We start from the raw sequence: 57671 nt of genomic DNA, 5'->3' as shown, positions 1-57671 counted from the left end.
TGCCTTTGCGGTAATTCTCGATCACCACGTCAGCCTCGGCCAGAAGCTTGCGCAGGATGTCTTTGGCGTCGGGATCTTTCAGATTAAGCGAGATGCCACGCTTGTTGCGATTCATCATCATATAGGCCGCTGCTTCGCCGCCGATCTCGGGCGGCACAAACCGCCGACTGTCATCGCCGGTTGGTTTTTCCACCTTGATGACGTCGGCCCCCATATCGGCCAGCATCAAGCCGCAGACTGGCCCGGCCATGATATGGGCGAGCTCAACAACGCGCATGCCTTTGAGCGGACCTGATTTCGGGCTCACTTGCCCCTCCATACCGGTTTGGTCTTGCCCAGGAAGGCCTCCATGCCAGTGCGAAAATCGTCGCTCATGTAACACGACACGATCAGATCGGAATCTTCGACCTTGGATGCGATGCGGTTGCGCCGCATCGCTTCCTTGGTGGCGCGCAGTGTCAAAGGCGCCATCGATCCGACTTTACCGGCAAGTTCAGCGGCACGGGTCAGCATCGCATCCTCGTCCGGCAGGACTTCGCTGACCAGCCCGATCCCAAGTGCTTCGTCGGCTTCGATCAGGCGCGCGGTAAAGATGATCTCGCGGACACGTCCGGCCCCGATCAGTTCGGACAACCGGGCAAGGTTGCCCGCCGCCAGACAGTTGCCCAGCGTGCGTGCAATCGGAAACCCAAATTTCAGGCTGGCGGAAGCGATCCGGATATCGCAGGCCGCAGCGATAGACCCACCGCCCCCTGTGCAGGCCCCGTTGATCGCAGCTATGGTGGGCACCGGACAGCGTTCAACGGCCTCAAGAACCGCATCAATCTGGTTTTCATAATCCAGCGCGTCCTGCGGTTTTTCAAAGGCGCGAAACTGGGTCATGTCGGTGCCTGCGGCAAAAGCCTTGCCTCCGGCGCCCGAAATCACAACGGCGCGGACGGTCCCGTCAGTCGGCATCTCGGTGCACAGCTGGGCCAGTCGTTCATACATGCCAAAGGTCAACGCATTGCGCGCTTCGGGCCGCTGGAAGGTGATCCACAGAATGCCGTCGCGCAGCCTATCCGTGATTTCGACTGGGTGTTCGGTCATCGGTAAAAATACTCCACAAGGAACATCGGCACGGATGGAACGTAGGTGCACAGCATCAACACCGCGAGCAGCACGCCAACGAACCAGACATTGACCTTGGACACTTCCCAGATATTCGCGCGCGCCACCGAGCAGGCGGTAATCAGAACCGATGCCACGGGCGGAGTTTGCTGTCCGATGGCCAGGTTAAGCGTCACCACCAGCCCGAAATGCACCGGATCAATGCCAGCCGCCGTGATCAGCGGGATCACGATCGGGATCACCAGAATGATCGCCGCCGCCGAGTGCAGGAAAAAGCCAACGATCAGGAAGAAGAAGTTCAGGATCAGCAAGATCGCCCATTGCTGCGTGGTGATCGACAGGATGCTTTCTGCCAGTTGCTGAGGGATCTGTGCGCGGGTCAGAAAGCCGCCCATCAGCACGGATGCCGCCACCAGCAGCATAACAACAGCAGTCTGAATGCCACCATCCAGCATCGCGCGGCGCAGGTGGCTGAAGTCAAGGTTGCCATACCATGCCGAAACAATAAGAGAGGCCAGCACCGCAAGTCCCGCCGCTTCGGTTGCCGTCACATATCCACCAAAGATACCGCCCAGAATAATCACCGGAAGCGTGAAGGCCGGAAGGGCATCCATAAAGGTCTCGCGCAGACGCGGCAGGTTAAAAGCAGCTTCGGTTGGGAAATTGTACCGCTTAGCAAAGAAATAGGCGACCAGCATCAAACCAGCTGCCCCCATCAGACCCGGAACGATGCCTGCGACAAACAACTGTTCAACGGACGTATTTGCCGAGGCCGCATACAGGATCATCGGGATAGAAGGCGGAATGATGATGGCAAGCGACGCCGAGGATGAGGTCACTGCGGCTGAGAATTCCTTACTATAGCCGCGTTTTTTCATCTGCGGGATCAGGATCGACCCCATCGCCGCCACATCGGCCACCGCCGAACCCGAAATTTCGGCGAAAAACAAAGACACCCCGATGTTCACCATCGCAAGCCCGCCCCGGATGAACCCGATGATTGCGCCGACGAAATTGATCAGCCTGTCGGTGATCCCGCCTGCGTTCATGATGGCCCCCGCAAGGACAAACATCGGGATCGCGATCAGCGAGAATTTGGTCGACCCATCGTACATATCAAGCGCAATGGTCACCAGGCTGTCAGGCCCTTCGGTGAACAGCAGCCCAAGAACCCCACACATGGCCAGCGCCACGGCTATCGGGATGTTGATGCAGATCATGATCAGCATCGCTGCGAAAATACCGGCCATAAGCATCAGACGCGATCCTTGTTCTTTTCGAGTTCGACTTCGACCTCTTCTTCGATTTCAGCATGCTCAAGTGAAATACCGTCGGCAGTCAGCTTGAGATAACCCGGAAGGCTCAGCAGCTGACACAGCATGAACAGGATTGCCCCGATCGGGATGACGGATTGGGTGAACTGAACAGGGACCCACGTAAGCGAGATCAGTGTATCACCTGCAAGAACTTCAAGAACCTGAAGCCCAGCGCGTGCCATCAGGAAGAAGAAGATCAGCACGATCACCTCTCCGACCAGCAAGGCCGCAACCCGGAATTTGACAGGCAACTTCAGCAAGACGGTGTCAAAGCCGATATGGCGGCGATGAAGCGCCGCAAGGGCTGATCCGTAATAGGTGATCCAGGCGAGCATGATTGCCGCCACCTCGTCGTACCACGAAAAGCTTTGACCGAGGAGGCGCGCGATGACGGCAAGAGTAACCGTCAGCGTCAGCACGACCATCAGACTGATCGTGATCCACTCAAGGACCTTGCTGAGCATCCGGTTGATGCGCGACAACGTCGGGAAGGAAGCGTTTTCCATGTCAGCAAGACCTGTTGGATATTATTCGTCACCCCCGCACAGTTCGTGCGCGAGCGTGATCGAGTATCGTTTCGAGTGTGAGAAAGAGGCGGCAGGAAACCCTGCCGCCGTCAGGTCGATCAGCTTCCGCTACCGAGCCCGAGGACCGTATCGATCATGTCCTGACCGCCGTCGACTTCGTCAGCGAACTGCTGGTAGATCGGCTTGGACGCTTCGATGAATGCGGCCTTATCGGCTGTGTTCACTTCGACGCCTGCATCTTCGATGACTTTCAGCAGGCTCGCTTCCAGTTCTGCGGCTTTCTCATAAGTAAAGTCCTGCGTCTTGTTGGCACAATCCGTCAGACCCGCCTGAATGTCTGCCGGCAGTGCGTCGTATTTCTTCTTCGACGCCAGAATATACGCGGGCGTATAGACGTGGCCGGTCACAGACAGATACTTCTGCACTTCTTGGAATTTGGCTGACGCGATCTGTGCATAGGGGTTTTCCTGGCCGTCGATCACGCCGGTTTGCAGCGCGGTGAACACGTCAGAAAAGGCCATTGGCGTCGGGTTTGCACCGTATTCCTGGAACATCTTCAGGCGCCAGACACCATTAGGTGTGCGCAGTTTGATACCAGCAAGATCGGCGGGCACATTGATCGGGCGGACGTTGTTTGTGATGTTACGAAAGCCGTTTTCGGCCAATCCGACAATGTGATAGCCGTTTTTATGGGCCGCATTCTGGAACACATCCATCATCTCGCCCTGCACCCGGCGCATGTGGTCACGGTCAGTAATGATGTAGGGCATTTCGAAAATGCCGAACGAGTCATCGACCGATGACATCACCGAAGACGGCAAAGAGAAATCGACCTGACCCAGCTTGAGCTTTTGCAGCAGCTCTTTGTCCTTGCCCAGCTGAGATGAGCCGAAAGTCTGGACTTCGACCTTGTCGCCCATTGCGCCGTTGACGCAGGCGGCAAAATTGTCGACGGACGCTTCGAAAAGCGATCCCGGTTTGCCCACATGACCGAACTTCATTGTCATATCGGCTGCGGACGCGGCTGTTGCCAGACCGATGGCCGTGGTTGCCGCAAGAATTTTTGCGATTATTTTCATGACGTTCTCCTCCCAGAGATTGGCTTTTGAATACGATCTTATTCAGTTTTGCCCCGTTCGCGGGGGTCTTGGTCTTAGGACAGCAAGCTCATCGCCGCCTGCACCCCACCCTCCTCGTGGGGAACATTCGCCTGCTTCAGCCCCATTTCGACACCGGCCAAAGTTGCAACCAGCATCAGATCGTTGAAGTCGCCCAGATGGCCAATGCGGAAGACCTTATCAGCCACTTTGGACAGACCATTTCCCAATGATATATCATAATGTTCCAGCGTAGAGGCCCGGAATGCATCGGCGCTGTGCCCCTCGGGCAGTCTTACGGCGGTCAGCACGCCGCTTTCCTGCCCTTGCGTGGCGCAGAGAACCTCAAGCCCCCATTTGCGCACCGCTGCACGCGCAGCCGTGCCATGACGCGAGTGGCGCGCAAAGACGTTTTCCAGCCCCTCTTCGTGCAGCATATCGATCGCTTCGTTCAGGCCGTAAAGCAGATTGGTGGCGGGCGTGTAGGGAAAATAGCCGGTCTTGTTCGGGCCAACCATATCGGCCCAGTCCCAGTAAGATCTTTGCAGTTTTGCCGTCTTGTTGGCGGCCATCGCCTTGGCGCTTGCCGCATTGAACGACAGGCCGGGCGGCAGCATCAGCCCCTTCTGCGATCCCGAAACGGTGACGTCGACGCCCCACTCATCATGCTGATAGTCAAGTGATGCCAGACCCGAAATCGTATCAACCATGAACAACGCCGGGTGGCCCGCCTTGTCGATGGCCTTGCGCACTTCGGCGATGGGCGACACGGAGCCGGTCGAGGTTTCGTTGTGTACGACACAAACCGCCTTGATCTCGTGTCCCTTGTCCTCGGCCAGATAAGCTTCGATCTGCTCCGGGTCGGCCCCGCCGCGCCAGTCACCTTCGATAAATTCGGCCTGCAGGCCCAGCTTTTCCGCGAGCTTTTTCCAAAGGGTCGCAAAGTGTCCGGTTTCAAACATCAGGACACGATCACCCGGCGACAGCGTGTTGACCAAAGCAGCTTCCCAAGCCCCAGTTCCGGACGCCGGAAAGATGAACACGTGCTGTTCCGTCTTGAAGATCGTCTTCAGGCCGTTCAGCGCCCGCGACCCGACTTTGGCAAAGTCCGGACCGCGATGATCGATGGTTTGTTGCCCTATCGCGCTCAGAATACGGTCCGGCACAGCACTGGGCCCCGGGATTTGTAGAAAGTGGCGGCCAGCTTTTCTCATGACAATCGGTCTCACATCCAAAGTACGGAAAATCGGTCAAGGCAGAGGCCCCGGACCAGCAGTTTTGCTTTTTGGTTGAAACAACGTAATTTTGAATTCATAATTAAGTCAATCGAAATTTGCCCGCCGGCCGTCCCGATCCCACTGGCCCAATCACACTGGAACGCACATGTCTCAGCTCTTCGACGCCCTCGAAAAACGCGTTCAGGGCGATCTGATGTTCGACAGCTTTTCACGGGGCCGCTATGCGACGGATGCGTCGCTTTATCAGATGATGCCGCTTGGAGTTCTGTCGCCGAGGTCCGAAGATGACATACGCGCAGCCATCGACATCGCAGGCGAACAGGGCATTCCCGTTTTGGCGCGCGGCGGCGGGACGTCTCAGTGTGGCCAGACCGTAAACGAAGCACTCGTTCTGGATAACACACAGTATTTCAACGAAATTTTGGAACTGGATGTCGAAGGGCAAAGATGTGTCGTGCGCCCCGGGATCGTGCTTGATGACCTGAACCGCGCCCTGAAACCGCATGGTCTGTGGTTTCCGGTGGATGTTTCGACAGCATCGCGCGCGACCATCGGTGGCATGACCGGCAACAACTCGTGCGGCGGGAAATCTCTGCGCTATGGTATGATGCGCGATAACGTTCTTTCGATCGACGCGTTTTTGGCGGATGGCAGCAAGTATCACTTTGGACCGATCGGCCCTGCCGCCACTTCTGATTTTGCGGCTTTGTACGACGATCTGTTGCGGCTGGGTGCACGCGAGGCCGCAGAGATCGACGAACGATTCCCCAAAGTCATGCGGCGCGTGGGCGGGTACAACATTGACGCCTTGGCGCCCAAAGATACCCCAAACAACCTTGCCCACCTTCTGGTCGGGTCCGAAGGGACGCTTGCCTATTCCACCGCGATTGAACTGAAACTCTGGCCGATTGTCTCTGAAAAAGTTTTGGGGGTTTGTCATTTCCCAACCTTCCATCAGGCGATGGACGCCGCGCAGCATCTGGTCACGCTGAACCCTCAGGGGGTTGAACTGGTTGACGCCACGATGATTGCCCTGGCGCGTGACATCCCGATGTTTCGTCAGACCATCCAGGAATTCGTGACAGGCAGGCCCGACGCGCTTTTGCTGGTGGAGTTTGCCGAAGACGATCCAAACCAGCATGTTCAAAAGCTGAGGCAGCTGGAAGAGATGATGGGGGATCTCGGGTTCTCATGGTCTGGTAGCGGTAAGACCTGGGGCGGAGTGACCCCTGTCCCGGACCCCAAGCTACAAGCCCGGATTGCCGATCTGCGCAGTTCCGGTCTGAACATCATGATGTCGATGAAGGCCGATGGAAAGCCGGTGTCCTTCGTCGAAGATTGCGCCGTCGAATTGCCCGATCTCGCGGACTATACAGCTGGCCTGACAGAGATCTTCGAGAAGCATGGCACCCGCGGCACGTGGTACGCACATGCGTCGGTGGGCTGTTTGCACGTGCGTCCCGTTCTGAATCTCAAACTGGATCAGGACGTCAAGACGATGCGCGCAATTGCCGAGGAATGCTTTGATCTTGTTGCGAAATACAAGGGGTCCCATTCGGGGGAACATGGCGACGGTCTGGTCCGTTCCGAATTTCACGAAAAGATGTTCGGCGCGCGCATGGTCGCCAGCTTTCAAGAGGTCAAGACGCGGTTCGACCCTACCGGGTTGTTCAATCCCGGCAAGATCGTGAACGCGCCGAAAATGGATGATCGCCGCCTGTTTCGCTATAGCGCCGATTACACTGTGCCCGAATTCCAGACCGACCTTGACTGGTCGGCATGGACAGGCAGCGGCGGCGGGTTTCAGGGCGCCGTCGAGATGTGCAACAACAACGGGGCGTGCCGCAAACTCAAAGGCGGAGTCATGTGCCCCTCCTTTCGGGTGACACGCAAGGAACAGGACCTGACCCGCGGGCGTGCCAATTCATTGCGGCTGGCGATATCGGGGCAGCTGGGGCCCGACGCGCTGACCTCGGATCAGATGGCGGATACCATGAAGCTGTGCGTATCGTGCAAAGGCTGCCAGCGCGAATGTCCCACCGGCGTGGACATGGCCCGGATGAAGATCGAAGTGCTTTCAGCGCGGTCAAAGCAAAATGGGCTTAGCCTTCACGACCGCTTGGTCGCCTTTTTACCCCGCTACGCCCCTTGGGCCGCCCGTCTGCCATTCCTGATGAACCTGCGCAACACAGTGCCCGGGCTTGCCAAAGTGACCGAGAAACTGACTGGGTTCACAGCGACACGCGACTTGCCCAAATGGAGCGCGCGCCCCTTCAAGGACGCCGAAGTCGCCCCGCAAGACGCCCCCAAAGCGGTGTTGTTTGCCGACTGTTTCAATCGATATTTCGAGCCTGAGAATTTGCGCGCCACGGTCAAGGTGCTTGAGGCGGGCGATATTCCAATTCATGTGGCCGCTGCCCCCGAACGAGAGCGCCCCTTGTGTTGCGGCCGGACATTTTTGTCTGCCGGTCTGGTTGACGAGGCCAAGCGCGAGGCACAGCGGCTGGTTGACGCGGTGCTGCCTTATGCCGAACAAGGCGTGCCGATCATCGGGCTTGAACCCAGTTGCCTGCTGACCCTGCGCGATGAAATCCCCGCGCTGCTGCCCGGAAAAGAGACCGAGCTTTTGGCCCGCCACGCACGGATGCTGGAAGAATACATCGCCGATCAGGACGACAACCCCGATTTCGAGCTGCCTTTGACATCCCCCGCGCCAAAAGTCCTGCTGCACGGGCACTGCCATCAAAAGGCGATGGGCGTCATGTCGAGCATTGAAAAAACCCTTTCCCGCCTGCCCGATACCGAGGTCGAAGTGGTCGAAACAAGCTGCTGTGGCATGGCTGGCGCATTTGGGTATAGTGTCGAAACCCACGAAATCTCGCGGAAAATGGCAGAGTTGGATCTGGCGCCTGCCGTGAGGAAAGCTGACAAAGAGACATTGATCGTTGCAGATGGCACCTCCTGTCGTCATCAGGTGGCGGATACGACCGCGCGCAAACCCATACATGTGGCGCGTCTTCTTGAAATGGCCCTGAAAAGGTGAGGCAAAGCACCCAATGATGCAGGCGACGGAAACACAAACGATCGCGCGAAAGTCGTTGCATCACGAACTGGTGGATCGTCTTCAGATGTTGATCATCAATGCCGAACTGGCCCCGGGCACCAAGGTGCCTGAAAAGCTTCTGTGCGACCAGTTCGGGGTATCCCGAACCCCGCTCAGAGAGGCGCTGAAGGTTCTTGCCTCGGTCGGTCTGGTCAGGCTTGAGCCCAACAGGGGGGCTTGGGTCACGCAGGTCACGGAAGACGAGGTTGAAGAGGTGTTTCCTGTCCTGGGCGCGCTGGAGGCCCTGTCTGGCGAACTGGCCTGCAAACGCATCACCGACGCCGAAATCGAAGAGGTTCGCGCCCTTCACGAGCAGATGATGCAAAGCTACGAAAACCGGGATCTGGATGCCTATTTCAGCATTAACCAGAAAATTCACCGCGCCATTCTTATGGCCGCCCGCAACAGCACGTTGACCACGTCATGTCAGGCCTTGTCGTTGCGCATGCAGCGGGCCCGCTATCTGGCGAATATGACCGAGGGTCGGTGGTATGACGCGGTGCAAGAGCATGAAAAGATCCTGAAGTACCTTGTCGCAAGAGATGGCCCGAAACTGGCAGCAACCCTGTTGGATCACATGGATGCCAAGCGTATTTCCGTTGTACGCTGGCTTCAGGCGCGTGAAGCGACACCCGAAGTCTCGTGAACAGAAACTACTACGCTGGCTGAGGAGACTTCCTGAGAGTCAGCCAGGCGATGATCAGGGCGATAAACACAATCATCATTCCCATGCCTTCGCGTGCCGTTTCAGTGACCCACCAGACCTCTTGTGTCCAGAACCCCGGCGTCTTTGGCCAGTACCAAACAACCCCAAAGGCCGCGATGGCCAGGAAACCCAAAAGCAACGTCCTGCCCCGGCCCGAAATCATTGCTGGCCGAAATGCGGCTAGCCCACACCAAATCGCAGCTGCACCGTATATTACGCCCCAATAGAGAGCATCTGGATCATTGTATTGCACCAGCGCGAACAGCACCATCAGACCACAAAACACCGCCGCAACAACTCGCATTCGAAGCCTCGCAAAAAGGTTGAGAAATTTGCCTCTTCACCCTAGGCTTGAGGATGCCGCTGGGTCAAGACAATGGAATTGACGCGCGCATCCTGGGGAGGATGACCAATGCAGACAAAAGTAACAGACCCTGTTAGCAGCAGCCAATCGAGCACGATACAATGGCAGCGCTTTTCGGTCCCTTACCAATACCCGGTTGGATTTGTGCGCGGGGCTTTCGATCCTGATAATCCCATTTTTTGTCAGATGGTTGTACGAGACGAACCCGAAAAAAGGCATCGTTGCCTTTTCGTCGTCGACGAAGGGCTTGCAAGCCCTGATCTGGACGCAAAAATCGATGCCTATTTCGCGGCTCATTCCGATCAGCTTGTGATGATTGATCGCCCCATGGTCGTGCCGGGGGGAGAAACTGTAAAAAATGATCTCGCCCATGTCGAGCGTATTCAGTCGGCAATCCACACCCATGCGGTTGACCGGCATTCCTATGTCATTGCAATCGGCGGCGGTGCCGTACTGGATGCGGTTGGTCTGGCGGCGGCAACATGCCACCGCGGCGTGCGCCATATCCGTGTCCCAACAACCGTTCTGTCCCAGAATGACAGTGGTGTCGGGGTCAAGAATGCGGTGAACTTCAAAGGCATCAAGAACTATGTCGGGACGTTTGCGCCGCCCTGGGCCGTGCTGAATGATTTCGACTTTCTGGATCAGTTGCCCATTCGCGAGCGGATCGCCGGGATTTCCGAAGCCGTCAAGGTTGCGTTGATCCGGGACCCCGCGTTTTACCTTTGGCTGGAACGCAATGCCGACGCTTTGGCCACCTTCAGACCCGAGGCCGAAGAATACATGGTCCGCCGGTCGGCCGAACTGCATATGCACCAGATTGCCCACGGCGGTGATCCGTTTGAAATGGGTTCGGCACGTCCTTTGGATTTTGGTCACTGGTCGGCCCACAAGCTGGAAGCGATGACCCGCCACCACGTCCGCCATGGCGAAGCCGTGGCCATCGGCATTGCGTTGGACACACGGTATTCGGTGCTGGCCGGGCTCCTGCCCGAGGGCGACGAGGAACGGGTCATTGTGCTGCTCGAAAGCCTTGGATTGCGGATCTGGCATCCCGCCCTGGAAAGCAGGGATGCCGATGGCCGCCTGTCCATCCTGACCGGATTGGAAGAGTTTCAGGAGCATCTTGGGGGGGCGTTAACGATCACGCTGCTCACCGGATTGGGACAAGGTCACGAAGTGCACGAAATCGATGGCAAACTGGTGCATCAGGCGATGGATTGGCTGAAAGCGCGGAGCCGGTCCGAATGAAGCTGCCGGGAAATCTCGGTCACCTGACCTATTGCCTGAACATTCACCCAACCCAGACATTCGCCGAGGTCGAAGCCGCGCTTTCAGGCCCGGTTTCTGCTGTTAAGGCATCTGTTTCGCCGCAATCGCCCTTTGCTGTCGGACTGCGGTTTTCCGGTGACGCATTGGATGAGCTGGCCGATCCGGCCAAGCGCGCCGCGCTCAAGTCACAGCTGGACACCAACGACTTCCGCGCCATCACGGTGAACGGATTTCCCTATGGCCGGTTCCACGGAACCAAGGTCAAGGAAGAGGTGTATCAACCCGATTGGCGCAGCGATGTGCGGGTCCGCTATACTAATGAACTGGCTGATTTGATGGCCGAAATTGCGCCGAAAGACGAATGCGTCAGCCTGAGCACCGTGCCGGGAACGTTCAAGCCATTGGGCGCCGGGGCCGAAGCGCAGATGACTGAGAATTACCTGCAATCGGTGGCCCACCTGATCAGGCTGAAAGACCGCAGCGGGGTCACCGTTGCGCTGGCAATCGAACCGGAACCCTTTTGTTTTCTTGAAACGATTGCCGAGACGGTCGATTTCTTTCAGCACTATCTGTTCAGCGATCAGGCCGTGGCGCGAATTTCCGAGCTTACCGGTCTGTCCTGGGCACAATCTGCTGACGCCCTGCCCCGGCATCTTGGGCTATGTTATGACGTTTGCCACGCGGCCGTCGAATACGAAGATCCGGCTGGCAGTATCTCGGCGCTGCGCGAGGCTGGCATTCCGATTCACAAGCTGCAACTCAGCGCGGCGTTGCGGGTGGCCTCGGTCGGCCCCGACCAGCGAGAGGCTTTGGCCGACTTCATCGAGCCGACGTATCTGCACCAGGTGATCCGCCGCACACCGGACGGCCTGAAAAACATGGTTGATCTGCCGCAGGCGCTGGCACTGGGCAGCGCGACAGACGGCGAGGAATGGCGCGTGCACTTCCATGTCCCCTTGTTCATTGACGATCTGGGGGCCTTTTCGTCGACCCAGGATTTTCTCAAAGACATCCTTGCACTGCACCGGGAAAACCCGATCTCGCAGCATCTGGAAATTGAGACTTACACTTGGGATGTGTTACCGGGCGGGCTGCGCGGGGAAACTGTTGATTTGGACATCGCACGCGAAATGCGCTGGGTTCTGGACCAGGTGACCGGATGACGTATCAGACATTTCTCAAACTTGGGCGCGTATCAAACCTGCCTACAGTGTGGACAAACGCCATTGCGGGCACGGTACTGGCGGGGCAGCCATCCCTGTCGGCCATTCTGATTGTCGGCTGCGCGCTAACGCTGTTTTACGTCGGTGGCATGTGGCTGAACGATGCATTCGACGCCGAGATTGATGGCATCGAACGGGCCAACCGACCAATCCCGATGAGCGAAATTTCGGTGGGCACCGTTTTTAGCGGCGGCTTTGCCATGCTGGGGCTGGGCATCCTCTTGGCCTTTTCGCAGGGCGTCACCGTTGGCTTGGCGGGGCTGTGTCTGGCAGCAGCCGTGGTTCTGTACGACTGGCTTCACAAGCGCACGGCTCTAAGCCCCGTCATCATGGGGGTCACCCGGTTTTTCTGCTACATTGTGGCCGCTCTCGCGGTTGGGCAGCTCACCGGGTCTGTGGTGTTCGGCGCGCTGGGTCTTTTGGCCTATACTGCCGGGCTGACCTATGCGGCCAAGCAGGAAGCCTATGACCGGCTGGACCGCGCCTGGCCCCTAGCCGTGCTAGCGCTGCCGCTGATCTATGCACTGATGCAAACCGCTGGCGATATCGCGGCTCTGGCGATTTGGGTTGGGCTGCTGGTCGTTGTGTTGCTGGCTTTGCGTCGACTTTTCCGCCGGAACAAGGGCGATGTGCCTACGGCGGTTGTCACCATGATCGCGGGAATGTCGCTGTACGACGCCACCCTGATTGCAGGCACCGGACAGACCGGGCTGGCTGTGGTGGCCGTCGCCGGATTTGGCCTGACGCTGTATCTACAGCGGGTCGTGTCCGGCACCTGATCCGGGTCACCGGAACACGTGATCCAGCACCAGTGCTTTGAAATCCGTCGCCTCAACAGCGCCTTCGGGAAGCAAATCAGCCTCTGATGAAATCACCAATGGACCATGGTCAGGATCATCGGTGATCCGACCATGGGTGCCTTTCACCAGTTTGGTGTCTTTCAGTGAAATCACATCCATCAGCTGCCGTTGTCCCAGCTTTCGTCTGGCCAGTTTCAGTCCGGTCGACAGCATCGGAAAACGAAGTTCGGGGTCGACAAACAGCTCGACCGGATCATACCCCGGCTTGCGGTGGATATCGACGGTGCGGGCAAAATCAGGTGCCTTTTCATCGTCGAGCCAATAGTAATAGCTGAACCAGCGATCCGCCTTGCTGACGGCAACCAACTCTCCCGACCGGGCGTGATCCAGCCCGTTGGCCCGTTTGCCGTCTGCGTCCCAGACGTTTTCCACCCCATCAAGGCCAGCAACCAAAGCGGCCACTTCGGCAATTCGGTCGGGGTTCTTTACATAGATATGCGCAATCTGGTGATCGGCCATCGCAAAGGCCTCGGACGCGCCTGCATCCAGAACTTCGCGGCCAAATTCCTCGGGGCGAACGGCCAGCAACCCAGCCTGGCGCAAGGCGCGGTTGATATGCACAGCATCCGTCGCCTGTGTAATGCCGTATTCGGACACAACCACGACACGCCGCCCGGTCTTGTCCGCAAACTCGATCAGTTCGCCGCACAGATCGTCGATCTCGCGCAGGTCCGCCTGCAAACGCGGGTGGTCCAGATCGGGACCAAGCCGTTGCAGGTTATAGTCCAGATGCGGCAAATAGGTCAGCGTCAGCGTGGGATCACGGGTTTCCATCACGTGCAGCGTTGATTTGGCAATCCAGTCAGATGACGTGATATCGGCCACCGGACCCCAGAATTTGAACAGCGGAAACTGACCCAGTTTGGCATCCAATTCGTCATGCAACGCATGAGGGTGCGCATAGTGATCAGGAATCTTGCGCCCATCGGCCGGGTACATCGGACGCGGCGTCGCCGACCAGTCAGCAGTGGCATACATATTGTACCACCAGAACATCTTGGCGCAGGTGAAATCAGGGTTGCGGGCGCGACCGGCATCCCAGATCTTTTCGCCCGCCACCAGTTGATTGGGCTGACGCCACAGCAGAACCTCGGCCAGATCGCGAAAGTACCAGCCATTGGCCACCGCGCCATGGCCCGACGGTGGCAGACCGGTCAAAAGCGTGGATTGCGCGGTGCAGGTGACGGCAGGCGTGACCGTGTTCAGTGCGCGCTGCCCCCCGCGTGCCGCAAGTTTGGCAAGATGTGGAGTGTGTGCTCCGACCAGATGCGGCGCCAGTCCAACGACAAGGATGACCAGTGTCTTTTGCATCAAAGCTCCTTGCGAATGAGTTTGGGGTCAGGGGACACGTTGGAAAACCAGTCAGCTGGCGTCGCAACAAGAATCTGCCCTGAGGACATGAGAAACCTGATCATCTGCCCCTCCCCGCCTTGGTTCGATATCAGTCTAGGACCAAGATCCTTCGTTAACAATTGTAGAATGGGCAGTCGTGATACTGGCATTGTGGGGGGATGTTTGCGTAAGATCAAACCAACGATTTTTCGGGGAGGAAGAATCTTGTCAGACACACCAGCAGATCTGTTGCGACGATGGGTTTTGGCGCAGGCCGATGATCAAGCGGAATGGGTTTCTCAAAGCCTTGAGACCATTTCAAAAGGCGGTCCGGAAAAGGACTTGCACGTATTTCTCGGGCTCGCCCCGCGTCGTCTGGGCAAAGCCGACCTTGAGCTGTCAGACGCAGATTTGAAAGCGGCCGATGCAGCGCATCCCGGCTGGACCCCGGCGGGATGGAGCATTGATGGCGCCGCCCGCGTTCTCGCCTTGCTGAACAGCGCCGGAAACCGCGCGTTCAGTGACCGTTTCAAAGATCTGCGGCGCACGGCGGATATGGCTGAACTGATTGCGCTCTATCGCGGATTGCCGCTGTACCCCGACCCCGAAACTCTGGGGTTCGAGGTTGGCGAAGGGTTACGGTCGAACATCAAAGCGGTGTTCGAAGCGATTGCGCATCAGAACCCCTATGCGCGCGATCATTTTGACGAACATCGCTGGAACCACATGATCCTGAAGGCGCTGTTTGTTGACAGCCAGCTGTCTCCGATCATCGGGCTGGAAGAGCGGGCAAACCCCGAACTGGCCCGCATTCTTGTGGACTATGCCCAGGAACGCTGGGCGGCGGGGCGTCCTGTCACTGACGAGCTTTGGATTTCGGTGCGCCCCTTCCGCAATGACCCCGAGATCAAGCCACAACTGGACCAAGCCATTGCCGATGGACATCTGACAGAGGAGACGTTGCAATGATGCTGATTGACCCCCACGCGCACATGATTTCGCGCACAACCGACGACTATCAGGCGATGGCCGCAGCCGGTGTCGTGGCCCTGATCGAACCAGCATTCTGGGTTGGCCAGCCGCGCACCTATGTTGGCACCTATGTCGATTACCTGTCTTCCATTGTTGGTTGGGAACGGTTCCGCGCCGGACAATTCGGCATCCGCCACTACTGCACCGTCGGGCTGAATTCGAAAGAGGCCAACAACGAAGAGCTTGCCGAAGGCGTCATGGAATGGCTGCCGCGCTTTGCCCTGAAAGAGGGCGTCGTGGCCATCGGCGAGATCGGTTATGACGAGCAAACCCCGCTGGAAGACAAATACTTCCGGCTGCAGCTGGAACTGGCGAAAGAACTGCACCTGCCGGTCATGGTGCACACGCCGCATCGCGACAAGAAACGCGGCACGTCCCGATCAATGGACGTGTGCGAAGAAATGGGCGTTGATCCGTCGATGGTGATCATCGACCACAACAACGAAGAAACCGTGGCCGAGGCGCTGCAGCGCGGGTACTGGGCCGGGTTCTCAATCTACCCAAGCACAAAGATGGGCAACGCCCGCATGGTCGAACTGCTCAAGCAATATGGTGGTGAGCGGATCATCGTCGACAGCGCTTGCGATTGGGGGATTTCCGACAGCCTTGGCGTGGCCAAGACCGCAAAACTGGCGCTGGAAAGCGGCATTCCGCAGGAAACGGTTCGCAAGGTCTGCTATCAGAACGCGCTGGATGCCTATGGTCAGTCAGGCCAGATGAAGGAAGAAGACTGGCTGAACCCGCCCGCCATCGATCAGCGCACCGTTTACGAGGGCAATTCGATCCTGCGCGGCGGGCGCGAACCCCGGATCGAAGCGCCGGGCGAACGGCGGGCCGGACAATTGCTGATCGAATAACGATAGACCGGTCATGCTGCGCCTGTTTCTTCTGGTCCTGCTGCTGCTTGCAGTCACGATCGTCCCCTTCCTAATCTGGGGCGGCGATCTGGAGGCGGCGTTATCGGAAAAAGGCGTTGCCGGGTGGATGCGCGGTTTTGGCGGCTGGGCCTGGGCTGCGGGCATCGCGCTGATCGCTTCGGACATTGCGCTCCCGGTTCCCTCCACCGCGGTTATGGCAGCACTGGGAATCGTTTACGGCCCCTGGATTGGCGGTGCCGTTTCAGCCGCCGGGTCATTTCTGGCCGGACTGCTGGGATACGAGGTCTGCCGGATAATTGGACCGGCAACGGCACAAAAGCTTGCCGGCGCAGAAGGATTTGATCAGGCCAAGTATCTGTTTCAGCAATGGGGCGGCTGGATCGTTGCCGGATCACGGTGGCTGCCGGTCTTGCCCGAAACGATCAGTTTTTTGGCGGGCCTGACCGCAATGCCATTTCGGCGCTATGTCACCGCTTTGGCTTGTGGGGCCGTGCCGCTGGGGTTCGTTTTTGCCACGGCCGGGCACCTTGGATCGGACCGCCCGTGGATGATGATGGGGATCTGCGCCATTGCCCCATTGGTTTTGTGGATGATCATCCGGCCATTTCTGCCGCGCAGCCGATGATAGCGATCAGGGCGAAAACCCGGGCGCTTTAACATAGGCGACGATCTGGCGGATTTCATCCACTGAAAAGGTTTCGTGCCATTCGGGCATCTTCTTGAACCCTTTGTACACCCGCTTGAAGACGAACTCTGGTGTGTACTTACCAGGCTTCAGCTTTGGAGCCTTGCCGGGATAGGCCTTATAGCCGTGGCAGTGGGTGCACTGCGCGAACCACATTTCTTTTCCCGCTTCGAAATTCACCGGATCCGCCAGGAACTCTTCGGTGAACACCTGCGCCGCGACCACTTCATCCGCGCTCAATTGCGGCTCAGCCTTGGCAGTTGTCTCGGCGGTGTCTTCTTTCGCCACGGCGTCACCCGATTGCGCGGCTAAAAACGCGATCACATCGCGCTGTTCCTGTTCGTTCTTCAGCTTGAAGGTCATCGCCGATTTGGCCTTGGGATTATCCAAATACGCCCGCAGGTATTGCGTTGGGTTGCTCAGATACTGCATAAGCTGGGCTTCATCCCAGACCAAACCCTGCTCCGCCGCCGCCACGATACTTTTCTTGTACTTGTACCCCTCGGCGCTGGCCGCCGCACGATCGACGACACCATTCAGGATCGGACCGGTCCGGTGCTTGGCATCCGGGCCCACCTGGTGGCAGGCTTTGCATTTCTTGTACACCTTCTCACCGGCATCAGCATCTTGTGCCTGTCCGGGCGTCGCCGCGAACAGCATGACGGCAAACGAGAAAAGAAGCGGCAGGGATTTTAACATCATTCGACCTTGTATGAATTATTCGGCTTTGTCGGAACCAGTCGCAGAACGGCGCTGCAAGCACGAAGGCTTGCAGCGCCGCAATGTTCGTCGGCTTAGTTGGCGGGAACGACTTTATAGATCGTGTCCAGCGTCCCGTTCGGACCCGTGGTGATCGAGGTCAGAGCGTACACTTCACCATTCGCATCCTGACCAAAGGCAAGGATGTAAGGCGTGTTGCCATCCATGTTGGTCACGTTGGCAACCTCCATCGACCATGTGCCATCGTCAGCTTCGGATCCGATAAAGATCTGGCCGTCCATGGCTGCAAAGCCCTTGGACCAGTCGCCAAAGATGTACTTGCCATCCCAATCTGAATGGGCACCCCGGTAAACATAGCCACCGGTGACCGAAATCCCCAGACAGCCGTCAGGCTTGGCGGTGCAGTTCGGGTACTCCAGGATCGGATCGACCATTCCATTGCTGTCGCAGTCGGCAGGGTGGTTGTCGGGCTGCGTGTAGTCGAAGCAGTGGGTCGCTTCCTTCACGCGCCAGCCAAGGTTATCGCCTTCCGAGACAATGTCGATCTCTTCATAGCTGTTTTGCTGAACGTCGCCACAGAACAGCGCATTGTCGCCGCCCATGTCGAAAGAACACCGCCATGGGTTGCGCAAACCATAGGCCCAGATTTCCGGGGCCGCTTCGTCATTTCCGACAAACGGATTGTCCGCCGGGATGCCATAGTTGCGACCGTCCGACGGGTTGTCGACGTCGACGCGCAGGATTTTACCGTGCAGAACGCTCAGGTCCTGGCCGTTGCCCTCGGTCACATTGTGACCAATCCCCCAGTCATTGGCATAACCGCCATCGCCGGTTGAGATATACAGCATGCCGTCCGGACCAAAGCCGATCCAATGACCGTTGTGGTTGAACTGTGGCCAGTCGATTTCAGAGATGATCCGGCCCGAATGAAGATTGGCCACATTGGGGTCATCGGCAGACACCGTGTACTCTTCGACAGTGTTGGTGTGATCCCACCAGAACAGTTTGCCCAGATCGCCTTGAAAGTTTGTGGTGGTCGAATAGGCGACATAGAACTTGCCATTGTTGGCAAAATCGGGGTGGAACGCCAGACCCAGCAGACCCCTCTCGTCAAAATCGTGCCATTGGGTGACGATCTTGTTGCGAATGTCCAGGAAAGGTGTCGGAAGCAGATTGCCATCCCCATCGATGACGCGGACTTTTCCGAACTGTTCGATAATGAATTGCCGATCGTCACCGGCAGGCTGAACCATGGCCAGCGGCGTATTCACGCCCGTCACGTATGGTTCCAGCTTGATATCCACAGCATGTGCCGTCGTCGCCGCGCCGATACCAACTGCTGCGAACAGGGCTGCCCCCGTCATCAAGGTCTTACAAAACGCCATATTTCTTCTCCCTAGATCGTGGTCTTTTTGGTTTTTGCACCTCCCACAGTATCCGGCATCTGAAATGCGGCTATTTGTTTTTGTGAACAAATTTTGACGCAGAACCACATGAATTCCCCATAACCATCTGATATTGAATATATTTGCGTTTTATTGAACGGTCGCGAGCGCTCGAAAAAAAGTTACGTTAGGTAAAGCTCTCGCTCTGATTCTGAAAGATTCGAGCGGTGCTACTGTCGATATGGTGCCGCATCGAGGCACGGGCACCGTCCGAATCCTCATTCAGAATTGCAGCGATGGTCTCAAGGTGCTCAAGCCGCGACAAGTTGATGTGGTTGCGGTGAGCCCGGCTGGTCAGCGTCTTGGTGATGTTCATTGCAAACAGCATATGAGGTCGCAACTGGTTCATAATCGAAACGAAAAATGAATTGGTCGAAAATTCTGCCAGCTTGATATGGAAATCCGCATCGCGGACGGATCGCTCGTATTCGGTGCCCTCATCCCCTTCGTTCAGGGATCGCTTCTGATCCTCAAGATACGCGCGTGCTGGCTTTGACAAATTGGCGGCAACGATGGCGGCGATATCCGGTTCAATGCTGGCCCGACACTCAAAACAGTCTCTCAACTCGGGCAATTGCGCATCGCGGTTGAGCTGAGCCAGAGCTTGCGGTTCAAACTCCACAACGACCGTACCCGATCCCTGACGAGACTCGACCAACCCTGCGCGTTTCAGAAGATCCAGCGCGGACCGAACGACGGTACGTGAAATACCATAATCCGTGGCCAGTCTGGTTTCAGTTGGTAGCGAAGACTGCGGTGGATACTCACCCATCAGTATCCCAGAAAGGATATCATTGTAGAGCCCGCCGGAAATCCGATCGCTTGATGACCTTGTCGTATCCGGCAACCTCTTTACCCTCCCAAGAAAGATGCAGACCGCAACCAAGGATTGCGGAAGATGCGCGAAATTACAACATTTTATCCGGCCAAGGCGGGTGCAACCTGCCTTGATCCAGGCAGGATGATCGGTTCTGCAAGTGTGTCATTCGCCTTGCGGCCGGTAGTCTTTCGTCAGGTTTTTCTTGCCCATATTGGCCCCAGTGCGCCAATACTCTGCCAATGGACTTGCTTATTCCCACGTGGATCAACAACAAATTGTCTCCGTTCGACAAATTGGAGGCGCACCGCCTGGGCCTGCGGCACATGGCCGTTTCGGTGTTCATCATGCAGGGCCGCAAGACGCTGATCCAGAGACGCGCACAGACCAAGTACCACACACCCGGCCTGTGGGCGAATTCGTGTTGTACCCACCCGCATTGGGGCGAACGCTCGCACATATCTGCATCCCGTCGATTGAAGGAAGAGCTTGGGGTATCGGACGTTGTGTTGCGCCATTGCGGTCAGGTTGAATACCGCGCCAATGTCGGCGACCATCTAATCGAGCACGAAGTGGTTGAAATCTATTGTGGCGAGGCGGCATCCGATATCAGCATCACACCCAACCCGGATGAGGTGATGGACGTCCGGTGGGTCGACCTTGATGATCTGATCCAGGAGGTACGTGTTCACCCCATACGCTTCACGCCGTGGTTCAAGATCTATCTCGAAAAGCATCTCGACCTGATTGTTGATACCACGTGACCTGCCTTAGCCCCTGAAACGGGGCGTTTTGCCAAATGGCCCCCGCATGACGCCTTCAGGGAACTGAAGCCCGCATCAGATACCGCCTTGTAAAATCATACTTTACAGATAACCTCTGATTTCTGGGAGGATTTTACAATGAAACTGATGAACACACTTTTGTCCGGCGCGGCCTTTGCATTTGCGCTGTCTCTTGCCGGGCCGGCTGCGGCACAGGACTGTCCGCGCGGCGATCTGGATAAGCGCTTTTGCGATGTGGATGGTGATCTGATCGCCGATACGCCCACAGATCCGGCGGATCAGGTTGACCCCGACACGCTCATTTTCGCTTATACGCCAGTGGAAGACCCCGCCGTCTATAAAGAGGCCTGGTCTGATTTTCTGACACATCTTGAAGCCGAAACCGGCAAATCTGTTGTCTTTTTCCCGGTCCAGAACAACGCCGCCCAGATTGAGGCAATGCGGTCGGGCCGTCTGCACATCGCGGGCTTCAACACCGGGTCCAACCCGCTGGCGGTGAACTGTGCGGGCTTCAACCCGTTCACGATCATGGCGTCCAAAGACGGCAATTTCGGCTATGAGATGGAAATCATCACCTACCCCGGCTCTGGCATCGAAAAGGTCGAGGACATCAAAGGCAAGCAACTCGCCTTCACCTCGCCGACATCGAACTCTGGCTTCAAGGCACCAAGCGCGATCCTGAAGGGCGATTTCGACATGCTGCCCGAACGTGATTTTGAACCTGTGTATTCGGGCAAGCACGACAACTCGATCCTGGGCGTTGCCAACAAAGACTACATGGCCGCCTCGATCGCGAACTCGGTCAAGGCGCGGATGATCAGCCGCGATGTGATCAATCCCGATCAGGTCGTGACGATCTATAAATCGCAGACCTTCCCAACCACAGGCTTTGGCACGGCACACAACCTGACGCCCGAGTTGAAAGAGAAGATCCGCAATGCGTTCTTCAACTTCGAATGGGAAGGCACCAGCCTGCAGGCCGAGTTTGAAAAGTCGAACGAAGGCCAGTTCCTGCCGATGACTTATCAGGAATTCTGGGAAGTTATCCGCAAGATCGACACCGCAAACGGCGTCAGCTACGCGTGTGAATAACCTCTGAACAGGCGGGTCTTCGGACCCGCCTTTTTCAACAAAAAACTGGGGCGGGGAGGCTTTCATGCTGCGGCTTGATAAGCTTGTGAAAACATACAAGACGGGCGATCAGGCCCTTAAAGCGGTCGAGCTGGAAGTGCCCGAAGGGCAGGTTCTGGCGCTGATCGGCCCGTCAGGTGCGGGCAAGTCCACCCTGATCCGGTGCATTAACCGGCTGGTCGAACCGACCTCGGGCAAGGTGTATCTGGGGGATGTCGAATTGACCGACCTGTCCTCGGGGGCGCTGCGCCGCGAACGGCGGCGCATGGGCATGATCTTTCAGGAATATGCGCTGGTTGAACGTCTGACCGTGATGGAAAACGTCCTGTCCGGCCGGTTGGGCTATGTGGGCTTCTGGCGCAGCTTCCTGCGACGGTTCCCGCAAACGGATGTGGACGAGGCGTTCCGCCTTCTGGATCGCGTTGGGCTAGCCCATATGGCCGACAAACGCGCGGACGAGCTGTCCGGCGGCCAACGTCAACGCGTAGGCATCTGCCGTGCGCTTATCCAGAACCCCGCACTTTTGCTGGTGGATGAGCCAACCGCGTCGCTTGACCCGAAAACCTCGCGCCAGATCATGCGACTGATTTGCGAGCTCTGCAAAGAACGCGGGCTGGCCGCGATCATCAACATCCACGACGTCGCCCTGGCCCAGATGTTTGTACAGCGCGTCATCGGGCTGCGCTTTGGCGCCATCGAATTTGACGGCCCGCCTGAGGGCCTGACATCCGACGTATTGACCACGATCTACGGCGAAGAAGACTGGGAAGCCACGATCGAAACTGTGGACGAGGATGAGGACGACGTTCTTGAGGCCGCCGTATGAGTGAACTGCACACATTGATCGGCAAAAAGTGGAAGAAACCACCATTCATCCAGCGAACATGGCTGCGTTGGACCTTGCTGCTGGGTTTTGTCGCCTATCTTGTCGCGGCCTTCATGACGATCGACGTCAACTGGTCGCGGGTCTACGAGGGCCTTGAGCGCGGCAAGCAATTCGTGCTTGCCTTCACCAACCCCGATTTCACGTCCCGCTCCGGCGACATTTGGGAGGGCATGATCGAGAGCATCATCATGACTGTCGCCTCTTCGGTCGTCGGTATCGCCATCTCGATCCCGATTGCCCTTGGGGCGGCCCGAAATGTGGCCCCCCTGCCCGTCTACCTGATCTGCCGTGCGATCATCGCAGTCAGCCGCGCCCTGCAAGAGATCATCGTGGCCATTCTTCTGGTGGCCATCTTTGGCTTCGGTCCGCTGGCGGGCTTCCTGACGCTCAGCTTTGCGACGATTGGGTTCCTGTCCAAGCTGCTAGCCGAAGACATCGAAAGCATGGACAAGGTTCAGGCCGAAGCGATCAAGGCCTCTGGTGCCAAGTGGACGCAATGGATCAATTATGGCGTGCAACCGCAAGTCATGCCGCGCCTGATCGGGCTAAGTCTTTACCGCGTTGACATCAACTTCCGCGAAAGTGCCATTCTGGGGCTGGTCGGGGCCGGCGGCATCGGAGCCACACTAAACACCGCGTTTGACCGCTATGAATACGACACGGCAGCAGCCATTTTGCTGATCATCATCGTGATCGTCATGACGCTGGAATACCTCTCTGGCATCATCCGCGCGAGGGTTCAGTAATGCCCGTACAGGATCGAAAGGGCCAGAAGATCTGGCAGCGCCGCTCAGGTCGCGAAAGCCTGATGCACTGGGTCATGTGGCTGATCGGCGTTGCGATCTTTGCCTATTGCTGGCAGCAGATTTCGGAATCCACCACATGGTTTTTTGTCTGGGACGCGCCGCGCATCGCCAATGACATTTGGACACGGGCCACACCACCGCGCTGGGAATACATCACCCAGTTGGGCAAACCCATCTGGGACACGCTCAACATTGCAACGCTTGGCACGATCATCGCGCTAATACTGGCCGTGCCGGTCGCGTTTCTGGCCGCGCGCAACACAACGCCGTCCCGCTTTATCGTGCGTCCCATTGCACTGCTGATCATCGTCTCGACCCGCTCAATCAACTCGCTGATCTGGGCATTGCTACTGATCGCGATCATCGGTCCGGGAGTGTTTGCAGGCGTCATCGCCATCGCGATCCGGTCAATCGGGTTTTGCGCCAAGCTGCTGTACGAGGCGATTGAGGAAATCGACGAAAGTCAGGTCGAGGCAATTTCCGCAACTGGCGCGTCACGCTGGCAGATCATGGCCTATGGCATCGTACCGCAAATCCTGCCCGCCTTTGCTGGCGTCGCCGTGTTCCGATGGGATATCAACATCCGCGAAAGCACGGTGCTGGGTCTTGTCGGTGCTGGCGGCATTGGTCTGCAGCTGTCCTCATCGCTGAACGTGCTTGCATGGCCGCAAGTGTCGCTGATCCTGCTGGTCATCCTGGCCGCGGTTGTCATCTCTGAGTGGGTGTCAGCCAAAGTCCGCGGAGCTATCATTTGAACCTCGCCGAGGCGTTTGCCGCTTACGAAAACGTCCGCCAGCGGCTGCCTGCGCCCTCGGGCCGAGGCGCGTGCGTGCGACTGCCAAACCTCGACGCGCTGGCCGATCAGGTCGATACCTTTCTGCTTGATGCCTTCGGGGTGCTGAACATTGGTGAAACCGCCATTCCCGGCGTTCCGGACCGTGTGGCGGGTTTGCAGAAAGCAGGCAAACGGGTCCTGATCGTTTCGAACGCAGCCGGGTTTCCCCACGCCAACCTGATGGAAAAGTACAAGCGTCTTGGGTATGACTTTGCGCCCGAAGACGTCATCACCAGCCGCAAAGCGCTTTTGCATGGGTTAAGGTCTGAACCTGCCCGCCATTGGGGCATGATGGCAACCGAAAGCCTTGGGCGCGCAGATCTGGAAGACCTGAACGTGACCTATCTTGCGGATGATCTTGCCGCCTATGAGGCCGCCGAGGCGTTTTTGTTGATCGGCAGCGCTGCCTGGACGGAACAGCGTCAGGCCCTGCTTGAGGCCACGCTGATCGCACACCCACGTCCGGTCTATGTTGGAAACCCCGATATCGTGGCCCCCCGCGAAACAGGCTTTTCTACCGAACCGGGGGCTTTTGCGCATCGCCTGGCAGACCAGACCGGCGTGGTTCCTCAGTTCTTCGGAAAGCCCTTTGGGACGATTTTCGATCTTGCTTTTGTCCAGTTGGACCACCCGAACCCCAAGCGCATTGTGATGGTCGGCGACAGCCTGCACACAGATATCCTTGGCGGGCAGGTTGCCGGTGTAAAAACGGCCCTCATCTCAGGCTATGGGTTCTTCGCCGGATCAGACGTCACCACCTCAATTGATGCCGCAGGAATTTACCCGGATTTCATCATCGATCGGCCATGACACCCGCTAAATGTGTTGGTGATGCGGCTTCTGGCAGCGTCACGGGGTTTGGTGGCCGAAAGATTTGGACATGCGCGTGACAACGGCATCCAAGCTGGCGCGGGCGGCTTTCGGATAGGTGATCTCGAACACATGCACCACCCCGGCGCTGCTATCGATCACCACCTTGCGATAAAAGATTTTGTTGCCGACGTAGCCCGTCATCACGTACCAACCGCTGCCTGACGTCTGGTAGGTGACTTGGTCATAGCTGCCCCAGTCCCGATCACGCGCCATCATCGCCCGGGCGTCCAAACCGTCAATCTGGTTCTGACCAAAGACCAGAAACCGCATACGACCGTCTGCTGTTTCAAAGGTTCGCCCGTCTCCGTTCTCTGGTGCTGGCAACGCATGGAACCGACCCGATGGATAGTCGATCCGGGTGCCGAAGCGGGGATTTTGGTAGATGCTCCAACCTCCGGGTTTCGGAGCAGCGACCGGAGTAACAGCGGCACTGCCGATCAACTCTACCGACGACAGCCAAGCAGTGGCATTGCCGATCAGAAACTCGCCACGAATGCGGAAATCGGTGACATTGGCGATCACCTCGGCAACCGAACCCGCGCCACCGCCCAATACCCAACCCGTACCGTCGAAAGATACCTCTTTGGTTGTCCAGTCGGCACTGACCCGCGTCGGAAAGGCGATTGCGGCGGTCAAGGGGCCGTTAGCCAGATAGATGTCACCGTAAGCCTCTTCTTCGAACGCATCAAAATAGCGTCCGTTTTCGGTTTTGATCGTCACCCGCAAGCGGTCATTTCCAGACCAGTCGCCCAGCAGACGGTCGGGTGCGATCAGATAGCCGTCCTGACCATCCCCAGGCGTATAAATCTCCAGCACACCGGTTCCGTTCGGCCCGCCGTCGCGACGCGCGGTTAGGTTGGCATACTCTCCGGTCCAGCCCTGTACCCCGTCTGCAAAATCGACCAAGACACCGACCGGAACTGGCGCAGTCACCACAAGTTTGGGGGCGACCACAGGGGTGATCGTCGGGGCCGACGTTGTCGCCTCGGCCATGGGATCCACCCGTTTTGAGGGATCAAAACCGCCCTGAAGATGCAGGTTAGCGACCAACTTGTCGTGCATCATCTGAAGTTCAGCTTCGTCGACTCCGCGACCTTCCAGCGTAAAGATAAACCGGTCGCCATTGCTCCGCGCGCGTTCGGTGACGTTCTGGATCGACTGCGCGTTCATTGTCGCGATGTGGATCCGGGTTACCGGCTCGTGGTCAACAACCAGGTTCTCGACCTTTTTGATATCGTCGTACCCCAGCAACGGTTCGTCCGGGAACCACCAGAAAGACAGCAGCGTCCAGCGCCCGTCGGGGCTGGCAAATATCTTGTCACCGGGGCTGTCATACTGCGCGGTCCAGCCCTCGGGCAGAATATAGGTTACGCCCCGAACGTCGACGGCTGTCCCGGTGATAGGCGGTTGGGCGGCGGTGTCAGTAACGGACGGCGCAGGGATCACCTGCGTTGTGGCTGCGGGCGTATCCGGACACGGCGTCAACTCCGACGGCAGGTTCAGAGTGAATTTGCGCAGCACCGCGCGAAATTCTTCCGCATCAATAACATCGGGGGCACCTGCGATCATCACCGCAAGCCGCTCGCCGTCAAGGCACTGGTTCAGCCGATAATAGGCCATCCGCCCCTTCACCAATCTGGTGCCCACGTAAAATTCGGCCTGATCCTGCGTCCAGCTGAAAAGATCCGCAGGCTGGCCGTAAATCTCGGCTGGCACCGGCGCGACACCGGCGGGAACATCTTCGTCGGCGCCGCCGTCTCCGGTCACGGCAAGACCGCGTGAAAAGACGACATAGCCGGAATAGCCGCGTGGCCAGAAACCGATCCGACGCGCCTCTGGCCCGGCATTGATACGCCAGTCTTTCGGCACGTCATAGCCGACCAGCCCATTCAGGCCTTCGCCAATCTGGCCCGGGTGCGGCGGTGTTCCGACCCGCACAGTTCCCAAAATGGCGTTCAGCACATCACGGCCCTGTTCCATTGGCATGTTGTAAACGGTGGCGATCAGAGTGGTTGTCAGGTCGGGTTCGGTGGGGCGTGGGCGGCTGATCATGATCAGCGACATTTTCAAATCGCCTTCCTCAATCTCAAGTTCGCGCCACCGCATAGCCTGACCGTCTAGACTGACCTGTTTGTCCAACAGTTGCTGTGTGTTGGGCGGCATCTCTTCGGCTTCGTCCGAGGGCATCAGAATGACCCCAAAGCCAAGGCCCGTCAGCTTGGCCTTGTCGCCGCCGAAATAGAGTTCACCTTCGTCGTCTTCCTGCATGGCCACAAAATCTGGCGGCATCCATGCGGTGACTTCGGCAAAGCTGAACGGTTGCCAGTCTGACGGCGGCTGTGCCACGGGCACCGCCTCAACGCCCGAAAGGCCCGGATCCGGTGCGACCGGTGCTGCGGCGTCTTCGGTCAATGGCACAGGTAACGGCGGAGCCATCCCAGAGCCTTCCGGGGCGGCAGGATCAATCGTGGCACTGTCGTCGACAATCCCGAAGGCATCATAGTCATCCTCAGCCTGCGCCCCGACAATTCCCGGAACACCGAACAAGGCGATTGCAAGGACGAGACAGGTAAGTCGGGCAGAAAAACAGGTCATTCGCTCTCTCCGGAAACGGGCGGCACGGACGGCATGCCGGGAAACATATTCTGACCAGAAAGGTCCGGCGCGCCGCCCGAGAACCCCTTCTGCAGACCCATATTCAGGATCTGGACAAGCATTGCGCCTTCCGGCCCATCCAGCGGGTACCAAGTCATCTCTCCGGTCATGACCGAAGCAAAAAAGCCGGCCAGTTCAAGCGATGCGGGCGCTGTGCATGTTCTCTGAATCCAGGTTCTGGCACTGACCTGCTTTTCGTCATAACGGGTAACACGACAGGTGCCTTCGACGATCTGGCTGTTTGTCAAAAAGCCCATGTCACAGTTGCTGAACCCCGAGATGCGGTCGAAATAGGGGGCTCCGAAATCGATCGCATCGCCTGTGCCCAGCGCCGGAGAGGTGGTTTTCCAACCGGTGTCGGGCGCATATTGACCAAACACCCAGGCCCCGGTTCTGAGGATCGCGAAATCGACCGCTTGATCCGGGTGTGCCGGGTCGTCAATCTGCTCCTGACTGACCGTACCATCTTTGGAAATACGCTTGATTGTGCAACTTCCGGAGTGCTCGGACAGGGTAAAACGGGTGACAATGGGCGTTTCGGGGGTGCCGAACATGGCCACCAATTTGTCCCCCTTCAGGATTAGCCCGCGTTCTTCGGGGCCCTCAGGGCCCTCAAGGCGCAGCTTGTCCGGGAACCTGGCCTTGAGGATCGCAAACCGCGTCAATGCGGCTTTGAACGTGCCATCGTCACGCAGCTTCCCCTTCCACTCCCCACCCGCAGGCAACGGCATCACCACCTGCGTGCCACCGGGATAGCCATAGGCCGTAACCTCAAGCGTTACGGTTCTGTTCAGCTTGGGCATCAGACTTGCCTCAGCATCGCGAACCTGCGCCTTTAGCGTCCGGTCCCAGGCGCGCGCTCCGATGATCGGCATGACCTTGTCAGCAAGCATCTTTTGCAGAACGGCCTTGTTCTCGGCCTCAATCGCCGCTTCGATATAGGACCGCCCGCCAAACGAAGACCCGCCGCAGTTGCCATAGGTGGCAATTTCGGGGTCAAGAAAGGCGCGGTGAACCCAACTGTTCAACATCGCGTCGATATAGGTGGCATAGGCCGCCTGCCCGTCCTTTTCAGATGCCAGGTAAAGCTTCCAGGCTTCCTCCGTCCATTCGCTGATCTTGCGCGGATGTTCCTGATACCAAGCCAGATAGCGGCAAGTCCAAAGGTCGTTGGCGATCGCGCTTAGTCCCGACTGCCATTCCCGCAGGGTAACGTCGACGACAAAGACCGCGACCGACCCGATCTGCATCGCCCCGGTTCCAAACCGCCCGACAACAAAGTTCATCCAAGCCTTGATGCCACCGGTCAGCGCAGCGGAATCATTGCCGTTCCAGCCATCGCGCGCAACCTGGGCCAGCGCCAGAACCAGCCCGATATTGTTCATCGCGTTGTTCACGTCGCCAAATGACTCGACCCACAACGCATGCTCGGCCAACGTGCCAAGCGCGCCAAAGCTGCCTTGGGTATCGCCAAGGATCTGGATGCCAAGGTTCAGCTCGGCTTCGCGCTGCGCCGCCCCACTTTGGGAAATCAGCGCCCGCCCCAGCTGGCCGACAGTGTCGTCGTCCAGCCGCTTCTGGGCCGCATCCGAAGCCGCCCTGAAGCCGGTGATGTGTTCGGATGGGCCGCTGCCTTTGGTGATGGGCTGGATCAGCGATCCGAAGCTGTCCTGAAGGGTCTGTGTGGCGACGGGCGACGCCAAAAGACACATCGCAGATAAAAGCGCAGTCCGACAATATCTGCTGAGACTCATCATGGCGTAGACACCTCATTTCTTTGACGAAGTTTGTCGGCGTCAGACCTGACCGGCAATGATGCAGATCAACCCGAAAGCGGCCCGCGACGGTCGGGAAAACATGACATTTGATGCATGTCATTGCCGGGCTTGCCCCATCTGCATACCGATTTCAGGCAGGGGGGCACAGAATGACCAGAATGGGCCGGAGAGAGTTTTTTCGACGGATTGTCGTCCTGGCGTCGCTGATTGCCGGGTTAAGCATGGTTGGGCGCAGTGCGTATGGCTTGGCACTTGCTCTGGGTGCACTTTCGGTTGCTGTTTACGTGTACCTTCCTGCCGTTCAGGCGCCGAAGAATGCGCTTCGATACGATGCCGGTGCAACGCAGGTCGGCCCTGACTGGATCGGGTTTGTGCTGTCGTCGCTGTTCTTCGTTTTTCCGATCTGGGCCGCCATGAGCGAGCCACATTGGGGCACGATCCATCCCTCGTCCGTTGTGCTATGGCCCATGGGGCTGGTCTCATCCAGCCTCTGGGTTATCGGGGCGCTGCACGCCAGCTATTGGATCTTGGTCAAAACCAAAGAATATGTAATTTCGTCGGCGTTCTCTCAACGAAACGTTGCTTTTGACACCATCAAATCAGTGCGCCGGTATAAGCGAGGCCTGCCGAAATGGCTTTATGTTTTTGTGCCATTCATGATCGCGAAAGGGCAGTATGGTGGCGCCGGATCGCTGCTGTTGGCCCGCGATCGTACCGGTATGGAGCTTGAACTGAAAGACGGGCGCAGGATCAGTATCTCGGACAGCGGATATGACGATGAAATCGTTCAGATCCTGCAACCGCTTGAACGTCATAATGTGAAACTTGCAGCCGCTTACAGGAAACTGCTTACCCGGCATGCAGAAGCGTAAGGCGGGTACTTTGAAACTGACATCGGTCACGCCTAAAAACCAGATCACATCGACCCCGGTTCAGGACCCGCTTCTTTCATCTCGCAAAGCTGGGCCTTTCGGACCGCACCCATGAAACAAACGGCTTGACGCTAAGCGATGTCGGGCTGTTCCGGCAGCGTACCCTTCAGAAATGAGATGAAATGGTCCTTTGCGCTATTGCTCTGGTCTGTTCTCCAGCCCGCAATCGTATCAAGGCTGTCTGAAACGCCCTCCAGCGCAATCAGCTTCAGTCCAGGGGCCAGAGTGTCAGCCACCGTTTCCGTGAGTATCGCAATGCCCATCCCAAACGCGACCAGCCTGAGGATGTCAGAATGCGGAATTCTGCTCCGCGACAGTCAGATCATCCAACCGATTCACTGGACATTTTATCTCCGGGATTCACAGTCAGGTGATCCGCGAGTTTACAACATAGACCGCCCGCCTCAGGACAGGCTGACCTGTGCATCGGGGTCTTTCATCTGGCGGGTGATCCAATCTGCGGTGCTCTTGTAATGCGCCTGAAGCTTGCTGCACGCCCCCCTTGCGTCGCGATCCAGAACAGCCTCGGCAAGGGCGCTGTGCTCCTTCTTGATGTCCCGGTTCGGGCCGCTGGTCTGGTTCAGCAACGCCGGAATGCGATACCGTTCTGTCGCCCCATAGAGTTGATCGAAAAACCTGAGTTTCCATTCTGATCCGCACGCGCTGATCAGGGCGCGATGGAATTGATAATGCCGTGCCTCAAGTTCCCAGAAATCGCCCCCGACCGACAGCCGGTCGGCTTGTTTGTTCAACCCGTGCAGCGCCGAAACGATGCCGGACTCCCACGCATCATCTCCCTGCTGAATCGCGGCTTTCAGGGCCTTGGTCTCGATCTCGATCCGCGTTGAAATGGCGTCGTTCATTTCATCCAAAGACCACGGGGCCACCCGGAACCCCTTGAGGTCAGCAACATCGACAAAGCGTTCCGATTGCAACCGGTTCAGGGCTTCGCGCAGCGGTGAAAACCCCATCCCATATCGGTCCCGAAGATCCGCAAGCCGCAATGCGGTTTCCGGGGCCAGAACACCCTTGATGATGTCGAGGCGGATACAGTCATAGGCTTTGTTGGCAAGGGTCATTTTTCTAGTCTACAGCAATCATCCAGACGTCACAGGGAAAATCGAACATTTGCATATTTTCGAAAATTATTGATCACACCAGGGATCTGTGAGAGCCTTCCGTGACCGATTTCGACAGGAGCATTCCCATGTCCCGATTCCATGAAAATCATCGCGAAGACGTGGCTGGACGTGCCAATGTTGAAGATACGCCTGAGCTTCTGGCCTATTACGACGACCTGATCAAATACGAGGCTGGTGCCTTGTGGACGGTGGCCAACAAGATCGAACCGTGGGAGCCCAAATCAGAAAGTGTCCCCGTCGTCTGGCGGTACAACGATCTACGCGCGCATGTGTTGCGCTCGGTCGATCTGGTGACGCCTGAGAAAGCCGGACGCCGGGTCATTTACCTCAACAACCCGGGGCGACAGGACGTCCATGCCGCCGTCGGCTGGATCTATGCTGGCCTGCAGGTGATGAACCCCGGCGAACGCGCGTCCGCCCACCGCCATTCTGCCTCGGCCATTCGCTTCATCATGGAAGGGACCGGTGCCTATACCGTGGTGGACGGGCACAAGATGACCCTTGGCCGGAACGATTTTGTCCTGACGCCCAACGGCACATGGCACGAGCACGCAGTCGAAGCATCGGGCACGCCCTGCATCTGGCAGGATGGATTGGACATTCCTCTGGTCAACGCGCTGGAAGCGAACTTTTACGAAGTTCACCCGGATCTCAGCGAACCTGTGGCCTTTCCCGTCGATGACATGACCAAGACATGGGGCAACCCCGGGCTGACCCCGTCGGGAGGCGATTGGAACAATGGGTATTCCCCGATGTTCAAATATGAATGGGAGCCGACCTATGACGCGCTTGCCAAATACGCGACTGCGACAGATGGCTCACCCTTTGACGGTGTGATGATGGAATACGTGAACCCGACCACCAATGGCCCGGTCATGAAGACCATGGGGGCGTCAATGCAAATGCTCCGACCGGGCGAGCACACCAAAGCGCATCGCCACACCGGCAGCTATCTGTATCACGTCGCCAAAGGATCGGGTCATTCGATCATCAATGGCAAACGTTTTGACTGGTCCGAGCGCGACATCTTTTGTGTGCCGTCATGGGCCTGGCACGAGCATGTGAACGGGTCGAGCACGCAAGACGCGTGCTTGTTTTGCCTGAACGACCTGCCCGTCATGCGATCACTTGGGCTTTATCGCGAAGAAGCTTTTGGCGAAAACAACGGCAACCAGCCGCTGCTCTGAGGAAAAGACATGAAATTAGTGACCTATCGCGCCAGCGTTGACGATGAAGCACGGCTTGGCGTTCTTCACGGCGATCTGATCGTCGATGCCGAAGCCCTTGGTGCCGCATATGGCGAAGATATTCCTGACACGATGTTAGGGCTGATCGACAGTGGAAAACCGGGCGTTGCCGCGCTTGGCGCTTTGATGGATGCGATGGGGGATACGCCCCCGATTCACACCTCGGTCCCGATGTCGAACGCTAGATTGTGCGCGCCGATCCCGCGTCCGCGCAAGAACATCTGGGGCGTTGGTCTGAATTACACAGAGCACGTTGCCGAAAGTGCCCGGGCGCTGGATACCTCGGATGCGTTGCCGCAAAAGCCCGTGCTGTTCTCAAAACCGCCTACCTGTGTGATCGCAGACGGCGAGCCAATCCAACACAATTCCAAAATGACCCAACAGCTTGATTGGGAAGTGGAACTGGCCGTTGTGATGGGATCAGGCGGCAAAAACATCGCGCGCGATGACGCAATGGCGCATGTCTTTGGCTATTCGGTGATGATCGACGTCTCGGCCCGCGACAACCGCCGCGCCGGGCAATGGATCTTCTCGAAAGGTCAGGACAGCTTTGGCCCGTTCGGTCCCTGCATCGTCACCGCGGACGAGATCGAAGACCCGCATAACCTTGACCTTTGGCTGACAAAAAACGGTGAAGAAAAGCAACGGTCCAACACCGGATTTATGCTGTTCGACATCCCGTCCCTTATTGCGGACATCTCGACAGGGATGACCGTTGAACCGGGCGATATCATCGCGACCGGCACGCCCGCTGGTGTTGGTGCCGGCAGCGACCCGCAGGAATGGATGTGGCCCGGGGATACCATAGTCGCCTGTGTCGAGGGGATCGGAACGCTGACCCACCCGATCATTGACGCGACGCCCAAATAATGCGCTTCGATCTTGATCAGGTCGACACCGCGATAGCCTATAAATTGCTTGCAGCGACCGTCATGCCGCGCCCGATTGCATGGATTGTCACCAAAGGCACGGACGGTTTAAACGCGGCGCCGTATTCGTTTTTCAACGTTATGGGCTCCGCGCCCCCGACCGTTGCGATTGGGTTGTTGGCTGATCCTGAACGCGGCTTCAAGGATACCGCAAAGAACATCCTCGACTCGGGCGAATTTGTGGTGAACCTTGTCCCCGAACGGCTGGTTCAGGCCATGAACACAACAGCCGTCAACGCCCCTCGGAGCACGGATGAACTGGCATTGGCGGGCCTTGCGACCACGCCGTCGACGCATATCGCCCCGCCCCGCATCACCGACAGCCCCGTCGCTTTTGAATGCCGATCCCTGTCAAACGTCGTAACCGGACCGCAACAAACAGTGGTGATCGGACGGGTGCTCGCCGTGCATATCGACGATGCCTATATTCTGGACGCCGAAAAGGCCTATATCGACACCCCCAAACTTGATCTCGTGGCGCGGTCTTTTGGCAGTGACTATGTCCGCAGTCGCGACACGTTTGCTTTGGACCGGCCGTTCTGGGGGCAAGGTGCGTTTTCGCAGAAGTAAGGATTTTCGAAAATTACCTTGACAGAATCTTCGCGCTAAAGAAAACTTTACTGACAAGTAAAGAAAGTGCGGACATGCTTCAGGAACGGATCGAAGGCAAATGGCTGGCGGCATTCAGGCGGGTCTTTACGCTGAATGGGATCACCAAGGGCACAACTGCGGCTCTGATCTATGAAACGCAGTCTCGCCCCGTGCTGGCGCATCTGGCAGAACTGGCGCTCTATGATCTTGGGGCTGATTTCTGCATGCTCAAGATGGTGACACCCCCGCAGACCGCCCCTGTCCCGGTCAAGGGCACCGGCACCTCGCTTGCCATTCAGGGCAACCGCGCTGCCATTGAAGCGATGAAGCAATGCGAGATCATAGTCGACTGCACCGTCGAAGGCATGATCCATTCGCCCGAATGGCCAGAAATCGAAAGCAGCGGCGCGCGCATTCTGGTCGTGACAAACGAACACCCCGAAATACTGGAGCGCACCGAACCGTTTGCAGAACTGGGCCCCAAGGTTGATCTGGGCACACAAATGCTGCGGGATGCCTCGCAAATGCATGTGACCTCAGCAGCGGGTACGGATCTGATCGTCAATCTGAAGGACGCACCCTGTGGCGGCACTCCGGGCTTTGGCACCAAACCGGGGGATGTGGCGCATTGGCCGGGCGGCCTGTGCCTTGCCTTTCCGGGCACGGATGCGGTGAACGGTCGAATTGTCATGGACGTGGGTGACATGAACCTGACGTTCAAAACCTACCTGACCAGTCAGATCGATTTCACCATCGAGAATGATTTTGTGACCAAGATCAAAGGCAGCGGCATCGACGCGGAACTCTTTCGCGACTATATGGCCGCGTGGGACGACCGCGATGCCTATGGCATGAGCCATGTTGGCTGGGGCATGAACCCGCGCGCCCGCTGGGTCAGCGGCGCACTCTATGACAAGCGCGACATGCAGGCGGTCGAATTTCGCGCTTGGGCCGGGAATTTTCTGTGGTCCACTGGGGCCAACCAATACGCAGGCCGCTTTACCGAGGGCCATTTCGATCTTCCCATGCGCAACTGCACCATCGCCCTGGATGGGCTGGTGGTGGTGAAAGAGGGCGTTCTTCAAGGGGATCTGGCGCTGTAACGCGCAAGGAGAATAACATGAGCACACCAGCAGACTATTATGACCTGAACCGCGTCCGGCCCGAGGTTCTGGCGGTTTTGAACCGGATCAACGATCTGGGCCCCAAATTCGCCGAGCGTGCTTTTGGCATCGATCAGGATGCAAGCTTTCCGGTCGAAAACTACAAGGATCTGGCCGCTGAAGGGTTCATGACCCTGACCGTCCCGACCGAATATGGCGGGCACGGGTTCTCCTTGGGTGAATATGCCATGGTCGGCGCCGAAATCGGCAAGTACTGTGGTGCGACCGCCCTAACGTTCAACATGCACAACTCGACCATGATGTGGGCGCGGTTCATGTATGAGATGCCGCATCTGACCGACGCGGATCGCGCTGCCTTTGCGCCTTTGCGCGAACGCCAGTTCCGCCGCGCGGTGACCGAACAGGGCATCTATTCTCAGCCGATCTCGGAAGCTGGCCAAAACTGGACGTCCAAACCCGCACAGACCCAATGCCGCAAGGTTGACGGCGGCTGGATGATCAACGGGTTCAAGAAATTCGCCTCGCTGGCGGGCTATTGCGACTACTATTCGATCGTCTGCACCGAAGTGTTCGAAGGTCAGGAACCGCGCCACGAGGACACGATGAACTTTATCGTGCACAAGGGCGCACCCGGCTTGTCGGTGCAGGGCGATTGGGATCCGCTGGGCATGCGCGGCACGAACTCCCGCGATCTGGTGCTGAAGGACGTTTTTGTAAGCGAAGACGATCTGATGATGCCGCCGGGCATCTTTATCAAGACATTGCCGAACTATCCGCACGTGATGGCGACCCTGTCACCGACCTATATGGGCGTGGCGCAATCGGCTTATGATTTCACGGTTGCCTACCTGCGCGGCAAGGTGCCCGGGATGCCCCCCATCGACCGGCGCATGTTCACGACCAAACGGCTCGCGGTATCAAAAATGTATGCGCGCCTTGCCCCGGTCCGCGCGCTTTGGTGGCAGGCGTTCACAGAAGCTGACGCCTTCCCCAGTCAGGCGCAGGTGTTGCGGATGTACGCGGCCCAATACAATGTGATGGAAGCCGCGCAAGAGATTGCGGCTCTGGCGATCCGAACCTGTGGCGGACAGGCGATGTTGAAGGACCTGCCGTTGGAACGCATCTATCGAGACAGTCGATGCGGCGCGTTGATGTTGCCCTATACCTCTGAAATCATGGAAGACTACATGTCCGTCCTGACCTTGTATGATCTGGATGAACTGGACGATGCCCCCGGAGACGAATTTGGCGCCCGCACGTCGCTGTGGCGTGGCCCCGAAGACATCCCCTTGGCGGCCGAGTAACCCCATGCCGCGCCAAAAGGTTCACAGCAGCGCCCAAACCAGCGCTTCGGCCGATCAGGCTTGGGCCGTGGTGCGGGATTTCTGTGGCGCGTGGCATCCGGCGATTGAAACGATGGGGCCAGAACCAATGGATGACGGCGGGCTGATCCGGCGATTTACCGTCAAAGGCGAAGATACCGTTTACCGCGAACGATTGACCTTTTTCAGCGATAGCGACCGCACGATGGCCTATACGCACGTCGCAGGAATCGCGGGCGTGCAAAGCTATGACGCCCGCCTGACTGTGACACCGGCGCCCGCAGGAGCAACCGTGACGATGAGCGCCGAAATCTCTGCGCCCTCGTCCCGGATCGACGGCATTGCCAGCGGTACACAGGCCATCTTTGACGATGGAACGCAGACCATTGCTGCAAAGGCCGTGTCGGCAGATCCTATTAAGCCGCCCATCGCCCCGGCTGTGTCAGCCGACTTTGAACAGACCCAGATCGATACCCTGCCCCGCCTGACCCTGACCACAGGCGGCAAGGAAAGCGATACGCTCTGCCTGTTTTTGCACGGGATTGGCGGCAACCGGTCGAATTGGCAGGCCCAGCTTGCCGCCGTGTCCCCGCACTACCGGGTCGCAGCGATGGATTTGCGCGGCTATGGCGACAGCACGCTGGGCGCTGAACAATCCACCGTCGACGATTACTGCGCCGATATTCTGCGGGTCATGGACGTTCTGAACGCGAATAAACTGGTGCTGTGCGGGCTGTCTTATGGGGCGTGGATCGCCACGTCATTCGCCATGCGATACCCCGACAAACTGGCGGCTCTGGTCCTCTCCGGCGGATGTACCGGCATGTCAGAAGCAGGCGCGGACGAGCGTGACGCCTTCCGGCTCAGCCGCGAAGTGCCCATGACCGAAGGTCAGACCCCTGCTGATTTTGCCCCCTCGGTGGTCGAGGTGATTTCCGGCCCCGAGGCGACCGACGCAAGCCGCAAGGCTCTGCTGGCTTCGATGGCGGCGATCCCGACCCAGACCTATGCCGACGCCTTGCGCTGTTTTACCAACCCCTTGGAGAAATTTGACTTCTCGCGGCTGACCCTGCCCGTCTTACTGATGACCGGCGCACATGATCGCCTCGCCCCCCCGACCGAGATCAAGGCCGTCGCCGAGCGGATCTGGGACGCATCGCCAATCCCGGACGTCCGCTTTGAGGTCATCGAAGACGCCGGGCACGTGTGTAACCTGGAAAAACCGGATCAGTACAACGCGATCCTGAGCGAATTCCTGTCGCGGGTTCTGCCATGAATCAGATATCACGGCGTGAACAGAACCGGCTGGACAAGCAGAACCGATTGTTAAGCGCTGCGATTAAGGTTTTTGCCGACGCGGGCTATTCCGGTGCCTCAATGGATGTGATCGCCGCCGAAGCGGGTCTGAGCAAGCCAACCTTGTATCACTATTTCCCCAGCAAAGAGGCGTTGTTCGAGGCGATGATGGCCGCCCCGCGCGAACAGATGATGCTGGCCTTTACGCCAGCCCCCGGAAAAGATCTTGTCGATCAACTGCTCGATTTCGCCTGGGCCTATGCCGACACCGTGATGCGGCCCGATTTCCTGTCGCTGGCACGGCTGATCATCGGAGAAGCCCACAGGTTTCCTGACGTCGGTCGTGACTATCAGGACAGCGGCCCCGACAAGGTTCTGGCCGGTTTGATGACTTTCCTGATCGCCCAGCGCGACCAGCACCGACTGACGTTTGAAGAGGCCGAACTAGCGGCCGAAGACTTCTGGGGCCTGATCCTGTCAGCGCCTCGAAACCGGGCACTTCATGTTCCCAATGCCGACATCAGCCAGGAAATCCTGGCCCGTTATATTCACAATGGCATACGCACGTTCCTGCGCGCCTATTCCACCAACCCAGAAGCAGATCTGGCCCGCTTGGCCAAGGCAATATCTGCCCGACACGCAGAGAAGTGACATGATCGACGATTATCTCAATGATCCACAAAGCCGGTTCGCAACAGTTGCGATGACAGACACCAATGGTCTTCTCAGAAGCCAAATGGTCTCCATCAACGCGCTGAAAAGCATCGTGACCAACGGCATGCCGATGGCACCTGCGCAGCTGGCGCTTGATCCGACGGATGAGATGCTGCACGTGCCCGGCGTGACCGATGATAACGGTGATTTCCACGACGGGATGCTGACGATTGATCGCTCGACCGCGCGAAAATTGCCATGGTCAAAACCCGGACACGACCTGTTGGTCCTGTCCCAGTTTGGCGATGAAAACGCCGATATTTGCCCACGTGCAATCCTGTCGCGGGTCCTTGAACGCGCCCAGTCCATGGGGATCACACCCTTTTACGGGCTGGAAATGGAATACACGCTGTTTGACGAAACCGAAGCCACTGCCAGGGCAAAAGGGTATCGCGGCTTGAAAACGGCAACACTGCACAAAAGCCATGACCTGTTGGCCTATCAGGTCCTGCAAAGCGAATGGTATGAAGATGTCGCCACGATGTGTGACGCCCTGGGCATTCGCCTTGCCAAGATGCACGAAGAAATCGGCGGCGGGTTCATGGAGTGCTGCGTCGAAGCGGGTTCAGGGATGGCCCCTGCCGACCAGCTTGTCCTGTTGAAGAACTTCCTGCGTATCCTTGCGATGCGGCAAGAGAAATCAGTCACCTTCATGCCGCGCTGGAGCGAACAGGCCGACAGCCAGTCGATGCACCTGCATGTCTCGCTGCTGGATGCCGACGGCACCCCCGTGTTTCATGATCCCGACGGAGATCACCAGATGTCGGACACCTTCCGGCATTTCATTGGCGGGCTGCAAAAGCATGTCGGCGACTTGTCACTGATGTTCCTGCCAACGGTCAATTCTTACCGCCGTTTTGCACCCGGCACGTTTGCGCCCCCTGCCCTGACATGGGGGTATGAGAACCGCACAACCTGTTTCCGCGTGGTCGGGCACAGCCCGTCTTCGATCCGGGTCGAGAACCGGTTGGCAGGCTCAGATGTGAATCCCTATCTGAACGTCGCCGCAACGCTTGCCGCCGGTCTGGACGGGATCGAAAACAAGACTGCTCCTTTGGATGAAGTGGTCGGGGCCGGATTTGGCCTTGAAGGTGTGCCCGACTATGCCCGCTCCATGCCCGAGGCGATCGAGCGCCTGCGTGGATCGGCTCTCGCTGACCAATGGCTGGGCGCACGGTTTGCAGACTGTTTCGCCGCGTCCCGTCAAAGCCAGCTCGACGCATTCAGCGCCAAGGTCCCCGATGTGGAACTTGAGCGTTTCTTTGATCTGGGGTGACATGACATGGACGCGCAACTGAAGCATGACTACCTCGAAGGCATGAGCCGCGCGGCAACCTTTGTCGCGGTCGCAACGACCGACGGTCTGCGCGGGCGCTTTGGCGTCACGGTCAGTTCGATGACTTCGGTCTCGACCGAAGGCGATTATCCCTCCCTGCTGATCTGTGTCCACTATCTCAGCCTTGCTGCACCTGCGATGCTGGCCAATCGCGGGTTCTGCCTGAACCTGCTGAATGAAGAACAAAGCGGTGTCGCCAACCTGTTTGCCGGGCGCGAAGGCGATCATCCCAGCGCGCGGTTTGACGCCGTTGACTGGGTTCCCGGCCCAAACGGTCACCCCATGATCGATGGCGCGGTGGCGAATTTCGAATGCCAGATGGCGACCGAGCTTTGGTGGAAAACCCACCATGTCATCGTCGGAGAAGTGACCTCGGTTCGTTTATCCGAAGACAGCCGTCCCCTGCTTTACGGCGGGCGATCGTATCATCGTGCGGTCAAGCTGGAAGACTAACAACCAAACCCAATCACCAATAACGGGTCCAAGCCCGAACCTTTCGGCTGCCTTTCTCAGACAGGACGCCAAACCAACATAAGGGAACAAAGATGAACTTCATGAAATCGGTGGCGATGGCCGCCTGTGGCCTGGCAATCTCGGCCTCAGCGGCATTTGCCGAGTACCCGGAAAAACCGGTGAACTTTGTCGTACCGTGGCCTCCGGGGGATCTGGAAGATCTGCTGACCCGCATGATCGCCGACAAGATGCAGGAAAAGTATGGCGTTCCAGCGGCGGTGATCAACAAGCCCGGTGGCGGCGGCGGCCCGTTCCCCGGTGCGATCAGTGTCGCAACGGCCCCGGCTGACGGGTACACAATCGGCAGCTTTGTCATCGACGTGCCACTTGTCGGCCCGTTCATCGGTATCCCCCCGCTGGATCCTAACCCGTTCGAACCTGTCGGTATCTTCCTCACTTACCCCTTCGTCATCGCCACCAAGGGGGACGCACCGTACAAGACCATGGAAGAACTGGCCGAATACGCCCAGTCGAACGACGTCGTCCTTGGCCACTTCGGTGACGTCACCAGCCCCGCACGGCATTCGCTGGCCATGGCCCGGGCAATGGGGTTCGAGTGGGGCAGCGACACAGGCTTTGACGCGTTGGATTGCAACACGCTGGCATCGGGCGACGCAGATGTCATCAACACCACCCTGCAGCTTATCCGCCCCTGTCTGGATAATCTGACCATTCTGGCCACGGTGACGAACGAGCGGATTTCGATCCTGCCGGACGTGCGCACCGCAGCCGAAATTGTTCCGGAACTGGACTTTTCAACATGGAACGGCCTGTTCGTGCACAAAGACACGCCAGCAGACGTGCGGGCTGTGATCGAAGAGGTCGCAAAAGAAGCGCTGGCCTCTGATGCCGTCAAACAGATGGCCGCCGAAACCGGCGCGTTGATCTACTGGCTGGATAAAGATGCCTCGGACGCGCAAATGGCCAAGGATACCGAAACCTTCGGAAAAATTTCCGGCTATATCGACTGATCTGACATACCTTTACCAATGATCAAGGCCGCCGGATTTCGGCGGCCTTCTACATCTCAGACTGAAAGTTTCGAAACTGCCCAAAAAAAAATGCGCCGCGGCAAGGGAGGGCTGATGCGGTAGGTTCCTGTTTGCGAGGGAACCGGGGGATGCATCTCTGGGACCGCGGCGCAGTTGGGGAGTGTAACCTCCGGCATGCCACTACTATATGCCGAAAGCTGGGTCGTTAGCGTAACGCTGGCGGTAACTGCCGCAGCAGGTCAATGGCGCGGGTCGCGCCTGTGTTGACGGTTTCAAGCCGTTTCATTTGACGGCGGGCGTATTTCAGTTCGCGCACCGCATCGGCCAGGATCTCTTCGGCGTCACTGGGCGGAAGGTCCGACTTCAAAAAAGCAACCTCGGCGCGACGCAGTTCCAGGACCACGGTGCGCAACGTCTCCCGGCTCGTGTACAGCTTGCGCGCAAGCTCTGCATTGCGTGCGTCCCGGGCTTCGATTTCGCGGTCGAAAACGGTAAACATGGCGTTCACGGTTTGCAGTTTCAGGCTGTTCATCTGTCCTTGGGTCATACGTGTGTGCATCGTCATATCGGGTTCCCCTGTCTTGATTTTCCGGATCCATCGGAGCGTATGGCGTGTTACCGGAGCGCTTGCTGAGAGGACGCTAACAAGGGTGCTGTGAATGCAGCGTGATTTTCACCGGGATTTTCGGGGGGTAGATGGGAAAATTCCGTGAAAATCGTAAATTTCTTTGTGAAATTTTAACGAAGCTCGACTGTATCCAGCATTCCATGCTGACGCATCAACGACACCGGATAGTCCGGGTCGTTGGAAAGCCGTTCAAATGTGAAATCAGGCTCCAGAACGGACAGGCGGCGGGCACAATCCATCGCCTGCTCTGTCATACCGGCCGCAGAATACAGCGCTGTCAGATAGCGCAGCGGCGGGTGAAAATCGGGGGCCAGCGCGCTGGAGGATTCCAGTAACTGGATGCCTTCGATTGTTTTGCCGTTCACGATGGCCGCCAGACCGCGTTGAATATCGGTCCAGAACTGCAGCCGCGTTCCCGTGGCCAATGTCTGCGCGTTGATGGCCGACACATGTGCTGTCTGCGCGTCGCCGAAATAAAGATTGGCCGAGGCTTGTGTCCACCATGCGCGCGGGTTCGACGGATTCGCGGCCACGCTCATCTTGGCCAGTTGCGCACTGCGCGCGAAGTTTCGCCCGATGACAAGGCTGGCATCCGCTACGCTGGCCAGCACATTTGAATTCTGCGGATCCAGTTCCAGCGCATGGGCACAGCTGGCTTCGCTTCGGTCGCGCAAATCTTCGATCGGACGGATCCGTTCGACAAACTGGATAGAATAAAGCTGCGCCAGCCAGCTTTTGAACACGCCACGGCGCTGTATATCATAGGCCTGCTTCAGCATTATCTCGGCTTCCAGCAGGTCGGTGTGCCGCATCGAAAACATCTTGCGGATCGCCAAGGCCGCCAACGCATTGGCGTCGGGGTCTGTGCCTTGTGTGACCCGGCCATCCAGAACGGCGGTTTTCAGTTGCCCGGCCAGACGGTTCCCTAGGCTCAGCATGGCAATGTCGCCGGTATTGGGCGCGCCTTTCGAGGGCGAAACATTGGTTTCCGACCAGATCACCCGGCCTGTGTCGATGTCTTCGACACTGACACGCAAGCCGATCGATCGGTTCGGGGCATGAAACGCCTGTACCGATACCATCAACATGCCCGGCCTTGTGATGGCCGGTGGACGGCGGAAAATCTCGATCTCAAGATCTTCGTTCAGGGTTTTTGCGACACCGTCGATGAACAGGTTCTCGGTGATCTGGCAAGCATCCGTTGTCGGCGTTTCACTGAGAAACAGAACTGACCCGGTTACCGGCCTGCGAGACGCCAGGACGGGGCCGGTTGTCAGCTGAGACATCGGCATGTGCTGCGCCCGCTGGGCGGACAGCCAAATGTTGAACTCAGGGTCGCGAACATCAAGCCCTTCAAGAAACTCGGCATCGTCGTCAGCAGCACGGCGCAGAACATTCACACGCTTGGGATCAAGCGAGATCGTTTTGCGGTCAGCTTTCAGAATATCGGAATGACGCCCAAACGACCGCCGGATATCAGACAGGGCCTGACGCAGGCTGGCCGACCCCTGTTGCTGCGCCCGGTCGCTCCATAATTTGTCCTGCAGCCAGATCCGGCCCCGGTCCAGATTGTCACTGGACAGCAAAAGCGCCAGCAACGCCTGAGCCTTTGCACTTTTAGGAGTCAGCGCACCGTCCGTCTCGTGCCACACGCGGAACCGCCCGTGTAACCGTGCCTGAATTTGAGGTGAGCCAGTTAAATCTTCCAATTTCCGCACGGACCAAAGATGTGAATTTTTGCTGTTATTATCTTGTCGCCATGAAACCATCTTGGGGCCGATAGTGCAACAAACTCCGAGATTCCGTGATTTCACCGTGAAAAGTTAACCGAATCTCAATCACATTGTTGCGAATGAGCGTTTTTTCGCCAAGCCTTACTCATGGAACGGGATAAATTTCGGAGGATGGCATGGCTTTAATGGGTGCAGGAAGCGGCGCAGGATCGGGCGCAGGCAGTGGTGCAGGGTCGGGCGCAGGCTCTGGTGCGGGGTCGGGTGCAGGCTCAGGCGCCGGGTCGGGTGCCGGAAGCGGTGCCGGGTCTTCTCATGCCGGGGGTGGGTCATCCATCGCGTTGAACTATGCCCTCTCCCGCGCGCAAGAAGCGCTGGTTGGATACTGGCGCGGCGATGCCGAATGGCTGCCAGAGTTCCCGCTGAACGACGATGATGACTCTGATGCCAGCTATCTCGAAGACCTGTCCCGCGGACGGCTTTTGGATGCCGAACTGGCGTCTCAGTTCGACTTGCGCGGCGGCAAAGGCCGGGCGAATTTCTTCCTCGGCCGGTCGACCATTCTTGAAATCGAGCGGCCAGAACAGCCGTTCTTCGTCGAGCAACTGAAATGGCTTCGGGCTTATGCAGACCTGCGGTCGGATCGTCTGGAAGAGATCCACATGCAGATCGGCGACATCATGTCGTTCTTCGGCACGACCTATATGTTGAACGACGGACGGCGCAAAAAGACGCTTCAGATGCTTTATGCAGCGTGGCGCGTCACCATCCGGATCGAAGCCTTGGCAAAGCACTTTTGCCGGGTTCCGCGCCCGATCGACTATACCGTCAAGGTACAGCCGATCATCCAGACGCCGGACCATTCAGCTTTCCCGTCGGGTCACGCAACTGAATCCTTTGCGTTGGCCACGGTCTTGCACGCCCTGATGACCGGAGAAAGCGCGCATACCGGGCTGGCCAGCAAGGCGATACCGTTCAAGCTTGCGGCACGGATCGGGATCAACCGCACCATAGCAGGCGTGCATTTCCCGGCGGATACTGCCGCAGGTGCGTTGCTGGGCTGTTGTATCGGCGAGGCTTTTGTTGCGCTCGCCACCGGCAACCGCAGTGGGTATGGTCGCCAGGGCATCACCGAACTGCAGATGTCCGGCGATCTGACACCGACTGCCAATGGCGAAACCCCAGACCCGAAAACGTTCTATGCCGACAGTGATTTCTCGCTGGACTGGCTGGGCCACGCCATGCCCCAGCGCGAGGTGATCCCGTCGAACTATCGCCGTGGCCCTGCCAGCCTGCTGGGCAAACTCTGGCACGACGCCACTGGCGAAATTCGTCGGGTCCCGATGACACCGGGTCAGGTGAGCGAATGACCAGCCCCACCGATCCGCAAGATCCAACATCCCAGACTTGGGATGTCGACGTCATGTCGCCATACGTTCATTGGCGTCGGGCCTTGGGCGGGGCCGCAAAATGCGGGCCGGTGGTCGACAAACCGGTCGTGATGGCAGCCTCTGTCAACGCGGCTGACGACCGGCGCGCCGCCGATGATGCGCGCGCTGCGGTTCGCCCCTTGTTCGGGGATGGGGAACTGGTTCCCCTGCCCGAAGCGGTTGCCAACCCGTCCAACGCTCCCTTGCCAAGCCTGATCCCGGACGATGTCGCGGACCTGATTCCGATCGCACCGCCAAGGGACGCGGTGATCGTCGGTATCATCGACGAGGCCATTGCCCTGGGCCATCCCCGCTTCCGACGCGCCGACGGGTCAACCCGGTTTCTAGCGTCTTGGCAACAGGGGGCCACGTTTGATGCCGCGCAGGGTGATTATTTGCCCTTCGGGAACGAGATTTATCAACGTGACATCAACGCCTTGCTGCGCCAGCACAGCGACGGTGGCGACCCCCTCTCAACGCTTGATGAAACCGCGTTTAACCGGGCGGCGCTACTCAGCGAACCGGACAAGCTTTATGGCGTGCGCGCGCTGGAAAGGCGCGCCGGGCACGGCACAGCGGTGCTGGATCTGGCAACCGGTGAGGACAGCTGGCGGCAAACGCCTGCCGATCTGGACCGTCGCCCGATCCTCGCTGCCAGCCTGCCGCGTCGCCAGACCATCGGCATGGCCGGAACCTTTCTGGAATACTTCGCGATCTACGCCATGCACCGTATGGTCGCACTGGCCGACGCGCTATGGGATGCCCACTATGGCGGCCCGGGCGGGTTTCCCCTTGTGCTGAACGTGTCTTACGGTCAGCAGGCCGGGGCCAAGGATGGGCGGTCTCTGTTCGAACAAGCCGTTGAACGGATGGTCGAACTGCGCGCTGACCGGGCACCGCTTCAGGTCGTGATGCCTGCCGGCAACGACAACCTGATGCGTTGCAACGCGTTTCGCAAAGTCCGGCGGGGCGGCTTTGTCATGGAAAAATGGCGGGTCCTTCCCGAGGATCATTCGTCAAACTTTGTCGAAGTCTGGACTTCGCGTACGACACGGCGCGCCGACAAGAACCCGGTCGAAATCCGCATCACCACGCCCCATGGCGAGACCATGAAGTACTGGAGCGGGGAACATGGCCAGTTCTGTGACATCGCCGGTGGCGCGCGGATCTATTGTCAGCGGGTGACCTATGACAATGGCCGGGACGCGCCGGAGTATCGGTATCGCTATGTGATCTGCACCCCGCCCACGGCCGAAGCGGTGCGGGAAATCGGCACGATCCGGGTGGCTCCTGCTGGTGATTGGTGCATTCGTGCGCAGAACCGGGGGGCTGATACCGACATCTATCTGAACGTTCAGGTCGACCAGTCGGCCGAACCGGATGGCACCAACAATCAGCGATCATATTTCAACAGTTCGAAATACCGCCGGTATCTGGACAATGGCCGCGAACGCGACACCTACGCCAGCCATGTCGATCCGGACGACCCCGATGCCTCGGATCAGGAAGACAGCCAGATCTTTGGCCATGTTCAGCGCAAGGGAACGATCAATTCCCTCGCCCTGTCCAGTGCGATTGTCGTGGTCGGATCTTATCGCAAGACAGACGGCGCGCCTCTGGGCTTTTCTGCGACGGCTTATCCCAAATCGCGCGGTCCGAAAAAGGACATGGTGATCACAGCCTGTTTCCCGGGCGATGACGGGGCCGCCAATTCCGGGTTGCTGGCAGCCGGGACGCAAGGCGGCTCAACATTGGCACCGCGTGGCACCAGCTTTTCCACGGCCCGCGCCACCCGAAAGATTGTCGAAGCGATGCTGGATGATACGAAGGGCGACGGATCGGTGCCGTGGATGCAGAAACTTGCAAAAGCTGAAGAGCGCAAAGTCGCGGACACATTTGGCCATGCCCACGAAATGAAACGCGGGCATGGACGCGTGCGGGACCGTCAGACAGATCGGGCTGTCCCGAGGTTCTGAAGCACACCTGAACAACGGGGCCGGATCGTTGAGTTAAACGATCCGGCCCGACTTCGATGATCCAGTCATACCACGCGCGAACACAGTACGACCATCTGTTACAGACATGCGCCGGTATTCAGCGTCAGTTCCGAGCCTTGGGTGAAACTGGTCGAAAACTGCTTCCCCCCCAACATCACAGACACAGAGGCTCCGCGCAGTTCCGCGTTGGACACCGTGATTTCGCGCGCTCCGGCGGTGTCATCGACATCAATCGTGAAGGCAACCGATTTGTCCTGGCCAAAATCGCTCACCTGCAGGGCAACCATTTGATCGCCATCCACCACGCTGGGTTGACGCACGATGTAATCGCCACCTGCAACGATCTCAAAGGGCTGGAAAACCTCGACACCTGACCCCGCCGCCGTGACATCAAAAATCAGACCCGCCTCAGACCCTGTCAAATCGATAGTGATCTGAGCAGCTTCAATCGCGCAGGCCCCGGTGTTCGTCACGACAAAGCGGTCTTTCGGCGCGCCTTCCATGAACCGGATATGAAGGTCTGCATAAGAGGCTGAAGCGATAAAAGTGGCCGCTGTTGCGATAAAAAATGTACGACGAAACATGTTTGGATCTCCAGTGTTGGACCTACCCTTAAAGGGTTGATTACCAACGATACGCACGGGCGATGTCGTCAGATCATTCTGGGCAGCGACCTGCCGCGCCCGTGCGCGACGAAACAGCCCTTTCAGAGCCATGCAAATTCGGCCACCATGCGCCAAACGGCTTCGATGGGAACCCACCATGTCACAGACGGCAGCTTTTGATTTCATTGTGATTGGCGCAGGGATTGCCGGCGCGTCGGTGGCGGCTGAATTGTCCAATTCAGCCCGCGTTGCCTTGATCGAACGCGAAAGCCAACCCGGCTATCACACGACAGGCCGGTCAGCGGCGCTGTATACCCGGGCTTACGGGCCTGCTGTGATGCGGGCCATGACCCGGGCGTCTTTCGGGTTTTATTCGGGGGGGGCAGACCCCGACATGCCACAGGACCTGTTGCAGCCACGTGGAGTTCTGTTGATCGCACGCGCAGATCAGAGGGACGCCTTGGCCACGATGCACCGCGACCTTGGCGATGCCGTGGTTCCCGCATCCTTTGACGACCTAAAAGCGCAGGTTCCCCTGATCCGCGACGACTACGCCATCGGCGGACTTTACGAAGCCGACGCTTATGACATCGATGTCCACGGCACCCATCAGTATTTCCTGCGCCAGTTCCGCGCCAATGGCGGACAAACCATCCTGCAGGCCGACGTCACAGGGCTGAGCCGGGAAAACGGCACCTGGGCCGTCGACTCCCGCCAAGGCCAGGTGAAAGCCGCAACTGTGATCAACGCCGCCGGGGCATGGGCCGATCAGATTGCGGAACTGGCCGGCGTTTCACCACTGGGCCTGCGGCCCTTGCGCAGAACCGCAGCCCTAATTGCACCACCGGCGGGCGTGAACGTCGATGACTGGCCACTGGTGGTCGATGCCGAGGAAGGGTTTTACATGAAACCCGACGCAGGCAACCTGCTGATCTCACCCGCCGACGAAACCCTATCGCCGCCCTGCGATGCACAACCCGAGGAACTGGATATCGCGATCTGCGTGGATCGGATCGAAAAAGCCATCAACCTTCAGGTGCGCCGGATCGACCACAAATGGGCCGGGTTGCGCAGCTTCTTCCCCGACAAGCTGCCAGCGGTGGGCTATGACGCAAACGCCGAAGGGTTTTTCTGGCTGGCCGGTCAGGGTGGATACGGCATTCAAACCGCCCCGGCCATGGCGCGCAGCGCCGCGGCACTGGCAATGCGGCAGGATTTGCCGCAGGATGTGCGGGACGAAGGGGTGACTGCAGATCAGGTCTCGCCAAACCGGCTGCGCATCTAAACAGGCCGAGGAACTTCAGGCCAGATCGGATCGACGATCAAAAACGCAGTCACTGCACTCCGTCGCCGTCCTGTCACCTGGCTCCTGTAAAGGGCCGGTACCTCAAACTGGAGTTATCGATGACCAAATCCGTTTCGATGTCCCGCCGCGCGTTTCTGGGCACCTCTGCTGCTGGCGCATTTATCGCGCTGCATCCCTATTCGGCCCGGGCGGCTGCCAATCAGGCGCACCTTCGCATCATGGAAACCACGGACCTGCACGTGCATGTGTTTCCCTATGATTACTACGCTGACAAGCCGCGCGACACGCTGGGCCTGTCTCGCACTGCCAGCATCATCGGCGATATCCGCGCCGAGGCGACAAATTCGATGCTGCTCGACAATGGCGACTTCCTGCAGGGCAACCCGATGGGCGACTATATTGCCTATGAAAAAGGCCTGAAAGAAGGCGACCTGCATCCGGTTGTCGCCGCCATGAACACGGTAGGCTTTGACGCCGCCACGGTCGGCAATCACGAATTCAACTATGGCCTGTCCTTTCTGGATAAGGCGGCGGCCGGAGCTGACTTCCCGGTGGTTCTGGCCAACCTTGCCAAGGAACAAGGCAGCGACCCGACCCGCGATGTCACCCTGTTCAAGCCCTATGTCATCCTCGACCGCGAGCTGACCGACGGCGCAGGTGATACCCACCCGATCAAGGTTGGTATCATCGGATTTACCCCACCACAGGTGATGAACTGGGACCGCCGCCATTTGGAAGGCAGCGTGACAGCCCGTGATATCGTCGAAACCGCACAAGCCTATGTGCCCCAGATGCGCGAAGAAGGTGCCGACATCATCATCGCCCTGTCGCATTCCGGTATCGGGTCAGCGGATCACGCAGATGGCATGGAAAACGCAAGCGTCCCGTTGGCCGCCGTTGATGGCGTTGACGCGCTGATGACTGGCCACAGCCACCTTGTGTTCCCCTCTGCGACCTATGCGGATCGGGCCGGTCTTGATGTGGATGCAGGCACCATCCACGGCAAACCTGCCGTGATGGGCGGCTATTGGGGCTCGCATCTGGGTGTGATCGACCTGATGCTGGAACGTGACGGCAACAAATGGCGCGTGGTCACCACAGCGTCCGAGGCCCGTCCGATCTCCAAACGCAACGAAGACCGCTCGATCACGGCGTTGGTGGAGGATGATGAAAGCGTGCTCGATTCGGTCCGCACCATCCACGAAGAAACGCTGGCCTATGTGCGCCGCGCGGTCGGCAAAACCTCGGCTCCGCTGCACAGCTATTTTGCGCTGGTGGCAGATGATCCATCGGTACAGATCGTGTCGATTGCCCAGAAATGGTACATTGAACAGATGCTGAAAGGCTCTGAACACGAAGGTCTGCCAATCCTGTCAGCGGCGGCTCCGTTCAAGGCGGGTGGTCGCGGCGGACCCGAGTATTACACCGATGTGCCTGCGGGTGACGTGGCGATCAAGAATGTGGCCGACCTGTACCTCTATCCCAACACCGCGCGGGCCGTGCGCGTCACCGGGGCGCAGGTCAAAGACTGGCTCGAACGCTCGGCCGGGATGTTCAACCAGATCGAAGCTGGCAAACCCGATCAGGTTCTTCTGAACCCCTCCTTCCCAAGCTATAATTTCGACGTGATTGATGGCGTGACCTATCAGATCGACCTTACGCAACCGTCGAAATTTGACCCCAAAGGCGGCCTGATCAACGCCGATGCAAATCGCATCGTCAACCTGATGTTCGATGGACAGCCAGTTGATCCGGCGGCCGAGTTCATCATCGCCACCAACAACTATCGCGCAGGCGGCGGCGGCAAATTCCCCGGCACAGATGGCACAACCGTGTTCGAGGCACCGGACACAAACCGCGACGTGATCGTGCGTTATATCGTTGAACAAGGCACCATCAACCCGTCGGCGGATGCGAACTGGCACTTCGCCAAGGCAGATGGCGCGACAGTTCTGTTCGATACCGGCCCTAAGGCGCGCGACTATCTGTCGGACGTCAAAGGCGTGGTGATCGAGGATGCAGGCGACGGCCCGGACGGCTTCGCCCGGTTCCGGATTTCGCTGTAAGATAGGTTAGCCTGCCTCGATGTCGGTTCGTTGAACGAATTAGGACCGGCGCGGGCAGCCGGGCTATCAAAGCAAATACACCCTCGCAAATACTTGCGGGGGTGTCATCACTGAGAATACTCGCCAAGCGGGACGATGCTGCCGTTCAGTTTACCTGCTCTGAAGGCCGGTGTGCGTTTTGCGACCGTGGCGATAATCGCCTGCGGCACATTACGCTGGTTCGCTGCAGATACGATCTGAATCTAGGTCGGGCTATCCGTCATCATTCGGGTAAATGAACCCGTTCACTGGATAGAAATTACCATACTGGCCGGGCTGGCTTTCGACCCGGACCAGCGTCCAGTCGTTGTGTTTGGACACGTCCTTGACGCCCATTCTCAACGAAACCTCGTTACGGTTCCAGTTGGCGTGGTTCACGACGATTTCCCGATCGTCAACAATATCGGCCACAACCGCCACATGGCCCAGTGGCATTCCGCTGGTCGACCGAAACGACATCACCGCACCGACAGTCGGTTCAGCGCCCCGATTATAGATATTGTGCGCATTGCCCCACCAGCTTTCAGCGTTGCCGCGAATTTCAATGCCGCTGAGGTTTCGTGCGTAAGGCACGCACCACACCCTATGCCCCCGGGCCTGCTTTTGCGCGACTTCGCGCAGCGCCATTGACTGACGTTCCGGGTCCAGATTCCCATAGTCCGGGCTTTGGGCGCAGGCAGAGACAAGACTGAAAAGCCCCAACGCAACGGCTGTTCGGGCGGTGCCGGACAGGCGCAGCCAAATTGTATTCGTTCTGCAGGAGTTGTTTTGCAAGAAGCTTCACTACCGGTTCGAAAATCCTCAGGGTTTGTCGATGATCTTTTCGCGAATGAAAAGAGACTTGCCAATTCCCCGGCAAAATTTCGCCAATTCCCTGTGCGTCCTTGGTGATCAATGCTGCGCTTCAACACAAAGTCTGCAATGTCCTCCGAGCGGGTTTTGCTGACGTATTGAACGGGTTCGCCACGACGCGCCTGCCGGCAACACATCCGGTAGGCACTTAGTTCAGGCACCGGCCTTTTGCCGCATTTGTGGGTCAGGCCACCGCCGCTAAAGCCTCTTTCTCCGCGTCCTTCTTGAACAGCAGGAAATACAGCACCGGGGCCGCAACCAGCGTCAGGATCGACGCAAACGCCAGACCGCCCATGATGGTGATCGCCATCGACACAAAGAACGCGTCCCACAGCAGCGGCGCCATCCCAAGGATCGTGGTGATCGCGGCCAGCATCACCGGGCGCAAACGCGAGGTTGACGCCGTGATGATTGCCTCGCGAAACGGCACACCTTCGGCCCGAACAAGGTCGATCTCTTCGACCAGCACGATCCCGTTCTTGATCAGCATCCCCGACAGAGACAACAGCCCAAGCAGGGCCGTGAACGAAAATGGCGTATCGGTGGCCAAAAGCCCGATCACCACACCGTTTACCGACATCGGCACCAGCAACCAGATGATCAGCGGCTGGCGCAGCGCGTTGAACAACAGGATCGAGATCAGCACCATGATCAGCACCGATACCGGGATCTGCGCGCCAAGGGCGGCCTGCGCCTCTCCCGAGCTTTCGTATTCGCCGCCCCATTCCATTTCGTATCCGACGGGCAATGCCACGGCTTCGATTGCGGCCTGAATTTCGGCCTGCACCTGTGCCGCTGTAAACCCGGATGGGATGTCAGCCTCGATGGTCAGCGTCGGCACCCGGTTGCGGCGATGAACCAGCGTGTTCTGAACTTCGTATTCGACCCCGTCGATCATCTGCTCGATAGGCAATACCGCGCCGGTGCTGGACGAAAACACCACCTGATCGGCCAACCCCAACTGGTTGTCGCGCGGCAACCGCGTGATGATCGGGATCTGCCGGTCATCTTCGCGATAGACCCCGCTCGTGATGCCATCCGTTGCAAGTTGCAGCATCTGCGCGATGTCATCGCGGCTGACGCCTGCGGTCTGAGCGCGTTCGGTGGCATAGATCGGCTTCAGAACCAGCTCCTGTTCGCGCCAGTCTGTGCGCAGGTCGACAAGGTTCTGCGATGACGCCTCCAGCACGGCAATCATTTCCGAGGAAAGGCGGCGCAGAACGTCCGGATCCTGACCCGATAGCCGCAGCTGGATCGGGGCCCCGCCACCGGGGCCAAACACCAGACGCTTGGTGCGCAACTCTCCTTCAGGAAAGGTCTCGAACCCAAACTCTGCAAGGCCCGCCTGAAGCGGCGGGATCTGGTCCAGATTTTCGGTCTGAATGATCAGATGGCCATAGCTGGGATTCGCCTTTTCCGAGTCATAGGTCAGCATGAAACGCGATGCGCCCTGTCCGACAAATGTTGAAACTGACACCACGTCGTCCCGCTCTGCCAGCCAATCTTCCATCTGGCGCAGGTGATCCGAGGTGGTGTGGATATCGGTGCCCTGTGGCAGCTTGTAATGCACAAAGAACATCGGCGTGTTGCTGTCGGGAAAGAACGACTGCTTCATCAACCCGAACCCGGCAAAGCAAACCGCCGTGATCGCGACCAGCGCGCCCATAACAAGCCAGCGTAACCGGATCGACAGATCCAGCGCGCGGGCATAGGTCCGGAAAATCCAGCCGCCATACGCATCCCCGTCATCCCCACTGCCCTGTTTGAACAGATAGTGACCCAGCAACGGCGTTACCGTCAGGGCCAGAACCCAGGACAACAGCAGCGAAATCGCGATGACCGCAAACAGCGAAAACAGGAACTCGCCCGTCGCATCGGGGCTCAGGCCGATCCCGGCAAACGCCATGATGCCAATGATCGTGGCCCCCAGAAGCGGAATCTGCGTCTTGCTGGCAGCGTCATCGGCCGCTGTCCGGCTGTCGCGACCGCGCTGCATTGAAATCTGCATACCTTCGGCCACCACGATGGCATTATCCACCAGCATCCCCATCGCGATGATCAGGGCGCCCAGCGAAATCCGCTCCATCTCGATCGAGAACATCGCCATGAAAAACAGCGTTCCAACGACCGTCAGCAACAACGTCGCCCCAACAACCGTGGCCGCGCGCCAGCCCATGAACAGGGCCAGAACCACCACCACGATGATGACCGACATCGCAAGGTTCACAAGGAAAGCGCTGGACGCTTCGTCGACGACCACATGCTGCTGATAAATCGGATGCAGCTCGACCCCGTAGGGGATTTTGCCGTCAAGCTCGGCAATCCGTGCGTCCACACGTTCACCAACCTCGACAATGTTTTCGGTCGACAACCCAGCCACCCCGACTGTAAAGGCATCGACACCATCAAAACGTACCAGAAGATCAGGATCATCCTGACGATCCCGGCTGACCTGTGCGACGTCAAACAGGTTGATCACCTCTCCACTGGCCCCGATGATCAACGATGCGATCTCTTCGACACTGCCAGACCCGTCAGGGGCCTGTATTCGCGTGCGAATGCCGTCGTTATGTATCGACCCCGCATCCACCACCGAGTCTGCGTTTGCCAAGGCGGTGATGATGGCCTGAGGCGAGACGTTCTGATTGACCGTGATCGCCATGTTCGGCTCAACGAAAATCGCCTCGTCCGGCAAACCTTTGACCTCGACATCGGCGACGCCGTCAACCGTCAGGATCTCGCGTCGCAGAAAAGTCGCCAACTGGTGTTTTTCGGCGTCCGAATACCCTTCGGCTGTTACCGCATAATAGATGCCGAACACATCCCCGAAGGAATCGTTCACATAGGGCACGCCTACCCCCTCAGGCAGCGCGCGGGCTGCGTCAGACACCCGGTTTCTCAGCTTGGTCCAGATCGGGGGCAGTTCGGTCCCGTCAAAGGTCGAAAACATCTCGACCGTGATCAGCGATTGTCCCGGCTGGTTGATCGACGTGATCACATCGACCTCGCCCATCTTCTGGATGGCCGATTCCAGCGGTTCGGACACTTCGGTGGCCACCTGTTCGGCGGTTGCTCCGGGGTACTGCGTGACAATAACGGCCTGCTTGATGGTAAAAGCCGGGTCTTCAAGCCGCCCCAGCGACGAAAACCCCCACAGCCCGCCAAACAGCGCACCAAGGATAACAAGCCACGTGATCAGCGGCTTTTCGATCGAGGATCGCGCGATGTTCATGGCAGACCCCTTAGTTGCCAAAGCCGGTGAACCGGCGGACGGCCTGACCATCCTTCAGCGCAGCCCCACCAGCCGCGACGATCTCAGTGCCTGCCGCTAACCCCGACAAAATCAGAATCCCATCCTCTGGTGATCGGGCGATTTCGACAGCCTGCTTGCGCAAAGTGCCCGTGTCGGCATCGTCAGGGGAGAACACCATGACGGCGGGTTTACCTGTATCATCAACGAACACGGCGGTTTTAGGCACTTGGATAGCGTCCGTGTGATCCCCCTGAAGAACCGCAATGACCGTGGCCGACGCGCCAGGTAGAATCCGCAACCCCGAGGGCGGCGTCATCGCCAACGTCACCCGATACGACTGACCAACTTTCGACGTTTCGGCGTTGAATTCGCGCAATCGCAACGGAAAGACCTCATCCGACGCGGGGAAGCGCGCGCTGATTTCGACGTTGGACGACTCCTCGGCCCGCAGGAACAAGACTTCCGGAATATCAACTTCGATATGCACTTCGGACATGTCATGCAGGCGCACCACCGGGGTCCCGGCGCTGATTGTCGTATAGTTCGCGATGTTGCGTGCCGCGACCAGCGCGTCAAACGGGGCCGACAGGGTCGCGTGTTTCAACGCATATTCCGCGTTTTTCACCGTCACTTCGGCCAGTGCCAGCTGCGTTGCCGCATCATCAATGCGAACCTGACTTGCCGTGCTTTCTGACAACCGGTTCAACCGGTTCAACGTCCGCTCGGCCTGATCCTTTTGCAGCTGCGCCTGCTCCAACGACAGTTCAAAGGTTTCAAGGTCAAGCTGGGCAACCAGATCGCCCTTGCGCAGAATGGCCCCTTCGATCACCGGAAATTCGACGACCTGCCCCCCCACCTGAAACGCCAGATCGACGGTTTCACGGGCGACCACATGACCAAAGAACTGCCGCGTCACATCGGCACCACCAGCACGGGCCGTGATCACCTTGACCGGTTTCAGGGGCGCCTGCGCGATGGCCGGTGTCACGGCCAGCGACAAGACAAGCGCAAGATTTCGCATCACTGACATGGCTTTGCTCCTTCGGGCAGGCCGTCGGCCTTGATGTTGTGAATGACTTTCAGCATCAACGCTGAAATCGTCTCGGTTTCCGGACGGGTCAGGCCGGAAATTTCCGTAAAGACCTCGGCTCCCTTCCGGATAACCTCCTGGCGCTTGGCATCGCCGATCTCGGTCAGCCGCAAGCGCGAGGCACGGCGGTCTTCCGGGTCGCTTTCCCTCAAGGCCAACCCCTTGCTTTCAAGCGCGTCAGCAATGTTTGTCAGCGTCGACGGCAGCACTTGCATGTCGGCCGCGAGTTCCCCCATCCGCCTGGGTTCGGCCATGTAGATCAGCAGATGCCGTTCGTTCTTGGTCAGGTCCGGAGTCACGTTGATCGAATCCACGACTTCGTCGACCTTCAGGTACAAAAGGTAGACGCCCATCAGGACATTCATTTCAGGGGGAAGATCGGTCGGGACACCGTTATCCATCGCAATATCTTTTGGGGGCATAAAGGCGCTCTTCGATTGTCTTCGACTCGATATACTTCATAAAGTGAAATTTACAACATGCCAAAGATACTGAATCCGAAGCAATATCGCACACCGCGCAAATCTCAACCCCGATCAGATGTCTCAAGCCAAGGGAATGCACACAATTTCGGCGGTCCTGGATTCGGGTCGGCCAGTCTGTCAACTCACTCGATCCGGGCTTCTGACGGTGCGTTACCCATCAGGGCGCTGCGTATGAAAGCACGCGAGCCAAGCGAAAGTCGTGGCACGCTGACGATCCGGTTCGACCCCGAGATGCGCGCGATGATCAAGGGTACCGCCAGAATGATTGAAACCACCGTGTCATCCGTCAGCCGCGCGCCGCTTTTATCAGAGCGCGACCGGAACCCGGGTCAGGTCGACCACAATGGCGGGTCAATATCCGCCACCTGCAGTTCCAGATCCAAAAGCCGCAGAAGCGGCATCGGATGCACCGAAAGGTTCGACATGATCGACAGGCGGAACACAAGCCGAGCGATCTCGGTCGATGGCTTGAAATCCCCGGCCCAGCCGATGATCGCCTGGCTGATCGTCTCGATCAATTCGTCGATACCCACCGGAGCCGTGCCTTTATCGCCAACCTTCACATCCGTCGGCGGTAA

At 58.3% G+C, this 57671-nt stretch carries 52 protein-coding genes (2 of these 52 cut by a window edge); 29 read left to right on the top strand and 23 right to left on the bottom strand.

Features of this window, described 5'->3' with window-relative positions:
* The 6 genes from FOY56_RS18215 to FOY56_RS18190 form a co-directional block, all read right to left on the bottom strand.
* A protein-coding gene (locus FOY56_RS18215; RefSeq protein ID WP_246139525.1) for a CaiB/BaiF CoA transferase family protein crosses the window boundary here: on the bottom strand, positions 1-307 show its start. 899 nt of this gene lie to the left of the window's left edge; only the first 307 of its 1206 coding nucleotides appear in the window; it begins with the start codon at positions 305-307; its stop codon lies off the left edge, out of view.
* Positions 304-1089 carry an enoyl-CoA hydratase/isomerase family protein gene (locus FOY56_RS18210; RefSeq protein WP_146347383.1) on the bottom strand — a complete coding sequence of 262 codons (786 nt, stop codon included), beginning with the start codon at positions 1087-1089 and terminating at the stop codon, positions 304-306. Before FOY56_RS18210 ends, FOY56_RS18215 begins: the two co-directional genes overlap by 4 nt.
* A complete protein-coding gene (locus FOY56_RS18205) occupies positions 1086-2366 on the bottom strand; it encodes a TRAP transporter large permease (RefSeq protein WP_146347381.1) in 1281 nt (426 codons plus the stop codon). The genes FOY56_RS18210 and FOY56_RS18205 overlap by 4 nt, the downstream gene beginning before the upstream one ends.
* Positions 2366-2932, bottom strand: coding sequence for a TRAP transporter small permease (locus FOY56_RS18200; RefSeq protein WP_146347379.1), 567 nt, complete (start codon positions 2930-2932; stop codon positions 2366-2368). The genes FOY56_RS18205 and FOY56_RS18200 overlap by 1 nt, the downstream gene beginning before the upstream one ends.
* Positions 2933-3051: 119 nt before the next feature.
* Positions 3052-4032, bottom strand: a complete 981-nt coding sequence (locus tag FOY56_RS18195) for a TRAP transporter substrate-binding protein (protein ID WP_146347378.1) — start codon at positions 4030-4032, stop codon at positions 3052-3054.
* 74 nt (positions 4033-4106) lie between these two features.
* Complete coding sequence (locus FOY56_RS18190) at positions 4107-5264, bottom strand: pyridoxal-phosphate-dependent aminotransferase family protein (protein ID WP_146347376.1); 1158 nt, start codon at positions 5262-5264, stop codon at positions 4107-4109.
* A 169-nt stretch (positions 5265-5433) separates the two neighbouring features.
* On the opposite strand from FOY56_RS18190, the gene FOY56_RS18185 reads away from it, so the two are divergent.
* A complete protein-coding gene (locus FOY56_RS18185) occupies positions 5434-8331 on the top strand; it encodes an FAD-binding and (Fe-S)-binding domain-containing protein (protein WP_146347374.1) in 2898 nt (965 codons plus the stop codon).
* Positions 8332-8344: 13 nt separating this feature from the next.
* Positions 8345-9037, top strand: a complete 693-nt coding sequence (locus FOY56_RS18180; RefSeq protein WP_146347372.1) for a GntR family transcriptional regulator — start codon at positions 8345-8347, stop codon at positions 9035-9037.
* 10 nt (positions 9038-9047) lie between these two features.
* On the opposite strand, the gene FOY56_RS18175 is transcribed toward FOY56_RS18180, so the two are convergent.
* The gene (locus FOY56_RS18175; protein ID WP_146347370.1) at positions 9048-9401 is read right to left on the bottom strand and encodes a transmembrane 220 family protein; all 354 of its coding nucleotides are present in this window, start codon (positions 9399-9401) and stop codon (positions 9048-9050) included.
* A 108-nt stretch (positions 9402-9509) separates the two neighbouring features.
* Here FOY56_RS18175 and FOY56_RS18170 point away from each other — a divergent pair, with 108 nt between their 5' ends.
* From FOY56_RS18170 to FOY56_RS18160, 3 genes are read left to right on the top strand one after another with little or no spacing between them, the layout of a single operon-like run.
* Complete coding sequence (locus FOY56_RS18170) at positions 9510-10712, top strand: 3-dehydroquinate synthase (RefSeq protein WP_146347368.1); 1203 nt, start codon at positions 9510-9512, stop codon at positions 10710-10712.
* Complete coding sequence (gene eboE / locus FOY56_RS18165; protein ID WP_146347366.1) at positions 10709-11896, top strand: metabolite traffic protein EboE; 1188 nt, start codon at positions 10709-10711, stop codon at positions 11894-11896. The genes FOY56_RS18170 and eboE overlap by 4 nt, the downstream gene beginning before the upstream one ends.
* Positions 11893-12735: a UbiA family prenyltransferase gene (locus FOY56_RS18160; protein WP_146347364.1), complete on the top strand. Its 843-nt coding sequence runs from the start codon at positions 11893-11895 to the stop codon at positions 12733-12735. The genes eboE and FOY56_RS18160 overlap by 4 nt, the downstream gene beginning before the upstream one ends.
* A 6-nt stretch (positions 12736-12741) precedes the next feature.
* Here FOY56_RS18160 and FOY56_RS18155 read toward each other — a convergent pair whose 3' ends face one another.
* A complete protein-coding gene (locus tag FOY56_RS18155) occupies positions 12742-14127 on the bottom strand; it encodes an alkaline phosphatase family protein (protein ID WP_146347362.1) in 1386 nt (461 codons plus the stop codon).
* Between the two features lie 246 nt (positions 14128-14373).
* Between FOY56_RS18155 and FOY56_RS18150 the strand changes: the two genes are divergently transcribed.
* The 3 genes from FOY56_RS18150 to FOY56_RS18140 are packed head-to-tail and all read left to right on the top strand — an operon-like array spanning position 14374 to position 16683.
* Positions 14374-15117, top strand: coding sequence for an EboA domain-containing protein (locus tag FOY56_RS18150; protein WP_146347360.1), 744 nt, complete (start codon positions 14374-14376; stop codon positions 15115-15117).
* Positions 15114-16037 carry a TatD family hydrolase gene (locus FOY56_RS18145; RefSeq protein WP_246139524.1) on the top strand — a complete coding sequence of 308 codons (924 nt, stop codon included), beginning with the start codon at positions 15114-15116 and terminating at the stop codon, positions 16035-16037. The genes FOY56_RS18150 and FOY56_RS18145 overlap by 4 nt, the downstream gene beginning before the upstream one ends.
* 13 nt (positions 16038-16050) lie before the next feature.
* Positions 16051-16683 (top strand): TVP38/TMEM64 family protein, encoded by a 633-nt coding sequence (locus FOY56_RS18140; protein WP_146347358.1) that lies wholly within the window; start codon positions 16051-16053, stop codon positions 16681-16683.
* 6 nt (positions 16684-16689) lie between these two features.
* Here the strand turns inward: FOY56_RS18140 and FOY56_RS23655 are convergent, their stop codons facing one another.
* From FOY56_RS23655 to FOY56_RS18125, 3 genes are all read right to left on the bottom strand, one after another.
* A complete protein-coding gene (locus FOY56_RS23655) occupies positions 16690-17445 on the bottom strand; it encodes a c-type cytochrome (RefSeq protein WP_186766387.1) in 756 nt (251 codons plus the stop codon).
* A 92-nt stretch (positions 17446-17537) separates the two neighbouring features.
* Complete coding sequence (locus tag FOY56_RS18130) at positions 17538-18848, bottom strand: PQQ-dependent sugar dehydrogenase (protein ID WP_146347356.1); 1311 nt, start codon at positions 18846-18848, stop codon at positions 17538-17540.
* A 187-nt stretch (positions 18849-19035) separates the two neighbouring features.
* Complete coding sequence (locus FOY56_RS18125) at positions 19036-19755, bottom strand: FadR/GntR family transcriptional regulator (RefSeq protein WP_281288841.1); 720 nt, start codon at positions 19753-19755, stop codon at positions 19036-19038.
* A 212-nt stretch (positions 19756-19967) separates the two neighbouring features.
* Between FOY56_RS18125 and idi the strand changes: the two genes are divergently transcribed.
* From idi to FOY56_RS18095, 6 genes are all read left to right on the top strand, one after another.
* Entirely contained in the window at positions 19968-20489 is a 522-nt protein-coding gene (idi, locus tag FOY56_RS18120) for an isopentenyl-diphosphate Delta-isomerase (RefSeq protein WP_146347352.1), read from the top strand.
* 138 nt (positions 20490-20627) lie between these two features.
* Positions 20628-21602, top strand: a complete 975-nt coding sequence (gene phnD / locus FOY56_RS18115) for a phosphate/phosphite/phosphonate ABC transporter substrate-binding protein (RefSeq protein ID WP_146347350.1) — start codon at positions 20628-20630, stop codon at positions 21600-21602.
* A gap of 64 nt (positions 21603-21666) precedes the next feature.
* Positions 21667-22467: a phosphonate ABC transporter ATP-binding protein gene (gene phnC, locus FOY56_RS18110; protein WP_146347349.1), complete on the top strand. Its 801-nt coding sequence runs from the start codon at positions 21667-21669 to the stop codon at positions 22465-22467.
* Complete coding sequence (phnE, locus tag FOY56_RS18105) at positions 22464-23273, top strand: phosphonate ABC transporter, permease protein PhnE (protein ID WP_146347347.1); 810 nt, start codon at positions 22464-22466, stop codon at positions 23271-23273. The genes phnC and phnE (FOY56_RS18105) overlap by 4 nt, the downstream gene beginning before the upstream one ends.
* Positions 23273-24088 carry a phosphonate ABC transporter, permease protein PhnE gene (gene phnE, locus FOY56_RS18100; protein WP_146347344.1) on the top strand — a complete coding sequence of 272 codons (816 nt, stop codon included), beginning with the start codon at positions 23273-23275 and terminating at the stop codon, positions 24086-24088. Before phnE (FOY56_RS18105) ends, phnE (FOY56_RS18100) begins: the two co-directional genes overlap by 1 nt.
* Complete coding sequence (locus FOY56_RS18095) at positions 24085-24978, top strand: HAD-IIA family hydrolase (RefSeq protein WP_246139523.1); 894 nt, start codon at positions 24085-24087, stop codon at positions 24976-24978. The genes phnE (FOY56_RS18100) and FOY56_RS18095 overlap by 4 nt, the downstream gene beginning before the upstream one ends.
* Positions 24979-25017: 39 nt before the next feature.
* Here the strand turns inward: FOY56_RS18095 and FOY56_RS18090 are convergent, their stop codons facing one another.
* Complete coding sequence (locus FOY56_RS18090) at positions 25018-27636, bottom strand: hypothetical protein (protein WP_146347340.1); 2619 nt, start codon at positions 27634-27636, stop codon at positions 25018-25020.
* Positions 27633-29453: a hypothetical protein gene (locus FOY56_RS18085; RefSeq protein WP_146347339.1), complete on the bottom strand. Its 1821-nt coding sequence runs from the start codon at positions 29451-29453 to the stop codon at positions 27633-27635. Before FOY56_RS18085 ends, FOY56_RS18090 begins: the two co-directional genes overlap by 4 nt.
* 170 nt (positions 29454-29623) lie before the next feature.
* Between FOY56_RS18085 and FOY56_RS18080 the strand changes: the two genes are divergently transcribed.
* Complete coding sequence (locus FOY56_RS18080; protein ID WP_146347337.1) at positions 29624-30346, top strand: hypothetical protein; 723 nt, start codon at positions 29624-29626, stop codon at positions 30344-30346.
* A 464-nt stretch (positions 30347-30810) separates the two neighbouring features.
* On the opposite strand, the gene FOY56_RS18075 is transcribed toward FOY56_RS18080, so the two are convergent.
* Entirely contained in the window at positions 30811-31485 is a 675-nt protein-coding gene (locus FOY56_RS18075; protein ID WP_146347336.1) for an FCD domain-containing protein, read from the bottom strand.
* Positions 31486-31613: 128 nt separating this feature from the next.
* On the opposite strand from FOY56_RS18075, the gene FOY56_RS18070 reads away from it, so the two are divergent.
* The 10 genes from FOY56_RS18070 (at position 31614) to FOY56_RS18025 (ending at position 41591) form a co-directional block, all read left to right on the top strand.
* Positions 31614-32735, top strand: coding sequence for a cupin domain-containing protein (locus tag FOY56_RS18070; protein WP_146347334.1), 1122 nt, complete (start codon positions 31614-31616; stop codon positions 32733-32735).
* 9 nt (positions 32736-32744) lie between these two features.
* Positions 32745-33665, top strand: coding sequence for a fumarylacetoacetate hydrolase family protein (locus FOY56_RS18065; protein ID WP_146347332.1), 921 nt, complete (start codon positions 32745-32747; stop codon positions 33663-33665).
* A complete protein-coding gene (locus FOY56_RS18060; protein WP_146347330.1) occupies positions 33665-34294 on the top strand; it encodes a flavin reductase family protein in 630 nt (209 codons plus the stop codon). The genes FOY56_RS18065 and FOY56_RS18060 overlap by 1 nt, the downstream gene beginning before the upstream one ends.
* Before the next feature lie 74 nt (positions 34295-34368).
* The gene (locus FOY56_RS18055) at positions 34369-35418 is read left to right on the top strand and encodes a 2,5-dihydroxypyridine 5,6-dioxygenase NicX family protein (RefSeq protein WP_146347328.1); all 1050 of its coding nucleotides are present in this window, start codon (positions 34369-34371) and stop codon (positions 35416-35418) included.
* A 17-nt stretch (positions 35419-35435) separates the two neighbouring features.
* Positions 35436-36743: an acyl-CoA dehydrogenase family protein gene (locus FOY56_RS18050; RefSeq protein ID WP_146347326.1), complete on the top strand. Its 1308-nt coding sequence runs from the start codon at positions 35436-35438 to the stop codon at positions 36741-36743.
* Between the two features lie 4 nt (positions 36744-36747).
* A complete protein-coding gene (locus FOY56_RS18045) occupies positions 36748-38037 on the top strand; it encodes an alpha/beta fold hydrolase (RefSeq protein WP_186766386.1) in 1290 nt (429 codons plus the stop codon).
* Positions 38034-38708 carry a TetR/AcrR family transcriptional regulator gene (locus FOY56_RS18040; RefSeq protein WP_146347322.1) on the top strand — a complete coding sequence of 225 codons (675 nt, stop codon included), beginning with the start codon at positions 38034-38036 and terminating at the stop codon, positions 38706-38708. Before FOY56_RS18045 ends, FOY56_RS18040 begins: the two co-directional genes overlap by 4 nt.
* Position 38709: 1 nt before the next feature.
* Complete coding sequence (locus tag FOY56_RS18035; protein ID WP_146347320.1) at positions 38710-40047, top strand: glutamine synthetase family protein; 1338 nt, start codon at positions 38710-38712, stop codon at positions 40045-40047.
* 6 nt (positions 40048-40053) lie between these two features.
* A complete protein-coding gene (locus FOY56_RS18030; protein WP_146347318.1) occupies positions 40054-40560 on the top strand; it encodes a flavin reductase family protein in 507 nt (168 codons plus the stop codon).
* Between the two features lie 101 nt (positions 40561-40661).
* On the top strand, positions 40662-41591 hold the full coding sequence (locus tag FOY56_RS18025; protein ID WP_186766391.1) for a tripartite tricarboxylate transporter substrate binding protein: 930 nt from the start codon (positions 40662-40664) through the stop codon (positions 41589-41591).
* Between the two features lie 226 nt (positions 41592-41817).
* Here the strand turns inward: FOY56_RS18025 and FOY56_RS18020 are convergent, their stop codons facing one another.
* Together FOY56_RS18020 and FOY56_RS18015 are read right to left on the bottom strand one after the other, a co-directional pair.
* The gene (locus tag FOY56_RS18020; protein ID WP_146347315.1) at positions 41818-42177 is read right to left on the bottom strand and encodes a hypothetical protein; all 360 of its coding nucleotides are present in this window, start codon (positions 42175-42177) and stop codon (positions 41818-41820) included.
* A gap of 173 nt (positions 42178-42350) precedes the next feature.
* Positions 42351-43892 (bottom strand): tetratricopeptide repeat protein, encoded by a 1542-nt coding sequence (locus tag FOY56_RS18015; protein ID WP_146347314.1) that lies wholly within the window; start codon positions 43890-43892, stop codon positions 42351-42353.
* 257 nt (positions 43893-44149) lie between these two features.
* Here FOY56_RS18015 and FOY56_RS18010 point away from each other — a divergent pair, with 257 nt between their 5' ends.
* The gene (locus FOY56_RS18010) at positions 44150-45340 is read left to right on the top strand and encodes a phosphatase PAP2 family protein (RefSeq protein WP_146347313.1); all 1191 of its coding nucleotides are present in this window, start codon (positions 44150-44152) and stop codon (positions 45338-45340) included.
* Positions 45337-47376, top strand: a complete 2040-nt coding sequence (locus tag FOY56_RS18005; RefSeq protein ID WP_146347312.1) for a S8/S53 family peptidase — start codon at positions 45337-45339, stop codon at positions 47374-47376. The genes FOY56_RS18010 and FOY56_RS18005 overlap by 4 nt, the downstream gene beginning before the upstream one ends.
* 98 nt (positions 47377-47474) lie before the next feature.
* On the opposite strand, the gene FOY56_RS18000 is transcribed toward FOY56_RS18005, so the two are convergent.
* Positions 47475-47981, bottom strand: coding sequence for an aggregation factor core (locus FOY56_RS18000; protein ID WP_146347311.1), 507 nt, complete (start codon positions 47979-47981; stop codon positions 47475-47477).
* A gap of 178 nt (positions 47982-48159) precedes the next feature.
* On the opposite strand from FOY56_RS18000, the gene FOY56_RS17995 reads away from it, so the two are divergent.
* Both FOY56_RS17995 and FOY56_RS17990 read left to right on the top strand, forming a co-directional pair.
* Positions 48160-49287: an NAD(P)/FAD-dependent oxidoreductase gene (locus FOY56_RS17995; protein ID WP_146347308.1), complete on the top strand. Its 1128-nt coding sequence runs from the start codon at positions 48160-48162 to the stop codon at positions 49285-49287.
* 119 nt (positions 49288-49406) lie between these two features.
* Positions 49407-51374, top strand: a complete 1968-nt coding sequence (locus tag FOY56_RS17990; RefSeq protein ID WP_146347306.1) for a bifunctional 2',3'-cyclic-nucleotide 2'-phosphodiesterase/3'-nucleotidase — start codon at positions 49407-49409, stop codon at positions 51372-51374.
* 252 nt (positions 51375-51626) lie between these two features.
* Here the strand turns inward: FOY56_RS17990 and FOY56_RS17985 are convergent, their stop codons facing one another.
* The 6 genes from FOY56_RS17985 to FOY56_RS17965 form a co-directional block, all read right to left on the bottom strand.
* Complete coding sequence (locus FOY56_RS17985) at positions 51627-51986, bottom strand: CHAP domain-containing protein (protein ID WP_342779813.1); 360 nt, start codon at positions 51984-51986, stop codon at positions 51627-51629.
* A 463-nt stretch (positions 51987-52449) separates the two neighbouring features.
* Positions 52450-55497, bottom strand: coding sequence for an efflux RND transporter permease subunit (locus FOY56_RS17980; RefSeq protein ID WP_146347303.1), 3048 nt, complete (start codon positions 55495-55497; stop codon positions 52450-52452).
* 10 nt (positions 55498-55507) lie between these two features.
* On the bottom strand, positions 55508-56548 hold the full coding sequence (locus FOY56_RS17975; protein ID WP_146347301.1) for an efflux RND transporter periplasmic adaptor subunit: 1041 nt from the start codon (positions 56546-56548) through the stop codon (positions 55508-55510).
* Positions 56539-57030: a MarR family winged helix-turn-helix transcriptional regulator gene (locus FOY56_RS17970; RefSeq protein WP_146347299.1), complete on the bottom strand. Its 492-nt coding sequence runs from the start codon at positions 57028-57030 to the stop codon at positions 56539-56541. Before FOY56_RS17970 ends, FOY56_RS17975 begins: the two co-directional genes overlap by 10 nt.
* A gap of 185 nt (positions 57031-57215) precedes the next feature.
* Entirely contained in the window at positions 57216-57368 is a 153-nt protein-coding gene (locus FOY56_RS23650; protein ID WP_186766385.1) for a hypothetical protein, read from the bottom strand.
* 54 nt (positions 57369-57422) lie between these two features.
* Positions 57423-57671: the final stretch of a LysM peptidoglycan-binding domain-containing protein gene (locus tag FOY56_RS17965; RefSeq protein ID WP_146347297.1), read on the bottom strand. Its footprint extends 11673 nt past the window's final position; the window shows 249 of its 11922 coding nt (coding positions 11674-11922); its start codon lies off the right edge, out of view — the gene reads right to left on this strand; its stop codon occupies positions 57423-57425.

Source organism: Falsiphaeobacter marinintestinus (assembly GCF_007923355.1).
GTDB lineage: Bacteria > Pseudomonadota > Alphaproteobacteria > Rhodobacterales > Rhodobacteraceae > Phaeobacter_A > Phaeobacter_A marinintestinus.
This window is presented reverse-complemented; position numbering and strand designations above follow the sequence as displayed.

What these genes read in the sequence shown, in the direction of transcription:
- FOY56_RS18070 (WP_146347334.1), top strand. Translation starts at nt 31,614, where the DNA reads ATGTCCCGATTCCATGAAAATCATCGCGAAGACGTGGCTGGACGTGCC.
- eboE (WP_146347366.1), top strand. Translation starts at nt 10,709, where the DNA reads ATGAAGCTGCCGGGAAATCTCGGTCACCTGACCTATTGCCTGAACATT.
- FOY56_RS17970 (WP_146347299.1), bottom strand. Translation starts at nt 57,030, where the DNA reads ATGCCCCCAAAAGATATTGCGATGGATAACGGTGTCCCGACCGATCTT.
- FOY56_RS18090 (WP_146347340.1), bottom strand. Translation starts at nt 27,636, where the DNA reads ATGACCTGTTTTTCTGCCCGACTTACCTGTCTCGTCCTTGCAATCGCC.
- FOY56_RS18025 (WP_186766391.1), top strand. Translation starts at nt 40,662, where the DNA reads ATGAAATCGGTGGCGATGGCCGCCTGTGGCCTGGCAATCTCGGCCTCA.
- FOY56_RS18000 (WP_146347311.1), bottom strand. Translation starts at nt 47,981, where the DNA reads ATGTTTCGTCGTACATTTTTTATCGCAACAGCGGCCACTTTTATCGCT.
- idi (WP_146347352.1), top strand. Translation starts at nt 19,968, where the DNA reads ATGGACTTGCTTATTCCCACGTGGATCAACAACAAATTGTCTCCGTTC.
- FOY56_RS18010 (WP_146347313.1), top strand. Translation starts at nt 44,150, where the DNA reads ATGGCTTTAATGGGTGCAGGAAGCGGCGCAGGATCGGGCGCAGGCAGT.
- FOY56_RS18190 (WP_146347376.1), bottom strand. Translation starts at nt 5,264, where the DNA reads ATGAGAAAAGCTGGCCGCCACTTTCTACAAATCCCGGGGCCCAGTGCT.
- FOY56_RS18130 (WP_146347356.1), bottom strand. Translation starts at nt 18,848, where the DNA reads ATGGCGTTTTGTAAGACCTTGATGACGGGGGCAGCCCTGTTCGCAGCA.
- FOY56_RS23655 (WP_186766387.1), bottom strand. Translation starts at nt 17,445, where the DNA reads ATGATGTTAAAATCCCTGCCGCTTCTTTTCTCGTTTGCCGTCATGCTG.
- FOY56_RS17975 (WP_146347301.1), bottom strand. Translation starts at nt 56,548, where the DNA reads ATGTCAGTGATGCGAAATCTTGCGCTTGTCTTGTCGCTGGCCGTGACA.
- FOY56_RS18030 (WP_146347318.1), top strand. Translation starts at nt 40,054, where the DNA reads ATGGACGCGCAACTGAAGCATGACTACCTCGAAGGCATGAGCCGCGCG.
- FOY56_RS17980 (WP_146347303.1), bottom strand. Translation starts at nt 55,497, where the DNA reads ATGAACATCGCGCGATCCTCGATCGAAAAGCCGCTGATCACGTGGCTT.
- FOY56_RS18195 (WP_146347378.1), bottom strand. Translation starts at nt 4,032, where the DNA reads ATGAAAATAATCGCAAAAATTCTTGCGGCAACCACGGCCATCGGTCTG.
- FOY56_RS18035 (WP_146347320.1), top strand. Translation starts at nt 38,710, where the DNA reads ATGATCGACGATTATCTCAATGATCCACAAAGCCGGTTCGCAACAGTT.
- FOY56_RS18080 (WP_146347337.1), top strand. Translation starts at nt 29,624, where the DNA reads ATGACCAGAATGGGCCGGAGAGAGTTTTTTCGACGGATTGTCGTCCTG.
- FOY56_RS18145 (WP_246139524.1), top strand. Translation starts at nt 15,114, where the DNA reads ATGATGCTGATTGACCCCCACGCGCACATGATTTCGCGCACAACCGAC.
- FOY56_RS18205 (WP_146347381.1), bottom strand. Translation starts at nt 2,366, where the DNA reads ATGCTTATGGCCGGTATTTTCGCAGCGATGCTGATCATGATCTGCATC.
- FOY56_RS18050 (WP_146347326.1), top strand. Translation starts at nt 35,436, where the DNA reads ATGAGCACACCAGCAGACTATTATGACCTGAACCGCGTCCGGCCCGAG.
- FOY56_RS18140 (WP_146347358.1), top strand. Translation starts at nt 16,051, where the DNA reads ATGCTGCGCCTGTTTCTTCTGGTCCTGCTGCTGCTTGCAGTCACGATC.
- FOY56_RS18060 (WP_146347330.1), top strand. Translation starts at nt 33,665, where the DNA reads ATGCGCTTCGATCTTGATCAGGTCGACACCGCGATAGCCTATAAATTG.
- phnD (WP_146347350.1), top strand. Translation starts at nt 20,628, where the DNA reads ATGAAACTGATGAACACACTTTTGTCCGGCGCGGCCTTTGCATTTGCG.
- FOY56_RS18200 (WP_146347379.1), bottom strand. Translation starts at nt 2,932, where the DNA reads ATGGAAAACGCTTCCTTCCCGACGTTGTCGCGCATCAACCGGATGCTC.
- FOY56_RS18175 (WP_146347370.1), bottom strand. Translation starts at nt 9,401, where the DNA reads ATGCGAGTTGTTGCGGCGGTGTTTTGTGGTCTGATGGTGCTGTTCGCG.
- phnC (WP_146347349.1), top strand. Translation starts at nt 21,667, where the DNA reads ATGCTGCGGCTTGATAAGCTTGTGAAAACATACAAGACGGGCGATCAG.
- FOY56_RS18075 (WP_146347336.1), bottom strand. Translation starts at nt 31,485, where the DNA reads ATGACCCTTGCCAACAAAGCCTATGACTGTATCCGCCTCGACATCATC.
- FOY56_RS17995 (WP_146347308.1), top strand. Translation starts at nt 48,160, where the DNA reads ATGTCACAGACGGCAGCTTTTGATTTCATTGTGATTGGCGCAGGGATT.
- FOY56_RS18020 (WP_146347315.1), bottom strand. Translation starts at nt 42,177, where the DNA reads ATGACGATGCACACACGTATGACCCAAGGACAGATGAACAGCCTGAAA.
- FOY56_RS18160 (WP_146347364.1), top strand. Translation starts at nt 11,893, where the DNA reads ATGACGTATCAGACATTTCTCAAACTTGGGCGCGTATCAAACCTGCCT.
- phnE (WP_146347344.1), top strand. Translation starts at nt 23,273, where the DNA reads ATGCCCGTACAGGATCGAAAGGGCCAGAAGATCTGGCAGCGCCGCTCA.
- FOY56_RS18155 (WP_146347362.1), bottom strand. Translation starts at nt 14,127, where the DNA reads ATGCAAAAGACACTGGTCATCCTTGTCGTTGGACTGGCGCCGCATCTG.
- FOY56_RS18005 (WP_146347312.1), top strand. Translation starts at nt 45,337, where the DNA reads ATGACCAGCCCCACCGATCCGCAAGATCCAACATCCCAGACTTGGGAT.
- FOY56_RS18045 (WP_186766386.1), top strand. Translation starts at nt 36,748, where the DNA reads ATGCCGCGCCAAAAGGTTCACAGCAGCGCCCAAACCAGCGCTTCGGCC.
- FOY56_RS18055 (WP_146347328.1), top strand. Translation starts at nt 34,369, where the DNA reads ATGCTTCAGGAACGGATCGAAGGCAAATGGCTGGCGGCATTCAGGCGG.
- FOY56_RS18085 (WP_146347339.1), bottom strand. Translation starts at nt 29,453, where the DNA reads ATGATGAGTCTCAGCAGATATTGTCGGACTGCGCTTTTATCTGCGATG.
- FOY56_RS17990 (WP_146347306.1), top strand. Translation starts at nt 49,407, where the DNA reads ATGACCAAATCCGTTTCGATGTCCCGCCGCGCGTTTCTGGGCACCTCT.
- FOY56_RS18065 (WP_146347332.1), top strand. Translation starts at nt 32,745, where the DNA reads ATGAAATTAGTGACCTATCGCGCCAGCGTTGACGATGAAGCACGGCTT.
- phnE (WP_146347347.1), top strand. Translation starts at nt 22,464, where the DNA reads ATGAGTGAACTGCACACATTGATCGGCAAAAAGTGGAAGAAACCACCA.
- FOY56_RS18040 (WP_146347322.1), top strand. Translation starts at nt 38,034, where the DNA reads ATGAATCAGATATCACGGCGTGAACAGAACCGGCTGGACAAGCAGAAC.
- FOY56_RS18185 (WP_146347374.1), top strand. Translation starts at nt 5,434, where the DNA reads ATGTCTCAGCTCTTCGACGCCCTCGAAAAACGCGTTCAGGGCGATCTG.
- FOY56_RS18170 (WP_146347368.1), top strand. Translation starts at nt 9,510, where the DNA reads ATGCAGACAAAAGTAACAGACCCTGTTAGCAGCAGCCAATCGAGCACG.
- FOY56_RS18180 (WP_146347372.1), top strand. Translation starts at nt 8,345, where the DNA reads ATGATGCAGGCGACGGAAACACAAACGATCGCGCGAAAGTCGTTGCAT.
- FOY56_RS18210 (WP_146347383.1), bottom strand. Translation starts at nt 1,089, where the DNA reads ATGACCGAACACCCAGTCGAAATCACGGATAGGCTGCGCGACGGCATT.